This is a genomic window from Pseudoalteromonas sp. MMG012 (genome assembly GCF_018100875.1).
Taxonomy (GTDB): Bacteria; Pseudomonadota; Gammaproteobacteria; order Enterobacterales; family Alteromonadaceae; genus Pseudoalteromonas; species Pseudoalteromonas aurantia.
In genome coordinates this window covers 1-47875 of record NZ_JAGJEF010000035.1, presented here as the reverse complement: position 1 = coordinate 47875, position 47875 = coordinate 1, and the positions used below count along the sequence as shown (strand labels likewise).

The window sequence follows — 47875 nt, the reverse complement described above, 5'->3', positions numbered from 1 at the left end:
CCACGGCCAAAAAGGCACGATACGCCAAGAAGCGTGTAAAACACTGGGGTTAAGTAAAGATGCGCTGTACCGCAGGCTAAAAAGCTTAGGTTGGCAAAGTGGCAAAGCAAAGCGCAGTGATGCGGGTAGTACAAGCATGAGTGACGAGTCACTAGAAGTTATGGTGTCTTTACTTAATCAGTCTGTGAGGGCCAATGGCAAGCGCACTATGCATGTGCCAGTTGCTAAGTCTATTTTAGCTGCAAATGGTTACGATAGCGTTAGCCCTAGCCAGATCAGCCGTGTACTAGCTCGCCACAATGCAAGCATTCATATGTTGGATAAAGCGACCCCACACACGCAATTGCGTAGCTTAGGGCCGAATCATGTACACCAAGTAGACCCCAGTTATTGTTTGCTTTATTACCCACCTGAACGCAAAAACCGAAAAGTAAAAGGGTATCGCCAGTCATACATGGACGAAAGCCATTTTTATGCGAACAAGCCAGACAATTTAGACAGCATAAAAAACTTACGGGTATGGCGTTACGTGCTCACTGATCACTTTAGCGGTGCTGTGCGTGTTAAGTATTATCAGGCGGCTGGCGAAACCACTGCTAACTTGTTTGATTTTTTGATGTGGTGTTGGTCTGTTCATGATGGCTCGGCATTTATGGGCGTGCCTGAAATGTTGGTATGGGATAAAGGCTCTGCCAACAGCTCAAAAGCAATTAAGAATGTGCTGAAGAGTTTGCAAGTTAAATGTGAAGAGCATAAAGCGGGAAGCCCACGCGCAAAAGGCAGCGTTGAAAACGGTAACGATTTGGTTGAAACCCAGTTTGAAAGCCGATTGCTGATGGAGCCTGTGAGCAGTGTTGAAGAGCTAAATGCGACAGCTTGGGCATGGCAAGAAGCCTATAACGCAAACAAAATTAAAGGCCAAAAATGTTTTCATTCTCGGCATAAAATGCCGCGTTTAGACGCATGGCTAATGATTTACCAGCCTGAATATAGACAGCGTTTACGCCAGTTGCCTGACGAGCAAATTTGCCGTTTGCTGCTCACTAAAGAAGGTGAGTCGCGCAAGGTAAAAGGTGATTTAACCGTGACCTATCGCCACCCCGTTACTAAATCGCAATTGGTTTATGACGTATCGGAACTTGAACACATTTTAAACGGTATGACGATCGAAGTGAGCCCTGTGATTGTGGGCGAGTCACCTGATTTGATGGTGGGCATTAAAACTCCGCTCAATGATGTGGTGTATCACCAGGTTAAACCATTGGAATTTGATGTTGCAGGGTTCCGCATTGATGCACCAGTAATTGGCGAACGCTATGCAAGCCAAGCTGATAATGCCACGCAAAACGCAGTGAAAGCAGCAGACAGGCTGGCATACCCCAACATGAGCGATGAAGACATAGCGAAAGCTAAAAAAACTAAAGCTGCGCCGTTCAACGGCAAGTTGGTTGCCCATTCGCACCTTAAGAACGTTGAGCACGAAACGCGCATTGCGCCCAAGGGTGAAACGATTACGCCAGACAGCCCAGTGGCTAAGCAAATTACTCAAGCACCAAAACGCAAAGGCAAGGTTTTAGACGACATTGACCTACGTATGTTGGTAGCCGAGCGATTAGGCCGCGGATTAAGACCAACAGAAGTTGAATGGCTACAAAGCCTAGAAGTTGTTGAAACGGAAGTAAGCAGCATTGTAGAGCAGTTACACAACGGGATAGCGGAAACCCCAGTGTTAAAAATGGCGAGATGATCCGTGACAAAGCAAACAAAGCTCAGCGTTGTATTTGATGTACTGAGTATAAAACAAGCGCAAGTTGTTAGGGCGTTGGCGGCCAAAGGCATTAAATTTAGCACCACTAGCCTGAGCCGTTTAAAAACACAAAACGAGTGGCCTAAGCAGTGTAAACGGGCCGACATAGAGCAACACATTATTGATTATTTACGGGCGCACGGCGCAACTGACGACCACTTAATGGGTTTGTTTGGTTGGAATGAGCCAAAGCCAAAACACGCACAAAATAGTGAGGAAGATGAAATGTTAAAGGCTCAGCTAAAACCAGACACAAAGAAGTTTTTTAAGATCAGACGAGACCCGTTTAATGATGAGTTTGAATGTGAAGGTGACTTCTTCTTAGTGGATTCACATTTACAGATAATTGAAGAGCTCATTGCGGCTGCACGTGCTAACTCTATGGTAACGCTAACAGGTGAATGTGGTAGCGGGAAATCTATGATCCGTCGCTTATTTGAACATAAAGTCAAAGAAGAATTTACAGAGATTACCGTGATATCACCTGCACGTATCAACAGAAAAAAGATAACTGCTGATGGTGTGTCGAGAGCAATATGCCGAGAGCTTGGAATAAAAAACCTTAACAATGGTGAAGACCGAGACGAGGAAATTTCGAGGACTTTGATCGAGCGAAGCCGCAGTGGTCATAAACATTTATTGATAGTTGACCAAGCGCAAGATCTTACCCCTGATTTAATACGTGAACTTAAATGTGTTTGGGAAACAATGGATGGTTTTAAACGTGTTATTGGCATTGTGTTATTTGGTCAACCAGAGTTGAGAACAAAAATACAAGCTCATTCAATGCGTGAGTTTAATATGCGAGTGCATGATATTCGTATGCCTCCATTGGGGCTAAACGCAATTGATTATATGAAACATAAATTCACCCGCATTGGTGTTGACCCAGCCAAGATTTTTACGGATGACGCGTTGAGTGCCATTCGTGGCAAATGCTATGGGAAAGTTGGAAAAGGCATTGGGTTTGATGATGAAAACCAAGACCAAACGTACCCACTTGCTATAAATGTTTGGCTAGCTCACACGCTTAATATTGCCGCCACAATCGGCGTTAAGCACATCGACGAAAAATTTGTACATAAGGTATAGCGCTATGGAACATGTAGATATCACATTGACTGGCGTTGCCAGCGTCAAGATCACAAAACAAGTCACGTTACCCAAGCCAGACGCCGAAGCATTATTGGCCGACGATAGAAAAATACAAGAAATGCTCACACGGCATCATGCGGTTGACGTTAAACAATGGGGCCATGTGTTCGGCAAGAAGCAACGCGAGTTTACGATTGAACAGCCAGAACCTGGCTACTCGTGCGCAAATCATCATTGTGGTTGGGTCGGTAATGAGTCCGACAAAGCACAAGTAGTAATAAATGGTGTAGAGATACAGGCTTGTCCTAAGTGTCATTCAGTTAAGTTTTATAACGTTCAGTGCATAAGTAAAAGGTAGTAAGTCATGACAGATGTAAATAGTTCAGAAAGAACATTTCTAGTAAACCCCCGCGGCTATGAAGTGCCTTTAAATAAAGTCGCAACATATGACATTGAAAAGCATGATTTGGTTAACAGCTTGGTTGATGAAGCTAGGGCCTTATCTGAGTTGCATGATGAATTTAAGCGGAAAGTGTTTAAGAACGTTAATACATTCATGGCAGAGCTATTTGCTAATTACAATGTAGAAATTGGCGGCACGAAAGGCAATGTGACATTAACTAATTATGATTCAAAACGAAAAGTTGAAGTTGGGGTTGCAGACCAAATTACATTTGGCCCTGAGATTAATGTAGCCAAAGAACTGATCGATAAAGTCATAAATGAAAAGCTTGAAACACTGGGTGAAGACAAGCTGCTACGCCAAATTGTACAAGATGCGTTTAGTACAAACAGTGATGGTAACTACAACAAAGCGCGGATCATGGCGTTGCGTAAATATCGTTTAGCAAGTGACAGCGAAGACTGGGCAAAAGCGATGCAAGCGCTCGATGATGCAATCATTTTATCTAGCACAAAAACATACGTGCGCTTTTACGAACGTAATGCCCAAGGCGCTTGGGTTCATATTCCATTAGTTAGTAAATCTTTATAGAGGGTCTGAACATGTCTAATTTCGAGAAAATAACTGTAACTTGTAATGAGTCATTTGATGTTACGTTTGCCATTGATCACAGCAAAATTAACGATGAGCAGTGGCATGAAATTAACTCTTTTTGGAGTGATGCCGACTATAGGTTAGATGAAGCTAAAGGGGATGTTGTAAAAGCTGTTTTAGTTATGCTTGCACAGCAGTGTATGCAGATCCAAGTCAGTAATGATTTTAACAGCCGAGGTGTGATGTGTGCATTTGATTGGGATGATGGCGAAGGGGTAGAAGGTTGGCCGAAAATGGACGGTTCAAAAGGCATTCTTATTCAACACTGTCAACCGTTTGAATTTGAAGTAGACCCAGATGTTGATGTGAGCTGTAAGCCAATAGATAAAATGCCTGATTTGCCACAAGCAAATTGGTAGGAGCTAGATTATGAAAATGAACAAATCTCGCTATATTCAATTGATCCATATCGGTAAAAGCCAATTAGGTTGGGGTGACGACTTATACCGCTCAATTTTAATGAAGTTGACGAGTAAAGACAGTTGTAAAGCTATGAATGTGAATGAGCTAGAAAAGGTACTCAAACATATGCAAAGCAAAGGTTTTGAGATCATTACTAAAAAGCGAAGTGGTAAGAGTGGTAAGAACTCGCCAATGACTCGTGATATAGACCCCGAAGATAAAATTCCGCTAGATAAGCTGCGTCAAGTGTGGGTTGCAATGAGCCACCGTGGTTATTTACGTGATGGCTCAGAAGCTGCGCTACTCTCTTGGAGTAATGCACAAGCTAAACGCATGAATAAAAGCGTGGCTATTGAGCGTTTGGAATGGCTACGCGAATCCATGATTCATGCACTAATTGAGCAGTTAAAAAGCTGGTATGTGCGTTTAATGGCAAAAGATATGAACGAGCTAGCACAAGATTTAAAACAGCTACCGCTTAGCGATGAAGAGCTATTCAGCGCTAAGCGTTTTGTATTTTGTGCCGTTGGTATGTTTGGTAAGTGTAACGTTGAGCAATTAGAAGCTGCGCTCAACTTTACAGGCCAAATGCTCGGAAAATATGAGGACGTGAAAAATGGCTAATCAATATGGCAATGTAACAGTTCGCGGTGATGGAATGTTACTTACAATACTTGAATTAGTCACATGTGGGGTAAATGAGAGTGTTGGCGAAAAGGAGGCTTTAGACATTGGCCGAAAGGTTGTTGAATCTATACGTCATACATTTGGTGGTGAAGTTGTTTACGTCTGCAAAGGTCGTTCTATAGATGCAATTATGCTGAGCAATCAAATATGGGCTGAGTTTACAGGTGATAATCATGTTGAATTATCAAAAAAGTTCGGCTGCTCTGTACAGTGGATCTATACCGTTGTTCGCACAATGACAAAGGTTAAACGTGATGAGGTTCAAGGTGATCTTTTTGATAGTGAAAAAGGGCAAGGGCCAAATGATAAAGGGCCGTCACTATGCTAAAAAACGACGATGAGATCACAGTAAACAAATGGCTGTTGTTACTAGCTTTATGCACAGCGCTATTGTTCGGATTTGAGTTTGGAAAACTCATATATATAGAAGAGCAAGTAACGCAGCCCAAACAAGCAGTAAACTGGGGCCGAAATGGCGGCCCAGCATTAGCACCAATTGAACCCGAAGCACCACCTTTATATAAGGTGATATGGGATCTTATGAATGAGGTAAATAATGAAGAGTAATATAGCTGAAGAAATGGCCCCACATTATATAGCTGCTTTTTTAAGTAAGTGTGGCTGTGAGTCATTTGATGATGTTGTTGGCGCTATGCAAATTTTGATTGATGCAGGCAAAGAAACACAAACTGCATATAGTGAAAATCCTGAAGCTCAAAAGGCTGTAGCAGTTCCCTCTATTAACTAGGAGTATAAAATATGTCTGACACAATTGTATTCACTGAGCTGTCTGAAGAGCATGTTGTAGTGAAAGCTGCCGATGCAATGGTTTTGGCTCACTCTAAACATGAGACAATGTACCCAGCAATTTTGGCTGTACGAGAAAGTTTTCCATCACTCACAAATGATGTCATTATGTCGTTGTGGGTTGGTATTAATGCTGCGTGGAAAAATGACGGTCAGCATTTTTCGTAGAAAGCAAAAGCGGCGCAAATTTTAAAGCGCCGCTCATTTTGAATATATGCAAATCATTTTGAAATAGTGTCTCACTCAGTCCCGTACATTCTCGGATAATCCCGCAGTTATCGCACAATCCTATAGTTAGTTTTCGTACATTAGATCACCAAGCATGGCGAGGTGGAGTCCATATACAAATTCAGGGAGACGCGTTCCACCTTGTTGTCTTCCTGATGTAAGTCAGGAACCATAAAAGTGAGCAAGAAAGAGGCGCATTTATGGGCACTGAAACCCGTTCAAGGAGACGAGTTCCACCTTGTTGGTCTTCCTGATGTAAGTCAGGAACTATAAAAGTGAGCAAGAAAGAGGCGCATTTATGGGCACTGAAACCCGTTCAGGGAGACGTGCTCCACCTCATTGTCTTCCTGATGTAAGTCAGGAACTATAAAAGTGAGCAAGAAAGAGGCGCATTTATGGACACTGAAACCAGTTTAGCGGGAGTTACATTGTGTCAACGTGTGTGTCAACTCTCAAGGCTAACAACATGAATATACGTCAAAGACTACATTTGGCTTTAGGAAGAGGTAGGTGATCAATTCGAATTAGGGGTAATAGCTAAAACCAAGTACTTTATGTTTTTTATGACCTAGCAAATTAGCTTTAATTTATGGGTATCAAAGCTAATATTCAGCGTCGTTAAGCAATAAAGTTCGTTACTTTTCCCAAGCTAACTGCTCAAGCTCTCTATGTAAAATATCGTCGTCTCCAACATTTAATTCAATAAGCCGTTTTAGATGCGTGACACTCTCAATGTCTATTTGACAACAATGCAGGCCTAAATGTGCTTCTTCAATATGACCAATTTCGACTTCCATTGAAATGGCAATATCGCTTTCTGGTAGATTGAATTTAAGGCTTGCAGGTTCATTCTTTAAAGAAACATACCCAATAGGAAGGGTAATGAGCGCACCATTCAAAGAGAGATCTAGCACTTTACAGGTATAGTCGCCGCTTGCTGTCATTAACGTGGCGGTATTTGAAAATAATACCCGAGTAAATCGTCTACGCTCTTCCATTTGTTACTCTCTTATACAGTTTTAATAATCATAGTTGCTAAAGTGAGCCAATTCCAATTTAAAAGCCCCAATTCTAGGGGCTTTTATCTGACCGACTTAGCCAATCTTTTTATATTTAATACGTTTTGGTTCAGCAGCTGCTGCACCATAGGTTTTTTTCAACCATTCTTCATATTCAGTATAGTTACCATCAAAGAAGTTTACTTGACCTTCATCACGGTAATCTAAAATATGTGTTGCAATGCGGTCAAGGAACCAACGGTCGTGCGAAATACACATGACGCAGCCTGGGAACTCTAATATTGCATTTTCTAAGGCTCGCAGGGTTTCTACGTCTAGGTCATTGGTAGGTTCATCCAATAAGATGACGTTTGCACCTGCTTTTAATAGTTTAGCTAAATGTAAACGGTTACGCTCACCACCAGAGAGTTCTTTTACAAACTTTTGTTGGTCATTGCCTTTAAAGTTAAAGCGACCTACATAAGCTCGGCTTGGGAACTCAAAGTTACCAATTTTGAGTATGTCTTGCCCGTCAGAGATTTCTTGGAAAACAGTATTGTTGCCATCCATATCATCTCGGAACTGCTCAACGGTTGCCAGTTCAACGGTGTCGCCAAGATCAATGTTACCAGATGATGGTTGTTCTTGGCCGCTTAGCATTCTGAATAGGGTTGATTTACCTGCACCATTGGCACCAATGATCCCAACAATAGCACCTTTAGGCACACTAAAGCTTAAATCATCAATGAGCACGCGGTCGCCGAAGCTCTTTGTTAGGTTATTTACTTCGATGACTTTGTCACCTAGGCGCGGCCCAGGTGGTATGAACAGCTCATTCGTTTCATTACGTTTTTGATAATCGGATTGCTGCATTTCAGTAAATTGGGCCATACGAGCTTTTGATTTAGCTTGACGGCCTTTCGGGTTTGAACGAACCCATTCAAGCTCTTTTTCAATCGATTTTTGACGTGCTTGTTCCGACTTTTCTTCTTGCTTTAAACGTGCATCTTTTTGTTCTAACCAAGATGAGTAATTACCTTCCCATGGAATACCATGGCCTCGGTCTAACTCTAAAATCCAACCCGCAACGTTATCTAAGAAGTAACGGTCGTGCGTGATAGCCACAACGGTTCCTTCATAATCATGTAAGAAGCGTTCTAACCAAGCAACAGATTCTGCATCAAGGTGGTTAGTTGGTTCATCGAGTAACAGCATGTCAGGCTTTTCTAGCAGTAGGCGACAAATCGCGACTCGACGACGCTCTCCCCCTGATAGATGTTCTATTTTTGCATCCCACTCAGGTAAACGCAGTGCATCAGCCGCGCGTTCTAGCACATTATCAATATTATGACCGTCATGGGCCTGAATAATCGCCTCTAACTGACCTTGCTCTTTAGCAAGTGCATCAAAGTCAGCACCATCCATTGCATATTCAGCATACACTTCATCAAGACGTGATAGTGCACCTTTTACTTCGCTCACGGCTTCTTCAACCGTTTCACGCACTGTTTTACTCTCATCGAGTTGAGGTTCTTGTGGTAAGTAACCTATTTTTGTACCGGGTTGTGGGCGTGCTTCACCCTCAAAACTGGTGTCTAGACCAGCCATAATACGCAACAGTGTTGATTTACCCGCACCATTTAAACCAAGTACCCCGATTTTTGCGCCAGGGAAGAAGCATAACGAAATGTCTTTTAAAATTGTACGTTTAGGCGGCACTACTTTGCTCACCCGTGACATTGTATAAATATATTGAGCCATGAGAATCCAAACTTTGTATTGGTGCTCTTATTTTAGAGAAAGGCGGGCGTTGGAGCAATGATTTAGGAGGAACTTATACTTTTATATTAGAGTCTTAACAAGAATACATTATTTAACAAAAGTGCATATATTGTTTATTAAATCAACGGAGTTAACAAAGTGTATATTATCCTATTGTTTTTACTTAAGTAATTAATATTAGGTCATAAATGACCTGTTTTAGAGCCAGAATATCGGTAATATTAGCGTATCTTGAAAAAACATGTTGTCAGGTTTTGTAAACAGTACTGGTTGTTTGGTGTGTATTTGAAGTTACGACTCAGTTCGAGCCCATATAGAAATTACTCATATTTTGTAGCATTTAATTACCCACGTTGTAAATAACATACTTTAGTTACGATTACGTTGCACATTCGTCGTTATTTCTGCTTTAGCCAAATGGAATATGGTTACGTAATAGAAATGCAGCATTCCTTTCAGCATGACTATAAAAATATAAGCAAGTGACTTCAGATTGAAGTAAGTGACCTTAGTTACAGGCTTGCTAGATGTGAAATTAAAAGGATAGTAATGAATCAATCAGCCATAAATAGAGAACGTTTGTCAGTGAAGCGCACGCCCAAGGGAGGAGTGATATTACGCTATGCACGACGGTTGAGAGGCTATACACAGGCAGAGTCTGCTGCAACTTATGGTATTGAAGAACGAACATTAAGGCGTTGGGAAAATCGTGAGTTTGACCCAAAGTGGAATGATGTGATTAGTCTAGTAGAAGATGTATATCTGTTAAACATTTTAGAAGTAATTGGAAAAATCAATGATGACAACGAACATAACGATTAAGCAAGTTCGAGCTGCACTTAAAAAGTGGGCTAACTTTTGGGTTAAAAGGGAGATGGGGCGTGGTTTCAAGTCTCAATCTATTTCTGATAGAACCGGTCAGCCTACAGGCGGGTTTTCTGCAAGTGAAGCAATGAGTGTACCAGATGAGATTGAGTTGATTACCTCATTAATCTCACAATTGCGACCTGAATGTATCAAAGCAATTAGAGCGCGTTACATGATGCCTGGGACAATGACTGAAACGTCTAAATTACTTGGCTTTGATTCGAAGCGTTCCGCAGAGTTTTGGTTAGTTAAAGCTGAGCGAAGTCTCATGCTTGAGTTGTCAAATTGAGTAAAAAAGAGGGGGACGAATATGTCATTGATGATCACCGTGGAGCAAATTAAAAAACATGAGGGGTATAAACAATATCCTTATTACTGTACAGGGGGAAAGTTAACAATTGGTTATGGCCGTAATTTGGAGGACAACGGGATTGATGAGGAAGAAGCAGAGCAATTGCTAGCAAAAGATATACGTGAAGCAAAAGCAGGTGTCAAGCGCCGTATAGATGTCAGTCGTTGTAATGAAGCTCGCCAAGCTGTATTGGTTAATATGGCGTTTAACCTAGGCGTTACAGGGTTAATGGGCTTTAAGAAGATGATTGCCAACTTAGAGCAAGGTAATTATGAACAAGCAGCGCTTGAAATGTTGCATAGCCGATGGGCAAATCAAGTACCTGATCGTGCCAATGAGCTCGCGAAACAAATGCTAAGTGGAGAATGGCAGTAATGGGAATCTTATCAACCCTATTTAGCCCTGTAATCAAGGACCCAATTGAAACCGTAGGGACAATTTTAGATGAATTGTTTACGAGTGAAGAGGAGGTACTGAAGCAACATATTTTGAAAGCACGCTTGGTTGAACAGTCTGCACAAGTACAGGCAAAAATTAATGAACTAAGTGCAGCGCATCGAAGTGTATTTGTTGCAGGAGCTAGACCATTTTTACTTTGGGTGTGTGGGTTTGGTTTTTTATTCTCATTTGTTATCAATCCAGTATTACAATGGCTTTGGCCTGAAATAGGGGCACCAGAATTACCTTTGGAAGTCATGCTTGAGCTAACATTAGGCATGTTAGGGCTGGCAGGGCTGAGAACAATTGAAAAAATTAACGGAGTTGCTAAGTGAGTCAACCGGAGCAGTGGCAAATGAAAAAGGAGCTCAATTTAGCCCATATAATTACAACGGTGACATTATTGGTTTCAGGGATTTTATATTTGAGTGATTTAGATAAGCGGATCACGACGAATACCCAAGAGCTGTCACATTTAAAACAAATCAGAAATGAAGATCAAAAGCGTATTGAAAAACGCTTAGATTCAATAGATAAAAAGCTTGATACTTTATTAAGCAGTAAAGCCAGAGTTAACTAAACGCCGTTTCGGGATCCCGTGACGCCCCCTTCAGCCAATTATACACTATGGTGCACAGCCATGTGTTATGAGGAGCAGCACATTTGAATAATGCAATTGAATTATCACGTTTGGCAGTCCCAGACGTGATTGAACCCCTAAAATACGACGACATTTATCAACAAATGGAAAATGCGTTAACAGCATCTTTTCCAAATTACGCGGTACTTGCGTCAGACCCTGCGATTAAGTTGTTAGATATCGCTGCAAGTCGCGAGCTGCTGTTGAGACAGCGAATAAATGACGCGGCACGCTCTGTTATGGTCGCGTATGCCAAAGGTGAAGACTTAAATCATTTGGGTGTGCTATTTGGTGTGAAACGGGGCGATGCAGAAAGCGACGAACGGTATCGGGCACGGATCCCATTGTCACTTGAAAGCCACAGTATGGCGGGCACGATGGGGGCGTATGAGTATCAAGCGTTAGCAGCATCGCATCATGTGAAAGATGTGTATGTTACCTCCAGTGCTCCAGGTATTGTGGATGTGTATGTATTGCCAGAAAAAGATGCCAACCCTGACTCTGTCTTGCATGTGGTCAGTGAGCATTTGAACGATGAAGATATTAGACCACTTACGGATCTGGTTAAAGTGCATATGGTTACACCTAAAAAGTATGAGATCAGCGCACAAATTCATTTTCATGATGGTGCAGATAGAAGTGCGGTGAGTGCAAAAATTGACACGGCAATAGCTGAGTTTACTTTACAACATTATAAATTAGGCCAAGAAGTGCCTCATTCAGGACTTATTGATGCATTGCATCAAGCCGGTGTAAGAAAGGTGAAGCTATTGTCTCCACAAGACGACATCAGTTGTGAAGTCAATCAGGCGGCTATTGCTAGCTTACCAACTCTTACATTTGCATAAGGTGACGCTATGAAAAATGACAATGACACAGGTGAGGCCGTTAACTTCCAATCTCTGCTACCAATGAATGGCAGTGCGCTTGAGCAGTCAATTGAACGAGCATCGAGCTTTTTACCGAGTAAGCCTATACCGGAATATGTTGCAAAGCATTGGGATCCTAAAACGTGTCCTGAAACGTTACTACCTTGGTTGGCATGGAGCTTATCTGTTGATGAATGGGACGAACAATGGTCAACAGAAACCAAAAGGGCATTAATCCAAGAGTCTGTCACCATACATAAGCATAAAGGCACCGTTGGCTCGGTAAAAAGGGCACTTGCTTCATTAGGTCTGAAAGTGGATTTCTTTGAATGGTTTGAGGACGTGGATGATGTCTTTTTAGCACCCCATCACAGTGGCAAACCTAATACATTTACTTTTATCGCTTGGGCCAATGAAACACCTTATACCAGCCAGCAAGTAGTATTAAGTCAGGCGCTTTACGATTCCATTTATCGGGTTACAAATCATACTAAACCACAAAGAGCACATTTTAACTTTTTGGTTGGAGCAAAACTTGACTTAGGTGTGACTGTTGCAACGACATCGAGTGGGTTACAAGTTGGACGTATAAACTATGACACGGTACCGGTGAAAGCCGCCCCCACAGAAATGACTGCGGGCCTCACGGTCGTGAATAAACACCGCTATGGGCTTAAACGTCATTATGGCAAAACCCAAGCTGTGTCGGGTGAATTATCCGCCGCATTGGGCGCAGGGCTGCACTTGCATAATCAACGCCACAGTGTTGGCCGATTTTATATGAGTAGCGACCAAAAATTACCAGCAGGCTGCTATTACTTACAGTCTTCTTTAGCCGCTGCATTTCATTTTAGTAACCGACGCTTCAGCGTAGGTCGCTTTTACCTTCATTCATCTCAATAGAGAGGGTGTGCGTTTACTTAGTTAAGTGACGTTACATGAAGTAATGCAGCAAATTGGCAACAATACAGGTAATCAAACACTAAGTAACCCTACATAACACTCTATTGTTTCTTATATCAGGCAGTCTTTGATAAGAGATGATAGCAAATGCACTACAGGCTAAAGCTGGCGTCGCTTATACAAGGCTGATTGATATCAAATCAACCTAAGGAGTATGTGCAGTGAGCACAATCTTACGGCCAACAATCACAACTGCGGGTTTAGAGGCAGTTTTTAATTCTGAAAAGAATGGCTTTCAAGCCAAAATTAACAAAATAGGGCTCGGTACTGGTAATTATACGCCTCATCAAAGTCGCTCGGCATTAGGTGCAGAGGTACATCGCATTTCTGTGGCCAGTGGCGAAGATAAGGGCAATGCACAAATTCACATGAGTGTGATTGATGACACCAATCATAACTTTTGGGTCAACGAAGTTGGTTTTTATTTAGAAGACGGCACTTTGTTTGCTGTTTATTCAGATCCTGATAAACCTATTGCTTATAAATCATCAGAAGTTGACTTGCTGCTAGCGTTTGACCTTGTACTAACGGGCGTGCCAGCAGATTCAATTACTGTGATTGATCAAGGTGTTAATTTAAATATTTTAATTGCACCGGAGCTGGCCAAGTTAGGCGCAGCACAAATTGGCAACATGTACCGTCATATCAAACAAAAATTTGAGCTGATGGACGCAGGCGTTTTGAAATAATAGGAGCAGACAATGGCATTAGAACAAGATATCGCAAACCTGGTTGAATCAACCAACCAACTCACCTCAGTAATTGATAACAAAGCAAAAACCATCGATGCCAAAATGGCACAGCTTGACAGCCGCGTAGCAGCCAAAGAAGCGCAAGTTGACCAATTTATCCAGGATGCAACGCCTGAGACTAGGTATGAGCAAACCATTACGATTGGCGGCTCTAAAGATTATTTATATCCAGTTTGGTGGCGTTTTCCTGGTAATGAGGAGGGTGTCAGTAAGTTAACAGTGAGTCGACATTATTCATGGAATAACAATACTAAACCTCTAAATCCTGCATCAGGTCACCAAGCTGGGCTTTTATTACAGCTTGAAGGTAATGCGTATGCGTGGAATGGCGATTCAAATTTTATGAATATTAAGCGCTTTTATGAAAGGTATAACAACACGGTAAGTCATGTTGATTTTCGCCTTAACTGTAAAGCCGAAAAAATAGACTCAAGTAAAGACTTTTATGGCGGTGGCGAAGATGGAACTTTGGGCCCTTGGCATTGCACATATAGTGGCTTGTATTTACGTGGGGGTGGCCTAACTTATCGAATCACAAAAAACTGGAAAGGGGATGTGGCTTTCCATGATGGTAGTGATATGGACCGACGCAATACATATGAAAGCTCTCAAGCTAATTGGACTGTTCGTTGGTTTGTAGAGCCCATTCCATTTACTGAGCGAAAAGCACCTATCGCCAATACCATTCCTTATGTGAATCACCCTTATACGCCACCAACGCCTACAGCTGCTCAATAAGCATCTGACATTACAGTCGGTGTTAATGCAGAAAGCACAAAGTAAGAAAATGAAGGATTAATAATGATTTTAGAAAAACTCACGGTAGCAGGAAACGATATGGTCAATGTCCCTGCAGAAGAAAAAACCTTGCTTGATTTAGGAGTTGCACAGGCGGATGTTGCAGGGCTTATTGCACAGGCAAAGCAAGCGCAATTAGAGGCTCAGTGCCAACATGCACGCAGCTTTGCTTATCAGGCGCAATCAGACGGCCTAGCGTTTGATTACCTTGCCGCTCAAGCGGAGTTTGGCGAACAAAGTGCCCAAGCAGAAGCGGCTAAAGCAGCATGGCTTACGGCGCGTAAATCAATAAAGGCGCATTATCCAAAACCTTAAAGTTTAAACTTTTTAACGAGTACTAACTAAACCCACCTTTTGGTGGGTTTTTTTATGCTCATTTACTCGAGCCATACGTAGTCGTATTACATACATTGTTTATTTAACAATAAGTGAATACAGGTTGGCTCATTATTATTATGGAGAAAATAGAATGGCATTAGAACAAGACATTGCTGATCTCATAAAATCAGCCAACCAACTCACAGACACCGTTGACGGTAAAGTGCAAGACATTACCGCGCATTTAAACCAAAAAAAGCAAGAGATTGACACCAAACTCACTGCTAAAGAGCAAGCTGTAGACGCAAAAATTGCCAGCTTTCAAAAAGCACTGCCGCTTGGCCCAAACATGTTGTCAGACACCAAACATTTTGCATACATCAACGCAGGTCAACCAGAAGGTACGGCAGTTGACGTATTACAATCACATGCCGCCCCATGGAGTTGCTTTTATTATCAAGGCACAGAAGGGGTAAGTACGGTAACTAAACTCAACACAAGCATGTTGGCACAGCATGGGCTTGCGCCAAATGATGATTTTAAGACGCGGGCTTTGGGAGACTATCGCTCAGAATCAAATACGTATTATGGTACTGATTTCAAAGTGGTGGTATTTGACGTAGAAATCACCAAAGGCAGAGAAACCGATGCAAATAATGGTCTCTTATTCGTTATTAACCAAGGTTGCCCCACTTTTACTGGGTGGACTCGAGGCGAATTTTTAACCCAAGCCAGCTGTTGGGTAAATGTACTTGAAGTAAGCGGTAATATGAAGTTTTATCCTTCTTCAAATCGCTCTGCATCAATTAGAGTCGACAACTCTGATCTGAACAAAGGCTGGCAGTATAAGCACGCAACAAGAGCTGGTTGGGGTGGATGCCATCAACCGATATTTTCAGGCCTTGGCAAAATGAAAGTGGCGATTGCATTGCCGTATGTGGGGATGGGCGATCATGGCGATAACATGATCTGGGCTGACAGTGTTGGCCACCCGTATTCTCACGTTGGTCCAACTGTTGTTGAAGGAGCATAACCATGGCGATATTAAAACAAATTTCTACGCAAACTAATTTTGCGGGTGGTATTAAAGACTTAGCCCATGGCGCACACATTGCCGAAGAAGCCGGCGTTGCCGCCGATGATTTTGAAGTGATTTTTAATACCGATGAAGTACAAACACTAAGAAGAAAAAGTTATAGCGCACAAAGCGATTATTTGTTCTTTGATTATATGGCTGCCGTCGCTGAATTTGGTGATACTTCGGCACAAGCAAGCACAGCAAAAACGGCTTGGTTAGCACAGCGCGAAGCGGTTAAAACACAATTTCCAAAATAACTGAGTTATAAAACCAACCCGTTTTACAAGCGATTTTAACTGATCAAACACAATCAACTTTTTATTGCATACAGAGCCCGCTTTTGCGGGCTTTTTTGTATGCGTTTTTTTTAAATGTATGGAGAAAATACACATGGCGTTAGAACAAGATATTGCCAAACTCATTGAGGCTTCAAATGACCTCACCAGCATTGTGGATAACAAAATTCAAGACATAGATAACAAAGTGCTGTCAGCTAAAAGCACCGTTGATGGCTATATTAATCAAGTGAATAACTATATTGATTCAACCCGAGGCAAGCAGTCTCATTTTCGTTTAACTAAAAACCAAGCTTTACTACCAAACAGTGATAGTACATTCCCGCTTAATTGGAGCGGGGGATTTGTTAAAAGTGCTAAAGTTGTTGAGACTGTTGTTACAGGCTCTTTGCCAGAACAACGATCCGCTCTTGCTCGTGAGTTTCTTCAAGCGATTAACTCAGATCGACAGCATTTCGCTGGGAGCTTTAAGATATGGGAGTTTGAGTACTACCCAAATCGCCGAGGTGAAAATCAAGGGCAAGCAGCATATTTAATGTATCAGTATAGTAGACGAACCACTGTATCTACGGCTGCTGCCATAGTTAAACATATCAAAGGAGTGGTGCCTAATGGTTACTGGTGTCAAGGTCTTGAGGCCAATCAACCAGCAAAATTATGTGGTCAACTGCTAAGTCATTCTGGGCGTAATAGTTACACCCATTGTCACCCATATGTAAATGGCATGGGAAAACCTGAAACAGAAACAGGCATTATTCAAGTAGCATTGCCAGCAGTGGTAACTGGAGATGTCGATTTAACCAATAAGGAATGGGGGCAGTTTGCATATTTAGGTGATGCTGACCAACCTGCGTATAATTAAGGAGAGAATATAATGGCTAAATTAAAAGTAAATAATCAGATAGTAGATCAATTTTATGACTTCGGTACACCGCCTGACGCAACCATGCAACTAGTGCATGAACAGTTCGGGGAAAGCGCAACCTATGTTGTTGAACTGACTGAACTTGAAGAAATAGCTCTATCAAAAGCAACTAAACGGGCAGACATCACCACGCAAGTGGCTGATACAGACTCATTGCTAGGTACAACCTCAGACACCACGCACTTACTCCTTAACGAACTCAGTGGTTTTATTAATAAGCTTAACAAAGCCACCACATTGGCAGAAGTACGCGCATCAGCTACGTCATTACAATCAGCAATTGGCCATATTGAGGCAGATGTGGCAGCTGGGTCGTTAACGTTCCCGTATCAAAGCAAAGGTCAGCAAAGCGTAATGAATGAAATATCAGCGCGCGCTACTGCGGTTAACCAAGTGCTTAGTAAGTAAACCTCAGCAATACATATTGGTGATAATGGCCGCGTTATCACGTTGCCCGTAAGGCCACCACAAGTAGGTGTTACGGGCAAGGTGTTTGGCCATTAACAATATGATATAGCGAGCGTTTAGTTTTACAAATTATGAGTTTAACAAATTATGAGTTTAACGAATTTTAGCGCCATCGAACTCAACCAACTTCCTACGCCAAGCCTTGTAGAGTCTCTTAGCTTTGACGCCATAAGCAGTGCGATCCTCGCAGATTACAAAACCCGCTTTCCAGGTGCGCAGCTAAATTTTGCCAGCGATCCCGTGATAAAACTCATTGAGTGTTTTGCGTATCGAGAGTTATTAGTAAGAGCACGCATCAATGAAGGAGCCGAAGCTGTTTTATTGGCAAAAGCCACCCGCACTGAGCTGGACTATTTAGGGCAACGATTTGGTGTAAAAAGGGCGGTAAGAGTAGGGGTTGATCAGGCAAATAACATCAATAATGTCGCGAGTGATGATCCAAGCGCATTTGAAAGCGATGAACGTTTTCGTACCCGTATTAAACTGGCATTAGAAGGGTTTAGTACCGCTGGGCCGGTTGGGGCGTATGCGTTTCATAGTTATAAGGCGTCTTCACATATCAAAGATGTGTTTATTGAAGCGCCAGAGTTTGTGATGCAAGCGCCTCCTTCAACCATGGCTGAGCAATTACCCAGCGGGACTATGCTGCTAAAAAACACCTATAGTGCCGATTTAATTACGCCCATGCCCGGTGATGTTGCTATTACATTATTATCTGATGAAGGGAATGGCACGCCATCAAATGCTGTTTTACAGGCAGTTGAGCAACATTTAAATCAAGATGATATTCGCCCACTCACAGACAGGGTAAATTTGCTAAAACCCCACATCTTCGATTTTGAGGTCAAAGCAAAACTGCATTTATACCCGGGTTTAAATGCCGATGAAATATGCGCTGAGTCACAAGCGGCATGCCAAGCGTGGCTCAATACTCATCACAAGCTTGGTCACGATATTTCACTCTCGGGGTTATATGCTGTGTTGCATAGCGCAGGGGTGCAGCGAGTGGAATTAGTTAGCCCCACAGCCGATATTGTGGTTGCACAAAATCAAGCGGCATATTGCACGCAACTAACGGTTTCTGTAGAGGCGCAGCGCAATGTCTAATAGCGATGAACGTCCAACTAAGTTAACGCTTGCTAATAGCTCATTGCTTGAGTCGTCATTGCTTGAAGCCAGCGCACGCCTTGAAGACATACCTGTTCAGTTAAAGCATCTGTGGAACCCAAATAATTGCCCAGCACATTTTTTACCTTGGCTTGCTCATGGTTTAAGTGTTGACGCATGGGACAATGCGTGGCCTGAGCACATTCAGCGTCAAGTGATTGCAGCCAGCGTACCAAATCACCGTATTAAAGGAACGGTCGGGGCGCTAAAGCAATCCCTCAATGCACTCGATGCAGACTTAGAACTACAAGAATGGTGGCAAATCGGTGGCCCACCGCACAGCGCCCGAGTATTGGCTTTGGCTAAAAACAACTTAGATGAACAGGGCGCAAGCTTTATCACCCCTAAGTTGCAAGCACAACTGTGGCAGGCAATTGCTGCTAACAAACCTTGTAGAACGCAAATTGACTTTCATATTGGTAATATTCAGCAAAATAACGTGTACTTGGCGGCCGCAGGGCAAAGCACCACGCTAAAAACCAATCACCTCGCGCAAAGTGTTGATGGCGAGTTTGATACCAGTTCTGTCACGTTACAAAGCGTTGCCAGCACTCATGAAATAGGCACTGGGCGGTTAACGCAAAATGCCGATGACCAATTCGACTTAAGTCATATCACAGTACAAGGTGCAGCCAGTAACTATGAAATAGGCACTGGGCGGTTAGCGCAAAATGCCGATGATCAATTCGATTTAAGTTATATCACAGTACAAAGTGCAGCCAGCAATTATGCAATAGGCATGGCGCAGTTGCAGCAACAAGCTGATGGAGGTTTTGCGCTTTGCCAAACTTATGTTGCTAACACCACAAACACCACCACATTTCAAACTTCATACATGGAAATTCTATGAATACTTATCAACCTATAATTACGCAAGCTGGCTTAAATAAAGCGGTTAATGCGAAGGAAAAGGGGTTGAGCGTACACCTCAGCCATATCGCGATTGGCGATAGGGGATATACGCCAAACAAAAATGACACAGCCCTGAAAAATGAAAAAGACCGAGTAGAGACGGGTGACGCTACCGACTACAAAAATGGTCAGTTTCGCGTGTCGGGTAAATTCACCAGCGACACCGATTATGCAGTACGAGAGGTCGGTTTTTTCTTATCAGACGGTACTTTATTTGCCCTTTGGTCACATCCTGAAAATGTGCTTTTTTACCTCACGCCCATGGCAACGGTTGTGCAGGGGTTTGACTTATTACTCAGTGCCGCGCCACACGACGCCATTACCGTCACCCACAATGGCGACTTAAAAATGTATTACGACGACGTGTTTATGCAAATGACCCAAGTACAAACTGAAATGCTGACTGCACAAACGCAAACCAACACCAATATCGTCAATCTTTATCAACAATTAGCCGGAAAAGGACTTTTATAATGAGCACCATCGAGTCACAAATTCAAAAACTCAATGACACAAATGCAGAGTTAGCCCGAGTAAATAACGAGCTAACCAGTGCAGTGCGCACTCATACGAGTAAAATTAACAATGAAGTAGCAGCGGCAAAAAATACCATGTCAGCAGCCACAGCCAGCGCTATCAGCGAAGTAAAGGCCGATGCCAATGCAGTAAATGATGAAATTAAAGCGCGCATGGACGACGCGGTAGTCCCTTGGCTACCAGCTATGACCAAGGTACAGTTTGATGCATTACGTGCTGATCGTAAGCAACAATACGCGGGCAGCGGGTTTGTTGAGTGGGGGAAGCATGGCGGGAGTCAATTATCGAAAGCTGTAAATGATGGCCTGTGGACCTATATACATGGCAATTACGCGAATAACCTTATGTTAGGGCGATATGATGACGCGATTGATGTGGTCGGCTCATCTAAAACGGAAGAGCCTATCATATCGGTAGATGGCGTTTTACTAAAGCTTAAAGGTGTTGGTAGTGAAGCCTCTTATCATAATCGTATATCATTTCCTCAAGCCCCCGATGGCACCAAAACGTACGATTCTGCTACTGGGTCAGTAACAAAACACACCAATGCTGAAGTCGCATTCGCGTCTGAAACAGCCACCAATAAAGTCATTACCTCACGCAAAGACCTCGTGTTTTTAGAGTCATGGCATGAAAAAATTGCTGATAAAGACGTAGTTTACCCGTTGGGCAACGTGCAATACGGCGCAAGCAGCTATGAAGGTATAGCACTATCCAATAACTTGGTTGCACAAGGCTATTCAGCCTTTGGCGAGTGGGATGAGAACACTAAAGGTTATGGTGTTAAGTGGTCGTCATTAACCGACGCACAAAAAGCGCTGTTTTTAAGTGATCCCGAGCATAATATTTATTTTGACCCGCAAGCCAAAGCGTATATTCAAGTGCGTTACAGAATACGGGTTGTTGAAGGACTTGGGGATGATTGGGTTGAATCAATAACACCCACAAATAATAATTACTTTCGATATAATAAATATCACCAAAGTGGATATGTCAGCCCTCAAGGTGTTGGTACTATAGCAAAAGATTTTAATCGATCTTACCCTGTATTTACATCTGCAAATAGAAGTGATGCGGCTCTAAAACATGATGATTATCTATATGGGGCCGCCGTCTCAGGCAATAAGCCTGCTGAAGTAATCGCATTCGAAGGCTTATGTTTTGCTTTGCCAATCGCCCTCGTCCAACGCATGAACCAAGGCGCTTATCACCCAGTTTATAATCCAATGGGGTGTGCAACATTTGCACAGTCAGGATTGGGGTATGCAAGTAAATGGTATCAAATTACCAGTAATATCTCTTCGCAATTAGCATGTTTTGTAGACTTTACCACTGGAGATGCGGGTCGCTCACAATTGTCTGGTTACATTGGTTCAACACATGGTTCAGGTCGTTCCGACCAATACAAATACTACGACGCTATCTACGCGGGGCAAGTAGAAGACTTACGCCTCAATGCCAACAAGCTTGATGTAAATAAGTTGCGTGAAGACAGTATACGTAAGGCGGTTGCGGGTACCTTGCGTGGTAAAGGGAAAGTGCTTTTTACTCAGTTTAAAACATTAAATCAAGGCTACTACCGTTTTTCAAATCAGTATCATGCGTCGTTTTTCAATTCAGCCACGGACGGACAGTTATTAGCAATGCATGAAAATGAATATGCTGCTGGTACATCTGTTATGGTGTGGCAGCCAGCCACAAATACTGTGCTTTATGGTCGAATATCAAACTCTAATGGTCACATTTATCTTACAAAAAACTTGAGCAATCTGGGCAATAAGTTACATACACACCCTTTGAATAGCACAGGATTAGTAAGTACAGAGGTATGTTACTTTGCTCAAGTGAATTATTTGGCACCAGAATTCGACTCACTTCCTTGGATAGACATAGTAGGGGACCCAGAACGAATTGCAGCCACATTCCCTGATGGAGTTGTTGGCCAGTGGTTACCAAAGCTACCAGATAACTCATCCGGTTACCCGTTAAATAGAAAGATGACCAATACAGTTCTAAATGCAAGTTATAGCAGAGATTTAGGTGCTACATGGGCAAATACAAATGTTGGACATAATGCTTTGTTGAATACCAGTTCAGGCAGCTGGAATCCAGAAGTTGTTGCTTTATTGACCTATGAGAGCCAAGCCAATTTTACTGAGTTGGCAACTAGCTCAAATATTGTGGATAGTCGTGTCGGTGATGTATTTGTTTCTCTGAGTGCGAGTACAAATCAAGGGAATAGATTGCATCCAAGCTTAACCAATAAAATTGGTAAGTCAGGCGTATCAGACCCAACTTTTAAATCGTACTCTGTAGCATCTAGCCAAGTGATGAATGATAAGCTGGTATATGAGCCTAAACATCCATTAATGGATGTGGCAAAGCCAGCAAACAACTCACCTGCTGTGAAAGCTCTCCCTACCATTACTGAAAAAAATGGATTGTATTACCTACAATTACACGGTGCTGAATTAAAACACCATACACCCACGTTTACTGATGTAAACCCAAATGCAAATACCAACTTCATCGAAGGGAACTTTTATCGTTTAACAAATTATGGTTCTAAAGGATATTACGTGTGTGAAGTAACGAAGACATTTGTGCTTTATACCAATACAGACTACATCCAAATGGAGAACGGAGACATAGTTCATGGGCCGACAAACCAAGTTGTATTACGAAAATTAAATACCGCAGATGGGAGCGGTTGGGGCGATGACCAAACTATCCCCATCGTTAACGGTGAAGATGTAAAAACTGACCTTAATGGCAATGCCGTTAAAGTTTTCTGCCACCACACGCAAATCCCACTTGGCATCGCTCATAACGACTAAGGAAAGACCATGACTCAAGCACAAATAAATGAACAAACAAATCAACAAGCAGGCACTCAATCAAGTGCTCAAGCAAGCACTGAACTTGAAGCGCTGGTAGCTGGCACTCCTGAGCATACGGTGACAGTTCATGCCGCAGAAGTGGCAGTAGCAGAAACGGCTCATGAAGCGACAGTCCATGAAATAACGTATCAAGATGTGCAAACTAAAATGGCATTGCGTCATCCGCGAGCGCAAATTGATGCACTATTACAACAAGCCATTGAGCAAGAGCAAGCGACATTTGCAGCGACACACGCGCAGTGGCTGGTGGATGTAGCGCAAACACAAGCATCGATTGATGCGGCCGTGGCACATAATGCAACTAACCCGGATGAACCAAAGGTCGTGCCTGAGCTGCCAAGTGAGCCTGCAATTGATATGGCGCTGCGCCGAGCATGTTATAAGCAGAGCTTTGTTGACGTTGATTTAGCACTGGCCACCGAAGCAGAGCCCGCCAAAGTGGTGTTTGATGATGATGCATTGATTACCTATCACCACCCAGCAACCGAGGCGCACAGCGCTGAACACATTGAACAAGTCAAACGGGAACGCTTTAAAGCGCAGCGCGCCATTGACGTCGCAGCCATTACAGTTGAGGTTGAAGGGCTGGTATTTGATGGCGATGAAATGGCGCAAACCCGTATGGCCCGTGCTGCAGTTGTTATGGATGACACCGAAAGCGTCTCTTGGGTATTGGCTGACAATAGCCAAACCAGTGTGAATAAAGCGCAACTGGTCGCTGCATGTAAAGCTGCTGGCCTTGAGCAAACTCGGTTATGGATGAATGATCTGTAATACTCAAGATTAGTTAACCTCAGGCTTTGATAAGGGTTTTGGAATAGAAAATGTTTTGAATTATCCAGAGCTGAGGTTAATTACAATCACTCTAGCCACTTATATTGAGTAAACGCTTTATAAGTGGCTAATATCGCTTTAATCTTTTTTGTTTTTAAGTACGTGCGCATATCGAACCCTTATTATGGTCATTTATTGTGAACACTTAATATTATTTAAGGTTGCCCTTACTATTATTGATATTAGGTCAATATTGACCGTTTCCATTCCCATATTCTTGCTATTATTCCCTTATATTTGAAATACCTGTCAATTATTAACTCTTCACATTCAGTGCATTCATATGGTCATTTTTTGCCTGTAGGGTCATTACTTTTAATGGCATTTATCAGCACTTTTTTATTTAACCTGAGGTTATTTATTTTCAAACCCTTATTAAGAATAGTTTATGCCAACATCTCAACTTTTGGATTTATCTAAGTTACCCGCCCCAGCAGTGCTTGAACAGCTTGATGCGGAGCAATTACTCAGTACGTTGAAAAACATGCTGATCACCAATAACCCTGAACTAGCCAGTACGTTAGCGTTAGAGTCAGATCCATTAACGCAATTATTAAATGCGTATGCCTATCAAAGTTCCTTATTACGAGCACGGGTCAATGATGCCGCTAAATCGACTTTGTTAGCCAGTGCAATGGGTTCTGATTTAGATCATATTGCCACGCGTTATAGCGTGACTCGCTTGGCAGGGGAGAGCGATGAGCGATTACGTCAGCGTATTTTAAAAGCCTTTCACAGTCTCAATACGGCCGGTACCCAAGAAAGTTATGAGTACCATACGCTCAGCGCAGATGCACGAGTCAAAGACGTGTTCGTGACCAGCCCCAGTCCGTCACACATTGTGATCACTATTTTAAGTAATGAAACCCCAAAAGGGTTGCCTTCAAACGATTTAATGAACAAGTTAGAAACCACGTTTGGCTTAAAAGCGGGAGATCAAAACTCAGTGTCGGATGTGCTCAGTGCTCAAAAGATTCGACCAATTGGTGACCGAGTACAATTATTAAGTGCCAAAACGCGCACATTTAACTTACAGGCAAAAATTAAACTAGAGCTGGGCCCAGGCCACGCGCAAGTTGAGCAACAAGTGCGCAATAAGGTGGCTGGATATTTAAGTGAACGCGCGGGGTTAGGTAAACATATTAAACGTTCTGCACTGTTTGCTGTGCTGCACCAAGCAGGCGTTGAGGAGGTTGAACTGCTGAGCCCTATTGATAATATTTTGGTGCAAAATGATGAAGTAGCGTTGTGCGACAACGTGCTAGCAGGGCTTGAGTTTGAGGTGCTTATATGAGCACTGAAATAAACCATATAGACAATGGTGAGTTAACCTCCTTAACATGCGCCCATACTCAAGAGGGGGAATTTAAATCGCTTCACCATGGTAGTGTGCTACAAGCTCAATTACAAAAGCTGATCGATACTGAGTTTAAAGCCCTTGCCAAAGGAGCGAATACGGTGTCAAGTCTGTGGTTACCCGACACTTGCCCACTAGAACACCTACCGTGGCTAGCATGGAGCCAAGGTGTAAAAGAGTGGGATGAAAGCTGGCCTGAAGCTATTAAACGTCAAGTGGTTGCCGATAGCTATCTGCAGCATCAGTATTTAGGGACGCGTTATGCTATCACTAACGCACTGGCGCACTTTGATATGGGGGCACAAATAAGTGAGTGGTTTGAGCACCACCCCATGTCTGAACCGGGTACTTTTCGGGTTGACGTGTATGTGTCGCACCGTGGCATAGACTTACCACTTATAAAAGAAACCCGTAAGCTCATTGACCGCGCCAAGCGTAAATCGGTTGACTATAACTTGCATATGAACTTGCAAGCTAAACCCGTGGTTGAACTTAACAGCATTCATTGTAGCTCCTCAATGACCACCATTTATCCTTATACTCATTAAAGAATACACCTTATGTCAAATTCTCAATATTGGACCATACTCACGCGCGCTGGCCGTGAGAAAGTATTGGCGGCCATTGCCAATAAACACACTGTAAAAATCAGTGAATTTGCGGTTGGGGACGGCCAGATAAGCCATACCTCAAATGACTTAATTAATCGTCAATATCGTAGTCATACCAGCGCTTTAAAACAATTAACGCACAACAATGCCTTAATAGAAGTGGTTGGGATAGTCCCTGCCACAGAGGGCGGGTTTTATGTACGTGAAGCGGCATTTTATACCGATGATGGTGAGGCATTCGCCATCATTAATTACCCTGAAACGTATAAACCGGCAGCAGCAGATAACGCCGCCGCAGAGCTCGGCATAAAAGCAGTGATTGATGTTGTTAATGCCCAAGTGGTGAGTGAAAAAATAGATCCCTCGATGATTTATGCCACCAAAGAGTGGGTGAGTGACCAAGTTGACCACAGCGAACTCAGTGTATTGACTCAAGTCGGCAAAAATTGGACCTTTGATAATGGCACCAGTACCACGGTGAACATTAATGCGGATAGTACGGGTATGGCAACACTCAATGTGTGTTCGCTGGATGGGGTGGAAAATGAGCAGACAACAGGCCGTGTTTATGTGGGGCAATCACTGCGTCACGGTGGTGGTATTGAATACAATGGTGACAATAACCCCGTAACAACGGGAGCTGGTGCTGATCATATTAGTTTTTTTAGAAGCGATGGTAGCGGGTTGCACTGGACAGCAAGAAACTATGTTTACAGCAACGACTGGGAATTTCGCGGCGCGGTTAAATCGCCTAATTTTATTGAAGGTGGTACAAGCTTAAAAGATAAATACCACGGTAAAAGCGACAAGCTGGCGCGTTTTGAAAGCTCAGTAATTGATACGAGCGGTTCGTATGATTTAACCATTGGAGGCAAGCGTGCTTTGGTAGGGTTTGAAGACAGGTTAGTCATTAATTACGATTCAGACTGGTCACGCGTTGATGCAGGTGGCACGTGGCGTTTTAGTGGCAACATTGAGCGCAATTCTCACAATAGTGGCTACCTTGTTGGTTCGCATAATAATGTGGGTGACAGTACGAGCAAAACCAACCCCATCTACACCATTGGTAGTAACCATAATCCAAGTGAAACTGAACTAAATAATATGTATGGCATTGGGTATACTCATGGCAATGCGAGTTTTGCCCCCGGTGGTGCTGGATGGGGTATGTATGTTGCAGCCGATGGCGATGCAAGGATTTTTCTAGATGCATCTCATGGGCGTATTCATACCACTGGAGATGTATATGAAGCTGGCACAAAGCTCAGTGATAAATACCTTGGCAAGGCTGCTAAAGCAGTAGACTCAAGCAAACTCAATGGCGCAGTTGAAGCTACTGAGCCAACAGTCAATACAATTGTCAAAAGAAATGCGGCTGGTGATTTACAAGCGCGCTTACTCAGAGCAACTTACCCAAGCCAAACGACAATGAACGGTGCCATTGCTTTTAGGGTCAATAACCATGATGATAATTACACCCGCTACTGCTCAAACCCTACTGCCATAGCTGATTGGTTAAAAAGCCCGCTCGATAGCCGTTACCTTGGCAAAACCGCCAAAGCAGTCGATACAGCTAAATTAGAAGGCAAAAGCAAAGCTCAGGTAATTAGCGAGGCGAGAAACGGGCTTGCTCAAGTAAATACTTCAACATCATTTAAAAATGCCACCTTTGACAATGGCACCAGTACCACGGTGAATATTAATGCCGATAGCGCTGGCATGGCGGCGTTAAATGTGTGTTCAGGAACGAATGACGGTGCTCAAGCCACAGGCCGTGTTTATGTGGGGCAATCGTTAAATAATGGTGGCGGCATTGAATACAACGGTGACAATAACCCAGTAACGACAGGCGCTGGGGCTGACTATATTACTTTGTTTCGAAATGGTAATAATGATTACCAATGGACAGCTAGAAATAAGGTTAACAACAACGACTGGGAATTTCGCGGCGCGGTTAAATCACCTAATTTTATTGAAGGTGGTACGAGTTTAAAAGATAAATACCACGGTAAAAGCGACAAGCTAGCCCGATTTGAAAGTTCATTTATTGACATAAACTACGGCGGTCAAGATTTAAAGATACGCAATAAGCGCGCATTGGTTGGCTCAGTAAATGAATTATCAATCAACCACGGCTCAGATTGGCAAAATGTTACAGCAAACGGCAAGTGGCAATTTGCAGATTCGATAAACACTAATGGTGATATTACAGTCACTAAAAACAACCCGTGGTTAACGCTTAAAAGTAGTGAGTCAGGCAGTAATAATAACGAGCAAGCTGCGGGCATTTCAATTGGCGAAAGTGGACGAACTAGAGATGCATCATTACACCTAAGCTACACAGGGGATGGTCTCAGCTTCATTGGCATGGGCAACTTAGGCTCAGACAATATTGCTGATAAGTGGGCCATGAAAATGCAATATCAAAGCACATGGGTGTGGTTTCGCAGCGCAGTGTTAATTGGTGATGGACACACTCAATTATCAAAAGGGAGCGGTAATTCACTAAAGATAAAAACCAATCACGGATATGTTGATATTGGCCCACAAAATGCTGGTCATTGTCATTATGCAACATCTTTGTCAAACCATTGGTTTAACAAAGAGATTAGAGTGCAAGGCGAAATCTACGCGAGCTCGGGCTACAACAAACGCGTATATCACCAAGGATATAAACCCAGCGCCAGCGATGTAGGTGCATTTCAGCGATACAGCGGACAAACAACAACGGTAAATAAAGACAGCTTTACCACCATTGCAAAAGTGCTTGGTTCAAGCTTAGCATCAAGTATTAACTTGCAACTAAAAGGTACAACGGGCAACACTGTTGTTAACGTCAATGCGGCTATATTGGTGAATCACCATTCAGACATTGTGATTGATTCGATGTGCGGCGGTTACACAACAATTCAGCTAAAAATAATTAGCAACAATAACGAGCAATATTTAGTTCAAGCTAAGCTCGTCAGCGGCAACCCACTATCATTACGCTGCGATATTTTGTCATACACAGATGATGATGTAAGCATTGGCAGTTTTGATACAGCGGGTTTTACATATGAGCATGCACATACAGTAAAGCGCTTTGGTCGCCAGCTCAGCTCAAGCGGCGCAACGGGTATGCAAATAAATGGGCATGAGGTTGCACACGCAGGCAACATCTCAGGCTACGCAGAAAAACGCACCGTTAAAGCCAGCGGCACACTCACTGCAAACAGTAAAAACCATTTAACCGCCACCGCCACATTTACATTGCCAGATGTGACAAATTTAAGCGAAGGCACCACGGTTGTTGCATCAAAAGCCATGGCAGTGTCACCAACCATTCAAACCCACGGTGTACAAAACGGGAATACAGAGCATATCGCCATGATGCGCGGCACCACCATGCTCACAGACACCAGCGTGCTATTTGATAGACACTGCACGCTCACATTTATTTTAAATTCAGAAAAAAATTGGGAGATGCAATAGTGAGTACACAAGTAAGTAGCCTTAGTGGAGGTGGCGTAAAGCGCGTGATTAGAGGAATTTATGCAGGACAGGTACGGGCAGGAGGCATTATTACATTACCGAGCGTCAATTCTAATAAAACAATGGTAAATATGAACACCAGTGCATTTTATGGAAGTAATATGTCAAATAATGGAGACGGGTATGGAGGATGGGCTAGCAGCATTTACTGCGAATTAAAAAGTAGCACTGAGTTATTAGTGAGTAACCGTGTTGATATGTACATTCATAGCTCCACGAATCCCATACATGTAAGGTATGTTAAAGTTGTGTGGGAGGTCATTGAGTATGTATAACTACGCGCATTTAGATGCAAATAATCACGTCATCGGTATCTATATTTTTGATGAAGCTGTAAATGTTAGCGATTATATTTTGTCAGACACCGCGCAGCTAGGTGATGTTTATGACCCAGAGAGTGAGTTGTTTTCTAAGGCAGAGGTAGCGCAGGACCCTCCACCCTCATTCCCAAATGTTGACCTTACAAACACCACCGTCACCAGCCCCAACGCCAAACTTATCGGCAACATTTGGTGGCTACCCAAAGACGAGCCGTTCACCATAACCGCGAACGCCACGGGCTTGCCAGATGGCGGCTTAATGGTCATGGTTGAGCGGGTGATAAATGCCACGCAACCTGTTGATGATATTCGCTTTGTGGCGAATATCAAAGACGGCATTGTGACAATGCAAGGCAAGTTTGAGCAATCAGGCAATTACATCATCACCGCAAAGCGTTTAAACGCGGGGCTTGAGCGCATAGAAGCTCCGTTTAGATTGGCATTTGAACCTTTAGAGTTTGATGCGTACGTATCAGCGTAACAATGAGTAGATAACACTGCTTATTTGATTTTTATCATTGGCGTTTAAATACGCTTATATTAGTGTTTTACAAGGGGGTGGCATGACCACACATATTGATTTACAAACCCTGCCTGAACCAAACATCATTGAACCACTTTCTTATCAAGACATTTTAACCGAGCGTAAGCAACGTTTTATTGAATATGCACCGGCATACTCTGATGCCCTTGAACTTGAAAGTGATCCAATTAATGTGTGGTTACAGGTAGAAAGTTACCGTGAGGCGCTGCTACGCCAGCGCATAAACGACGCTGCTGCGTCGAACTTATTGGCCAAAGCAAGCCATGCGGATTTACAACATTTAGGGGCGTTTTATGGTGTATTGCGTCTTAACGAGGAGTCAGATGATGACTATCGATTGCGTATACGCGATAACACCATAGCATCAAGTACCGCAGGCAGTGATGTGCACTACCGTAAACATGCGCTCAATGCTGCACCAACGGACATTCTTGATGTGTCAGTCCAGAGCTTAAAAGATGGCTTAGTCACCATTACGGTGTTGGTTAAAAAAGAGCACGATGTTGATGAAGTGGTTGCCAAAGCTGCGAGTGCGGTGACCGCCAGTGATGTAAAAATGCTCACGGATACGGTAGATGTGAATAAAGCTGAGCTGATATACATTGATGTGGCGGCGGATGTTTATTTGCAAGAGAACACCTCTGAACGGGTATTTAATGAACTGCAAGCGTCACTTGCCAGTGCGTGGGAAGAAGAAGCGCGTTTGGGGTGGGATTTAACGCCCAGCTGGTTAAGCGCTCAACTGCACAAAAAAGGCGTGCGAGATGTGGTGTTGCGCCAACCTGAAAAATTACAAAGTATTGATAAAACCCAGTGTGCTGTGATGGGTACTGTCACATTAAAACTCTGTCAGTGAGGGGCCTATGCAAGTTACGAATGTTACGCATGTGAAGCAAACATCGCCGCCAGCTAATGAGAGTGAGTTACAACCGCACGCATTGCTACCCCCGAATCACAGCCAATTACAACAACAAGCGTTATTAAGTCAGCAGCATGCGCCATATAATGATGCTATTTCACAATTAACCAATTTAAAAGCTCAGCCAAATGATGCGTTGCTAATGTGGTTGGTGTGGGAATATGGCCTTGAAGCGATTTTGCCATATAGTACAAATTTACGGCAAACCTTAAAAGATGGCCTTGCGTGGCAACGCATTCGGGGCACACCGAAAAGTTTAGAATTGGCGCTCAGCTGGCTTAACTTACCGGCTGTGCACATTGAAAATACCGCACCAGGCAGGCATCATTACACCTATCAGCTTGATTTAGGTGAGTTGCCTAAAGGGCGTACCAGCAATGTGACTAAATTGGCACAATTATCAGCGCCAGTCAGTGCCAAGCTCACCCGGCTATATCATGGTTATGATATTCGTAATCAAACCTTATCAGGTGAGCGAGCCCTCTTTGGTCATATTCTATCAGACTATTCAGGTGTGCCTGTTTTTGAGCATGGTAAAATGCTCTGCAAAGCCAGTTTTGGTAATCGCAGTAGCCAACAGATAGACAGCTCGGTACAGCAGCTACATTTTGGCCATCATCGCACCCGCATTAAAACCAGTGAACAGCTCGATATTGTACAGCCATGGCGTTATTATCTAAGTGGCAATGTTCCATCGCGCTTACCAAATCAGCTGGTTCGTCACCGCACCACCAGCCAGCAAAAAATACTGGCTCAACGTGGCTGGGTTGGCACATGGCAAGGCGGTTGGGTGGGCGATTTACACGGCACCGTAAATGGCAGCCAAGGCCAGTTATGTAAAGCCGTGATTGCGCATAGTCAAATACGCACCGTACAACCCCTTTACTTTGCTGGTGCTAATACGGGCCGCATGAACTTTGGTACACTGAATATGACCTCAAAAATACCTACCTCATAGGCCGTAGGCGCGACTTTACGTTGCGCTTATTGGTATTTAACACCGCACCGGATGGCACTGCGCTCAAATAATACGAGGTGCAAAACCCAAATTAATGCGAGGCATAAAACCTCGCCTACGACGACATTTCTTATTTTACCTTCCCACAGCGGACAAATTTACCTTCAAAGGACCTTCCCATGACAATCGAAAACGGATTAACCCAATTACAAGTTGATGTTGCAGAGCTGACAGACGAAAGTGTGAAATTAGCCAACAGTGTAACCAGTAGCTTAGCCGAAATTGACGCGGTAAAAGGCGATATTCAAAACACCCATAATTTTGTAGACAGTAACTACCAAGCCATGAACGATTGGCAAACCAAACACGGCACTGTGACATTTAAAAACCTACAAGGCCAAAATAAACAGGTCAATACGCTATCAAAACTGATTTTAGACAGTGAAAAAATCAACCCCAATGCACATGTAATGAGCAAAGCCCAATTTGACGCGTTGCGCGAGCTGCGCAAACAGCAATATGCGGGGAGTGGTTTTGTGGAATGGGGGAAGCACAGAGATGGAGGGTTAGAGGTTGCCATTAACCAAGGTATGTATGACGCTCAGGTTACAGCGAATACAATAAAGCTTGGGCGTCGAGACAGTGACGGATTAGGGGTATCAAAAGCAGCGTTTCCATTAGCGGTTGTGGGTGGCGTTCAACATGTTATAGAGGGCGTAAACGAACCTGATTCCATATCCAACAATATTCCTTTTCCACCCGCGCCGGACGGCACCAAAACCTATAATTCAGCCACGGGTGTTGTAACTGAGCATGCAAGCGCTGCACAGGCTTTTGAAGGGGTAGTAGAGAATGGTGATTTTCGAGATGGCGCTAGTAATTGGACTCCTTATAATGCAACCTTGTCAGTTACTGACAGGGTAATAACGGTGACATCCACCACATCTGGTACAGGTAACGCATCCCAGCAAGCCAGTCTCACTGCTGGTGTAGAGTGCATCGTCAGAGTCGTAGCAAGGCAAGGAACGAATAATGGCACATCAGCTAGCCTCTCTTTTTGGAATGCAACAGATGGTCATATGCAGCAAGTTACTCTTGATAGCACTGAGTTTAAAGAGTATATACTGCGTGGTACTCCGACCGTAGATTCTGTCGTCATATTTTATACTGGTACTGGCTTAGGTTCTGAGGTTATTGTATCTAATGTATCAGTCATGCCAGTAACCGAATCAGTCATTACTTCACGTAAAGACTTGGTGTTATTAGAAACGTGGCATGAGAAGATTAGCGATAAAGACATTGTATTCCCTCTTGGAAATGTTCAATTTATTTCAACAATATCAGAATCAAGCGGCGTTCCCGTATGGCCTATTGAAAGTACTTTTGGCATACCTAAGTCTTATTCGGCTTTCGGTGAATGGGATACTGTTACGGAGGGTAGGGGGGCTAGATGGTCAACTATATCGGATAAAGAACGTAAGAAGTTCGTAGATAACCCTGAAAACAACATCTACTACGATTCAGAAGCTGATGAGTTGATTCAAGTTAGGTATAGGGTTAGAGTTATTGAGGGACAGAGAAATGAGTGGCACCGAGTACAGGCGGATGACACTACCGTAATTAATAAATTTTTAGGGCATAGCTCAAGTAATCAACAAAGTGTTGTAAAGCCAAGAGGAGCTCGTATAGAAGTACTTGACTTGGGATCGCATCCTGAGGGTGGTTTAGGTATGTACAAAACGCCATTTACAGTTCAGTCAAATCCGGAGTCTGGTATTGGCGCTTTCTTTGCGTGCAAATACGATGGTTCTGTTGTGCAAGGTATTTCGTCAAATAATAAATGTTATTCAATCCCAATCGCTCTAGTCCAACGCTTAAATCAAGGCGCTTATCACCCAACTTATAATCCTATGGGTTGTAAAACTTGGGCTGCAGTTGGGGTAAGTCTTAATCTTAAATGGCACTCTAACTGTGCTGTCGGTTTAATTAACTCTACAGCTCATTGTTTTGAACCAGAAAACCTAGGAACGAGACCAACACCTACAGCACGTTCAGGCTATATTGGTGCAGAAGATGCTGACTCAGGTCGCTCAGACCAATATAAATATTACGATGCTATCTACGCAGGACAGGTAGAAGATTTACGCCTCAATGCTAATAAGCTTGATGTCAATCAGTTACGTGAAGATACCATGCGTAAAGCTGTAGCTGGTGAAATGCGAGGTAAGGGAAGTGTACCATTTACCAGTACCTACATTTCAAGTAAGACAGTTACTGGTAGTTCTTCTGGCGCCATCAAGATTGCTTACGGAGATATTACTGGTTTTGGTTCTGTATATGAAGATAGATTGGACTTAGAAGATAATTGTTTTGGTCAGGTTGTAGAGGATGCGACAGGCAAAGTACATGACATCATCAGTGTTGGTAGTGATGGTTCAGCTTGGACTTTCTTTGTTTCTGACCCTATTCCAGTAGGTCTTGTTGTCAGTGCAGCTCTATACAGAACTGATATCCTCTCAGCAGAATACGACTCACTCCCTTGGGTAGATATTATCGGAGACCCTGAACGGATTGCAGTCACATTCCCTGATGGGGTTGTTGGGCAATGGATCCCTCAGATTCCTGATGGTTCCCAATTAGAGTTAAATCTCAATAGAAAGTCAGAAGGCTCTATTATTTCAACCCTATATACTGATAATGATGCTTCAAGCTGGACATCAATTTCTACCTCAGTTAACGGAATTACAAATACTATTACAGGTACTAAACCGTCAACACGGGTTGAACTTCATACATACGAATCACCTTCAAATTTCACTGTATCCTCAAGTAGCACAGCTGTAGTTGGCGATGTGGGCGATGTATATGCTAGCCAAGCACATCAAGTAAAGTACGGAAATAGGTTACAACCATCTCTAATGGGTAAAGTAGGTAAGCGTAGTGGTGGTGCTTATTTACAAGAATTTGTATCTATAACTAAGTATTCTAAATACGCTCCTGATGGTGATTTAGGGTGGACTTCTGTCATTGGAGATGATCCGCTACATGCACCATTAAGTTTAGATACACCAAACGACAACTCACCTGCAGTTAAAGCACTCTCAACCGTCACTGAGAAAGACGGACTACTGTATTTGCAGCTACATGGTGCTGAATTGAAACATACACCTCGCACCATAGCTGACATGACTGTAATTAATGCGGGTTCTCCTACAGGATCTATTACAAAAGGTCATGTTTACTTGTTTCAGGGGTTTGATAATGCACTAGTAAACAGGCCGATGGTAGCATTAGTTGATCACGCAGGAACCACTTGGAACCCCAGTTCTTACAATGGTTATACTTTAAATGATTTAGGTGAAGTTATGACTAATACCGGTACTAAGTTCACTTTAATTCGTTCATTTGATAGCCATTGGGGTGATGATCAAACTATTCCTATCGTTAATGGCGAAAATGTTAAAACCGACCTGAACGGCAATACGGTGAAGGTGTTTTGTCACCATACGCAAATACCACTGGGAATTGCCAGTAACTAAGTCGCTAGTTTAAAACAAGCAAGCTTATGCGTAATAGCTGAGGGGATAGCCCCTCAGCCTAGGGCAACTTATAAAAGGGCTGGCTTTATAAGGGCTGCTCACGCAGAGCTAGTGGCATAAAGGATGTTATGTAAAAACCACTTACGTAAAAGGAATTCACATAAAAACAACGTATATAGAAACAATTTACATAAAACAACTCACATAAAAACCCCTGTATCACGCTTTAAGTGACTTTAAATAAGCGGCGTTTACCAAGTCGCTTTAAATCAGTAACTGTAAACCAGTACCGGGTAACTGATACGAGGTTATGTATTGGGCGGCACAGCAGGCCTGTTTCTCCAAGTATCTGAGAGTTAAAGCCTATTACTGCCACTTCTCACATGTGAGATGTAAAATGGCGAGGGCAAAGTTGTCCGTTATTGTTTTTAAGAAGGGGGTATAGTAGCGGTATTGTGAGCACAGGCTTAGTTGTGACTGTATGTATATCAGTTTGCTGAGGGCTAACGCAAAGTTAGCTATGCGCTTGCAAGCAATCGACTTACTTTATTCTGTATTTAATCACCTTAACAACCTATATCACTCAGCACGCGGTTGCGCGCTGGGCAAAGTGCTGTGTGGTTGGCACGATAAAATACATTTCATCCCCTTTTTTATGGAGAAAGCCATGACTACATCGACAACGTATTCGGCGGTAGTTTGGACTAAACAAGGGCTCGCTAAACTGATGTCGGCGTCACAGCAAGGATTGAATTTAACAATCACGCATGTGTCGGCGGGCAGCGAAGCGTATACGCCCAGTGATACCCAAACGCAATTACGTCAACAACAACAAATCGTGCCTATTGGAGGCGCAGAAAAGCTCGATAACAACCAACTACGGTTTAGCGCCTTATTTGACGGCGACTTAACGTATGATGTAAAAGAAATCGGTATTTGGTCAGAAGGGACCTTAGCAGCCGTGTACAGTATTGCTAATCAGCAACTCAATCATAAAGCAGCCAATGCAGCCTGGGTAGAAATGTTTACCCTCGATGTGTCGACGCTGCCATCAAATAACATCAGTTTTGAAGTGGGTGTGAATAACGCCAATATTTTTATGGCAAAAGAACTCGCCAGTTTGACTCACGCACAGTTATTGCAAGGTAAAAACCTCATACAGCAAGCACATAGCAATATGCTATTAGAAGAGCGCTTGCGCAAAGCGGGTTTATAGGGCTTTCATAGGGCGAATAATAGAGCTTATCGCGATGTAGCGATAAGCTGGGGTCACTTGCATGATGTCGGTAAATCAGAATTAACATTTAATACCGAACATCTAATATTTAGCAACTGATTCTTAGCACTTAATAGTTAGCACCTAATACCTAGTATTGACTACCGACACAATAACTCGGTAATGGCATCGACTTATGTGCCGCGCAGCAAGTAAGTCGCATAATAAACAGCGCACAATGCCATTTGCGAGAGACAAACCCCTTAGCATAATTGGTAGCCTTTAGGCTATTCAGACTAAGTGGGGGCCTGTTGTGAAGCACCTTTTAAATGGTTTGTACATAACAGGTTTTGAACGAGGAACTTTTTATGACTTTAGAACAAACACTCACAGATGTTGCTTTAGAAGCAGCAAAACATGCCGACTCAGCCAACAAGCTGATTGATGATGTGAAAAACGGTATCGACACCATTAATGTAGTATCACAAAATCACAGTGTGATGGACGACTGGCGCACCAAAACAGGCAAGGTGGCCTTTAAAGATACGATGGGTAACAGCCATGAGGTTGATACGCTCGCAAGCATTATTGCCGATGCCGAAAAAATAAACCCCAACCCCCATGTGATGACCAAAGCCCAGTTTGATGCCTTGCGTGAACTACGCAAAAAGCAGTATGCAGGCAGCGGGTTTGTAGAGTGGGGGAAGTGCTATCAACCCGAAGGCAGCTGGAGCCCTAAATGGATCAATAATGGTTTATATCAATCAGCGTTGTCTGCGGGATATACTAATGAGTTACTAACGGGCTCGCAAGGCACAAACCCACAAGGAGTATCAAACACCGATTACCCAGAAAGTGTGATTGATGGCGTGACGCATAAGTTAAGCCTAATTAATTCAAACAATTTAGATTTAATGAATCGGATTAAGTTTCCTGCCGCCCCAGACGGAACTAAGACTTATGACTCTGCTACTGGAGTTGTGACTGAGCATGCAAGTGCTGCGGAGGCTTTTGGTAGCTTAGCTAAAACTGCGAAAAGCCATGTATCGGATAGACTCATTAGCCATACTTATACAAATGGGGCCACATCGTTTCAGATGGTCGATAATACAGAGAGCGCTAGCGGGTATATCGATATTAGGCTTAATTTAACTGTCGGTGTTCGGTATGAAATTTCTATTGTCAGTGACGGTCCGATATCTCAAGACGTTTATGGTTCTCGCGTTAGAGATGCTTCCGATGGTACACATATAGCAAGTTTTTCAAATGAAAATGCAGCAGGAACCCATATAGCCATATTCACGGCACCAACAGCTGGTCACTCGATATTATTGTACACGCATGATACCACGACAAATTATAGTGAATTTTCTATTAGGCCAGTAACAGAGCAGGTCATTACTTCTCGTAAAGATCTCGTATTCCTTGAGTCATGGCATGAAAAAATTGCTGATAAAGATGTGGTTTATCCGTTGGGTAATGTGCAATACGGTGCCACCGCTTACCAAGGTATCGGGTTATTAAATAACTTGGTGGCACAAGGTTACAGCGCATTTGGCGAGTGGGATGGTAATACCACAGGTCATGGTGCTAAATGGTCTGGCTTGTCAGAAGCAAATCGCGCTAAGTTGTTGGCGAACCCTGCGCACAATATTTATTATGATCCAGTGGCCAAAGCCTACATTCAAGTACGCTATAGAGTACGGGTTGTTGAAGGGCTTGGGGATGATTGGCAAGCAGTCAATGCACATATGAGCGACACTGGTAATCCGACCAATTGGCTTGCGTATCGTGATGCTGATAATCAGCGGATTAAGCAGCGCGGTAAAGAAATTACATTCACCGATTTTCAAGCTGGCAATTCTGGTAGCGTATTGTTTAGAGGCAAGGCCTATGAGAAGTCTGGGGGGTGGGAATCAAATCGTGCTGGGGAGTTTCAAAGTGCAACCTATAATGTAGGTATAGCGCATGAAGGCAAATGTAATGCAATACCTATCGCGTTAGTGCAGCGAATGAACCAAGGTGCGTATCATCCTAGTTATAATCCGATGGGGACGAGTAAAAGGCGTATACGGGGAGGTTATTATTATTACTGGTACGAGAATCACGGATCACTTACGGATATAAATTCTGAATCAGATTGTTTTGACATTAATGCCAATAACGGTGGAGGAAATGGTGCAAATGGTTCACTAGGTTTCGGGTATACAGGCCGCTCAGACCAATACAAACACTACGACGCAATCTACGCTGGGCAGATAGAAGATTTACGTTTAAACGCCAACAAGCTTGATGTGAACCAGTTGCGGGAAGAGACGATGCGCAAAGCGGTTGCAGGCACTTTGCGCGGGAAGAGTAAGGTGCCATTCACCACCGTGTATGATTCTGGAGCAAATCCAATACCGTATGATACGACAGTGGACTATGTGCATGTTGTGGATAATACACAATATAGCATAGGAGACTATGTGGTTATTTATGATCCAGTCGATAAAGTTATTGTGAGTGAATTTGCAATTAGCACAATAAGTGCAGATGGAAATGGTCCTTTTATTGGCAGGGTTGATGAATTATTTACCTATAAAGCGGGCAGAAGTTATTGGGTTATTCACAGAGTAGAGTTAACCTCTGAATTCAACTCACTTCCTTGGGGTGGTATTATCGGAGACCCTTCACGGGTCGCGGCTACGTTCCCCAAAGGCGTTATTGGGCAGTGGATCCCTGAGCTACCTCGTGAGGGGGTTGGCTCTGTTCCTTTAAATAGAAAGTGTACTAACGCGTCGAGTCCACTCTCTCAAGTATTCTATACTGTTGATAATGGCGAAACTTGGTTGCAACGATCTCAGTCGTTTAGCAAGCAACTAAATACACTGGTTTTGGATACCACAATTGATAATCCACACAGTGTTATATTAGTTCACTATGAAGCGTCTTCAGACTTCACTCAAGCAAGTAATAATTCTGTGGTAATTGGTGATGTAGGTGATGTTTTTTACACGACTCATTCTAGTGTGGGGGAAGGCAATAATCTACAGGGCTCTCTTACAGGTAACGCAGGTAAAGCTACAGTGGACCCTGCTCAAGGTTTTGTCCCGCACCTTGGAGCATATAGAATAATAGGCAATGCATTAAGCACATATGGAAAATATGCACCAAGACATGCGGCATTGCCTTTAGCCTCTCAGGGAGGTCAGTCTCCAGCAGTTAAAGCGATGTCTACTATCACTGAAAAGGATGGTTTATTATATTTGCAGCTTCATGGTGCTGAGTTGAAGTACGATACCCCTGAATACACAGTGATTGATAACGCAATGCTAGATACCAATTTAGAACCGAATAAGCATTACTTATTTAAGCTTGGAACGGGAACCTTAATGGATGGAGGTTTATGGTATTGCAATCGTTCAATGTCGTCGGTATTAAATAGCCCCGCTTGGTACAAAAAAGACGACGGGACAATTGGTGCGATTAATGTTAATGGTGATCCGACGTTTTTAACCCCAGTTCAAATTGAAAATTGGGGCGACGACCAAACCATTTCAATCGTCAACGGGGAAGATGTAAAAACTGACCTCAACGGTAATACTGTCAAAGTATTTTGCCACCACACCCAAATGCCCATTGGCATTGCTCATAATTAACTTTCAACATTGAAACAGAGTTACTGGCGTACATAAATGTATGTCAGTGGCATAAGGAAAATCATGGAACTTAATGATCAAAGTTCGGCGAATACAGCCGACATTGCAGCGTCGACATCTGAACAAGCCGTGCTAGTAGAAGCGACAGAGGCAACGGCTCAGCATGTATCCTCACCAAATAGTATGAATGGTAGAGATGAGTCAGAGAATGAGGAAGTACCACTAGCCCGAATTACATATGAGGATGTATTGACTAAAATGGCACTGCGCCATTCGCAATCAGAGATTGACGCAGCACTTGCGCAAGCCATTGCCTATGAGCAAGCTCAGCATGTTGAAGCATACCAGCAATGGGAGCTAGAAGTTGTTATAGCGCAAGCCAAGCGTGATGACGCGCTTGCACATAATGCGACGGTAAAAGCGGCTGAAAATAATGGCGTAGAAGCCGCTTTGGTCGACGTGCCTGAGTTACCACAGCAACCAAAAATAGACATGACACTGCGCCGCAGCTGTTACCGCACTGAATACGTTGAGGTGGATTTAGAACTCACAACACAAACGCAAGTACAGCGCAAAGAATATGACGATGAAGCACATGTGTTGCGTATTTATCCTACAACGCAGGCACACAGTGCAGAGTATATTGCACAAGTACAGCGGGCACGCTTTAAAGCAAGTCGAGCGCGTAAAATGGCACAGCAAACAGTTATTGTAGAAGGCATGGAATTTGATGCCGACGAGCTAAGCCAGCAGCGCATGTCACGCGCGTTATTGCTGATGGAAGATGCACAAACAACCAGATGGGTATTAGCCAATAATGATGTGGTGCAAGTGAGTAAAAAGCATTTGTTTGAGGCCTGTAAACTCGCAGGTGAGCAGCAATCAGCATTATGGGTGCCAGCATCTTAAAAGTGTGCTTTTTTGCACACAAATGATGCGTAGCGAGTTGCCTTAGAAACACGGTTACGTCAAATAATACGGTTACTTCTGGTAACACGAGTTAATTTAAACAACATACGTACTTTTAAGTAAAGCCGCATCCCCCGTGACGCGGCTTTTTGGGTTTTAGGTTTTCATGCAACACATGTGATGTGAGTAGATCCTAAAACAAATTGATGAACATAATAGGAGGTCATAGTGGCCATATTAACGCGAGTGGGCCGAATTGAACTGGCTAAAGCCGTTAAAGCACAAAGTATTTATTTAGCATGGGGGGCGGGAGAACAACAATGGGACACCACCCCTATTACAGAGCAAAGAACAAGCACACAATTAACCCAAGTTTTAGGATATCGCAAAGCGCGCAGGGTGTTATATTGTGAACCTGACGTTAATGGTGAAATTCAAGTGCCAGAAGGTGGCTTTACTGCCAGTTCGCAAGCAACGCCACATATATATTGTGAGTTCAATTACGACTTTACCGATGCCCTTGATAAAACCATACGTGAATTGGGCTTGATGGTGGGAACTCTGCCAAGTAGCGGCGAGCCCGCGGGTAAGTTTTATCATGCACCGAGCGACATTGTTGACCCAGGTGTGTTGATGTTGGTTGAGCATCGGCCTGCGATGTATCGAGATCAAGGGGTGCGTGAAACCTTTGAATTTGTCCTCAGCTTCTAGGTGACGACTATGACAGAGTTTATTAAAGATGTTTTGAAGGACGAATATTACCAAGGATTTGATGCATCTAAGCAATATCAGCAGTTGCTATTTAGAGCGGGGAAAGGCTTACAAAGCCGTGAGTTGAACGACTTACAGTTACAAGTTAACCAGCAGGTAAAAGGGCTGGGTGATGTCATGATGAAAAATGGCAGTATTGTATCGGGTGGGACTGTGGTGGTAGATACACAAGCTAAAATCGCTAAAATGAGTGAGGCTGATGTGTATTTAAATGGGGCGGTACATCACATCAGCGCAACAGCGCTTGCAATATCATTGACCAGCACTGTGGTGGTGGGTGTGTGGTTGACGAGCTCAGTGGTGACGGAACTGCTAGACCCAGCCCTATTAGACCCAGCAGGGGAAGACTCTCCCATGCGTGCTCAAAACTATAATGAACCCGGTGCAGCGCGATTACAAGTGATGGGCCAGTGGGGATTAAGTGATACGCCGCAGGACTCAAAAATGGGTGAAAAGAGTGAATTTTACCCTGTCCATCAAATAAACAATGGGGTGGTTTTACTCAATCATTCACCAGCAAAATTTGATTCAGTGACGCGGGCATTAGCGCGTTATGATAGAGAGTCAAATGGTGGTAGCTATGTTATTTCCGGCATGGCCTTGAACTATTTAAACACACAGCAACAAGCACAAATTACAACTCAGCATTATAGTGTGCAAGAAGGTAAGGCGCATATTGATGGCTTTGAAGTGGCGCTTAATACCGCGTTGCCAGCCGCATTTTCGGTTACACCGGATGAGCAGGCAATAAAAAATGAGCCGACGAGTTTCACGCCAGACAACACAGGTAAACAGACAGTCGCATTTGATTTTTTCCCAATAAAGCAAGTGGATAAAGTAGGCACTACGGCGAGAAAAACGGTGCAAATGCGAAGAAGCACAGAAGTAGGGGGCCTGGATTTAATCGCTGATTTTAGTGTGACTCGAATTATTTCTGTGACCCAGCAAAAAGGCGATGCCACCATTGAATATGATATTGGCAATGATTGTGTGTTGACGGGTAATCATATTGCTTGGAAACATTCAGGCAATGCGCCTGCGCCGAACGACGTGTATGTGGCAGAGTATGAGTACAATGTTGATATTCTTGTGGGCAGTGCGCTGCAATATAACGAAACGCATTATACCATCAATCAGCAACTGCCAGATGGGGGCCAGCTTGTTGAAAATGCCCAATTACGTGTTGATTATGTCTATTTAAAACCGCGTATTGACTTGATCGTGCTCACAGCACAAGGAGAGGTTAAGCGTATTGAAGGTGCATCTGCGATACAAAATCCGGTAAAACCTCAAGTTCCAGAGCAGCATTTACCCTTGGCATTTGTGCATCAAAGTTGGGGAAGTACGACTCCACGTATAGAGCTTGCCGCAATTCAAGTGGTCAACATGGCTGATATGCATTTTATGCAATCACAGATCAGCGATTTGTATCAGTTACTTGCAATCGAACGGCTGCGCAATGACACCAACGCACAAGATTCGGCGAGTAAATATGGGGTATTTGTAGACCCATTTTTAGATGATGATTTACGGGATGAGCATATTGCACAAACTGCAGCCATTATTGATGGGGAATTATTGCTACCAATTGATGTGACAGTTAACGCACTGGATAACGCCAATGATGCACAGCTTTTGCCGTATGAATTAGAAGATGTGTTAGCGCAAACGAGTCAAACTGGCACAATGAAAGTGAATCCTTATCAGGCTTTTGAACCGGTACCGGCACGTGTGATATTAACACCGAGTGTCGATCATTGGACGCAAACACAGCAGGTATGGTCAAGCCCAGTTACACGCCGGTTTACACGAGGAGGGGGTCGAGTTCGGCGTATAACGACGCGTGTCACCACAGAGCGTGTTGGCACACAGGTCCAGCAATTAGAATTCCTACGACCAAGAACGGTTCAATTCACAATCAGTGGGTTTGGACCTAATGAAGTACTAGCGTCAGTGACATTCGATGGGGTGGTTGTAACGGCGGAGGAAACATCATGATAAAAGCAAATGAAGCGGGTGAAGTCGTAGGGCAGTTTACGATTCCGAGTAACATCCCTGCGGGTAGAAAGCGAGTGCAATTTGCAGGTGCGGGTAAGTCAAATGGCAGTGCCGTTTATACCGGTAGTGGTACGATTCGTGTTGATACCATGCGCCAAGTGAATACCATCGTTACTCAGCGTTACGACCCGTTAGCACAAACATTTACTTTGGAACAAAGCCGCTTTATCGCGGCGGTTGAGTTGTGGTTTAAAGTAAAAGGCAAAGAAGCTGTACAGGTACAAATTAGAGAGGTAGTACAAGGGATACCAACCCAAAATGTGCTCGCGCAAACGAGCCTCGATAGTGTAGATATAAACTTAGGGGATGCGTCGACACTGTTTCGCTTTACGCCGGTGTATTTATTGGCAGGCCAAGAGTATGCGATTGTGGTGTTAACAGATGGGGCTGAACATGAAGTGGCCATATCGGAGCTAGGTCAGTTTGACCAACAAACGGGTTGGGTCACCAGTCAGCCTTATCAAGTGGGTGTATTGCTATCATCAAGTAATGCCAGTACCTGGACGCCGCATCAAGAGCGAGATCTTACCTTCAGGTTAAAAGCTGCCAAATTCACACACACTACGCATAGCATTGACTTAGGAAATGTGACTGCACAAGGCATGACAGATGTGATGGCATTAGGTGTGGTTCAACGGCCTAATGCAGATACAGATGTTGAGTTTGAAATAAGCGCACAGGATGCATCATTCAGTACACGCAGATTGCAAGAGTGGCAGCCATCGCAATTGCCAGCACCCTTTACAGGGCCGGTGAATGTCACTGCGCATTTAAGTGGTAGCAGTACAGTAAGCCCAATTGTGTTTGCTGATAGCCAATGTGCACAAGGGGTTGTTAGTCCATCGGCGGATTATATATCTCGCATTATTACATGTCGCAATGGGGGGAAATTTACGGTGAGCTTTGAAGTTAATTCACCCGCCACGGCGTCTGTACAAGTGATGGTTGAACAAGATCAGCAATGGCAAGAGTTAACCCTGAGTGGCGCACAAGAACTCGCACAAAGTTGGCAGCAAAGAGACTATCAACTACCGCAAATTAACCAAGATAGCACACGAGTGAAATTAGTACTCAATGGCACCGCGTCAAGCCGCCCTAGAGTGCGTAATTTGAGGGCATTTTCAACCTAGGAGGGTCAATGACTGTTGACAATAAAACCCTACATCAAACATATCCATTACCACACCCAACCAATCAGCTAGACCAAGATGTTTTAAGGCTGGTTGAAGCATTAAAAGCCATTGACAGCAATGTTTACACGTTACAACAAGCTGACAATCAAGCAGAGAATGCACGAGAGACACTGCGACAAGCGGTGGAGGAGCAAGGTACTCGTATGCAGACGCAGCAAGATAGCTTATCCGATAAACATGATGCTTTGACAGACAAACACATCAAGCAAGCACGTAAACACAAGCTCAACCAAATACTGGGCGAATCAATTTTTCCACTTTAAGAGGATATTATGGCAACAATACAAAATGCCGTACAGGCCATGGTCGATAAACTGGTAGCTGATATGCAAGGCAGCACACCACTATCGGCAGAAGACCAAGCGTTAGTCAGTAATGCGATAACCAAGCTAGCAGATAATGACAGATTAGAAAAAGCCCTCGTTGCGGTTGCAGAGGAGCATTTAGATGTTGCGACACAGGAGTTAAAACAAGCGACGAGCAATAATACATCAACGATGGCAAACGCAACGCAATCGGTGAATAATGCAACCAATACATTGGTTGCGCGCAGTGCGCAGCTCAGTCAATTAGACAGTATTACACCTGCGATTGAGAACATCACCAAGGTACAACAGCAGGCTTCAGCTAGTTATGTAAAACCTTTATTTGGTTTAAGTAAATTAGAAACGCCAAGTACCAGCAGTGCCAATGGGCGTACAACAGCGGCATTTGCGATTTATGATAGTTCAGGTGAAACGCACCTGGTGCGACCAAGCTACACGGCAAACAATACTCACGAGCAAAGTCGAATTGAGTTTTTGACCTTGAGTGATGATGCCAGTCATAAAACAGCACATTTTACGAGCTTTGTTTATAATAATGCTTTTGAACAAAACCCGACGAGTAAAATATTTCAGTATGGTTCATCAGCATTTTTACCATTAGCATTAAAAGAGCAGCCGAATGATGTTAAATATGAGGTGGTATTTAGCTCGCAAGACTCAGTCAGTGGATCAGTAAGTGATTACGGTGGTATTTTTTGTAAAACAGCTGGTTTTAATTCTATTACTAAGCCTAAAAAGAACCTGAATGCCCTGGATCAATGGGGTATAACTACCGTCACGAGTCACGTATATCACACGGTCGGCGTTTTGTACGATAATAACAAACATTGTTTGGTGGTGGTTGATGAAGGAACGTCGTTATTGATTGAAAAATACCGTGATGGTAATAACATTACCGCAATTTCTATTTCGGATGAAGCAGCGCTGCAAAACTATGTTAATTCTGGAGATTTTACTTGTGTTAACTTTATTTACAATACCTTGATACACCCTTACGGAACTAATCGGTATAACCATGCTGAAGAGGCGATGAGTTCATACGCACAAAACTACCATGGCTATTTTGGTATTCTCAATGGAGTAACTAAAATGGGCCAGAGTCAATATAGTGCGCATTACCGTTTTACCGAGGAGAAAAAATTAGAACCAATCAATTTCTTTTTTACCAGTAATTCAGAACCTTATAAAAATGGCACGCAAAATGGTGAAGGTGAAGTAACGGTTGCATTGCAAAGTATGGCAGGCGAGTTGTTAGGCATGTATCAGTATAGATCTAAGCCAGATAGCCTCGGCTACCAAGGGGGAATAATGGCCGTTGCTATAAATTGTATTAATCCGTATTCAAATGTGGGTATTTTGAACGAGCACTATTTATATAATCAGTATGGTTTAGGCCGAACTTGCAGAGCGTTTTAGGAGTAAAATATGAGTTGTTATTATAATGAAATTCAAGGCATGTGTATTGAAGGAAACTTCTGGCAAGTGAACCCTGATACGGGCGCGAATTGGACGACTGAATCTGCCGCAGAATATATAGCGAGTTACGAGCCGAAAGAGATTGATCAACTACAAGTGAATAAAGGCGAGGCAATTGAAAGAATTAAAGCCGCGGTAGCTAAGCGTTTAACAAGCACATTTTGGCGGATTGAAAGAGCCCAAGAGCGATTAGAATTGGCTAAGTTAGGAGCTGATGATACTGTAATTATGGAGGCTACAGAGCATTTAAAACTTGAATTATTAGCTAGAGAAAAACTGAGAGAAGCAAGTAACTTAGCTGAGCAAGATGTTGTCGATATAACAAACATCGATGCATTGAACTTATTCAATTTTACTCCTGATGAGTATCTTGTGTAACGGTCAGTATTGACCTGTTTTAAACGATAAGAATCAGTAAGATACACCTATGCTAGACAACAAACTCAAAAGAGTTTGCTTTAGCATAGTGAGCTGATTTTAGGTTTGCTAACACGTCTAACTTGTCCAGATTAAAAGCCGGTTTAGC

General features: G+C 43.2%; 48 protein-coding genes. 46 read left to right on the top strand and 2 right to left on the bottom strand.

Annotated features, from left to right (window positions below):
• From J8L97_RS12910 to J8L97_RS12865, 10 genes are all read left to right on the top strand, one after another.
• On the top strand, positions 1 to 1747 hold a 1747-nt coding region (locus J8L97_RS12910; RefSeq protein ID WP_211050241.1), incomplete at its 5' end, for a DDE-type integrase/transposase/recombinase.
• A 3-nt stretch (positions 1748 to 1750) separates the two neighbouring features.
• Positions 1751 to 2899, top strand: coding sequence for an AAA family ATPase (locus tag J8L97_RS23970; protein ID WP_211050238.1), 1149 nt, complete (start codon positions 1751 to 1753; stop codon positions 2897 to 2899).
• A 4-nt stretch (positions 2900 to 2903) separates the two neighbouring features.
• Entirely contained in the window at positions 2904 to 3260 is a 357-nt protein-coding gene (locus tag J8L97_RS12900) for a hypothetical protein (protein ID WP_211050236.1), read from the top strand.
• A 6-nt stretch (positions 3261 to 3266) separates the two neighbouring features.
• Positions 3267 to 3896 carry a DUF3164 family protein gene (locus tag J8L97_RS12895; protein WP_211050233.1) on the top strand — a complete coding sequence of 210 codons (630 nt, stop codon included), beginning with the start codon at positions 3267 to 3269 and terminating at the stop codon, positions 3894 to 3896.
• 11 nt (positions 3897 to 3907) lie between these two features.
• Positions 3908 to 4318 (top strand): DUF2528 family protein, encoded by a 411-nt coding sequence (locus J8L97_RS12890; protein ID WP_211050231.1) that lies wholly within the window; start codon positions 3908 to 3910, stop codon positions 4316 to 4318.
• A gap of 10 nt (positions 4319 to 4328) precedes the next feature.
• The gene (locus J8L97_RS12885; RefSeq protein ID WP_211050230.1) at positions 4329 to 4985 is read left to right on the top strand and encodes a gp16 family protein; all 657 of its coding nucleotides are present in this window, start codon (positions 4329 to 4331) and stop codon (positions 4983 to 4985) included.
• The gene (locus J8L97_RS12880; protein WP_210995071.1) at positions 4978 to 5376 is read left to right on the top strand and encodes a Mor transcription activator family protein; all 399 of its coding nucleotides are present in this window, start codon (positions 4978 to 4980) and stop codon (positions 5374 to 5376) included. The genes J8L97_RS12885 and J8L97_RS12880 overlap by 8 nt, the downstream gene beginning before the upstream one ends.
• Positions 5370 to 5615 carry a hypothetical protein gene (locus tag J8L97_RS12875; RefSeq protein ID WP_211050228.1) on the top strand — a complete coding sequence of 82 codons (246 nt, stop codon included), beginning with the start codon at positions 5370 to 5372 and terminating at the stop codon, positions 5613 to 5615. The genes J8L97_RS12880 and J8L97_RS12875 overlap by 7 nt, the downstream gene beginning before the upstream one ends.
• The gene (locus J8L97_RS12870) at positions 5605 to 5796 is read left to right on the top strand and encodes a hypothetical protein (RefSeq protein ID WP_210995068.1); all 192 of its coding nucleotides are present in this window, start codon (positions 5605 to 5607) and stop codon (positions 5794 to 5796) included. Before J8L97_RS12875 ends, J8L97_RS12870 begins: the two co-directional genes overlap by 11 nt.
• Before the next feature lie 11 nt (positions 5797 to 5807).
• A complete protein-coding gene (locus tag J8L97_RS12865; RefSeq protein WP_211050226.1) occupies positions 5808 to 6023 on the top strand; it encodes a hypothetical protein in 216 nt (71 codons plus the stop codon).
• A 695-nt stretch (positions 6024 to 6718) separates the two neighbouring features.
• Here the strand turns inward: J8L97_RS12865 and J8L97_RS12860 are convergent.
• The gene (locus J8L97_RS12860) at positions 6719 to 7081 is read right to left on the bottom strand and encodes a PilZ domain-containing protein (RefSeq protein WP_192507019.1); all 363 of its coding nucleotides are present in this window, start codon (positions 7079 to 7081) and stop codon (positions 6719 to 6721) included.
• Positions 7082 to 7177: 96 nt separating this feature from the next.
• Positions 7178 to 8842, bottom strand: coding sequence for an energy-dependent translational throttle protein EttA (gene ettA / locus J8L97_RS12855; protein ID WP_211050224.1), 1665 nt, complete (start codon positions 8840 to 8842; stop codon positions 7178 to 7180).
• A gap of 570 nt (positions 8843 to 9412) precedes the next feature.
• Between ettA and J8L97_RS12850 the strand changes: the two genes are divergently transcribed.
• From J8L97_RS12850 to J8L97_RS12675, 36 genes are all read left to right on the top strand, one after another.
• Complete coding sequence (locus J8L97_RS12850) at positions 9413 to 9685, top strand: helix-turn-helix transcriptional regulator (RefSeq protein WP_211050222.1); 273 nt, start codon at positions 9413 to 9415, stop codon at positions 9683 to 9685.
• Complete coding sequence (locus J8L97_RS12845) at positions 9660 to 10019, top strand: hypothetical protein (protein WP_225738302.1); 360 nt, start codon at positions 9660 to 9662, stop codon at positions 10017 to 10019. The genes J8L97_RS12850 and J8L97_RS12845 overlap by 26 nt, the downstream gene beginning before the upstream one ends.
• Before the next feature lie 21 nt (positions 10020 to 10040).
• Positions 10041 to 10457: a glycoside hydrolase family protein gene (locus J8L97_RS12840; protein WP_192507021.1), complete on the top strand. Its 417-nt coding sequence runs from the start codon at positions 10041 to 10043 to the stop codon at positions 10455 to 10457.
• Positions 10457 to 10855, top strand: coding sequence for a 3TM-type holin (locus J8L97_RS12835; protein WP_192507022.1), 399 nt, complete (start codon positions 10457 to 10459; stop codon positions 10853 to 10855). Before J8L97_RS12840 ends, J8L97_RS12835 begins: the two co-directional genes overlap by 1 nt.
• Positions 10852 to 11100, top strand: coding sequence for a hypothetical protein (locus J8L97_RS12830; RefSeq protein ID WP_192507023.1), 249 nt, complete (start codon positions 10852 to 10854; stop codon positions 11098 to 11100). The genes J8L97_RS12835 and J8L97_RS12830 overlap by 4 nt, the downstream gene beginning before the upstream one ends.
• A gap of 83 nt (positions 11101 to 11183) precedes the next feature.
• A complete protein-coding gene (locus J8L97_RS12825) occupies positions 11184 to 12008 on the top strand; it encodes a baseplate J/gp47 family protein (protein WP_211050220.1) in 825 nt (274 codons plus the stop codon).
• Positions 12009 to 12017: 9 nt separating this feature from the next.
• Complete coding sequence (locus J8L97_RS12820) at positions 12018 to 12932, top strand: phage tail protein I (RefSeq protein WP_192507025.1); 915 nt, start codon at positions 12018 to 12020, stop codon at positions 12930 to 12932.
• 221 nt (positions 12933 to 13153) lie between these two features.
• Complete coding sequence (locus J8L97_RS12815) at positions 13154 to 13681, top strand: phage tail protein (RefSeq protein WP_010367839.1); 528 nt, start codon at positions 13154 to 13156, stop codon at positions 13679 to 13681.
• A gap of 12 nt (positions 13682 to 13693) precedes the next feature.
• On the top strand, positions 13694 to 14482 hold the full coding sequence (locus tag J8L97_RS12810) for a phage tail protein (protein ID WP_211050218.1): 789 nt from the start codon (positions 13694 to 13696) through the stop codon (positions 14480 to 14482).
• Between the two features lie 63 nt (positions 14483 to 14545).
• On the top strand, positions 14546 to 14857 hold the full coding sequence (locus tag J8L97_RS12805; protein ID WP_211050216.1) for a hypothetical protein: 312 nt from the start codon (positions 14546 to 14548) through the stop codon (positions 14855 to 14857).
• A gap of 154 nt (positions 14858 to 15011) precedes the next feature.
• Positions 15012 to 15893: a hypothetical protein gene (locus J8L97_RS12800; protein ID WP_211050214.1), complete on the top strand. Its 882-nt coding sequence runs from the start codon at positions 15012 to 15014 to the stop codon at positions 15891 to 15893.
• Positions 15894 to 15895: 2 nt separating this feature from the next.
• A complete protein-coding gene (locus tag J8L97_RS12795) occupies positions 15896 to 16195 on the top strand; it encodes a hypothetical protein (protein WP_211050212.1) in 300 nt (99 codons plus the stop codon).
• A gap of 133 nt (positions 16196 to 16328) precedes the next feature.
• The gene (locus J8L97_RS12790; RefSeq protein WP_211050210.1) at positions 16329 to 17096 is read left to right on the top strand and encodes a hypothetical protein; all 768 of its coding nucleotides are present in this window, start codon (positions 16329 to 16331) and stop codon (positions 17094 to 17096) included.
• Between the two features lie 12 nt (positions 17097 to 17108).
• Entirely contained in the window at positions 17109 to 17567 is a 459-nt protein-coding gene (locus J8L97_RS12785) for a hypothetical protein (protein ID WP_211050208.1), read from the top strand.
• 147 nt (positions 17568 to 17714) lie between these two features.
• Positions 17715 to 18734 carry a baseplate J/gp47 family protein gene (locus tag J8L97_RS12780; RefSeq protein ID WP_211050206.1) on the top strand — a complete coding sequence of 340 codons (1020 nt, stop codon included), beginning with the start codon at positions 17715 to 17717 and terminating at the stop codon, positions 18732 to 18734.
• The gene (locus J8L97_RS12775; protein WP_211050204.1) at positions 18727 to 19644 is read left to right on the top strand and encodes a phage tail protein I; all 918 of its coding nucleotides are present in this window, start codon (positions 18727 to 18729) and stop codon (positions 19642 to 19644) included. The genes J8L97_RS12780 and J8L97_RS12775 overlap by 8 nt, the downstream gene beginning before the upstream one ends.
• Positions 19641 to 20180 carry a phage tail protein gene (locus J8L97_RS12770; RefSeq protein ID WP_211050202.1) on the top strand — a complete coding sequence of 180 codons (540 nt, stop codon included), beginning with the start codon at positions 19641 to 19643 and terminating at the stop codon, positions 20178 to 20180. Before J8L97_RS12775 ends, J8L97_RS12770 begins: the two co-directional genes overlap by 4 nt.
• Positions 20180 to 23080: a hypothetical protein gene (locus tag J8L97_RS12765; protein ID WP_211050200.1), complete on the top strand. Its 2901-nt coding sequence runs from the start codon at positions 20180 to 20182 to the stop codon at positions 23078 to 23080. Before J8L97_RS12770 ends, J8L97_RS12765 begins: the two co-directional genes overlap by 1 nt.
• Positions 23081 to 23089: 9 nt before the next feature.
• Positions 23090 to 23917, top strand: coding sequence for a hypothetical protein (locus J8L97_RS12760; protein WP_211050198.1), 828 nt, complete (start codon positions 23090 to 23092; stop codon positions 23915 to 23917).
• Positions 23918 to 24365: 448 nt separating this feature from the next.
• Positions 24366 to 25271 (top strand): baseplate J/gp47 family protein, encoded by a 906-nt coding sequence (locus J8L97_RS12755; protein ID WP_210998323.1) that lies wholly within the window; start codon positions 24366 to 24368, stop codon positions 25269 to 25271.
• The gene (locus tag J8L97_RS12750) at positions 25268 to 25882 is read left to right on the top strand and encodes a phage tail protein I (RefSeq protein WP_211050196.1); all 615 of its coding nucleotides are present in this window, start codon (positions 25268 to 25270) and stop codon (positions 25880 to 25882) included. The genes J8L97_RS12755 and J8L97_RS12750 overlap by 4 nt, the downstream gene beginning before the upstream one ends.
• Before the next feature lie 12 nt (positions 25883 to 25894).
• Complete coding sequence (locus tag J8L97_RS12745; protein WP_211050194.1) at positions 25895 to 29419, top strand: phage tail protein; 3525 nt, start codon at positions 25895 to 25897, stop codon at positions 29417 to 29419.
• Positions 29419 to 29754: a hypothetical protein gene (locus tag J8L97_RS12740; RefSeq protein ID WP_211050192.1), complete on the top strand. Its 336-nt coding sequence runs from the start codon at positions 29419 to 29421 to the stop codon at positions 29752 to 29754. Before J8L97_RS12745 ends, J8L97_RS12740 begins: the two co-directional genes overlap by 1 nt.
• Complete coding sequence (locus J8L97_RS12735; protein ID WP_211050190.1) at positions 29747 to 30280, top strand: hypothetical protein; 534 nt, start codon at positions 29747 to 29749, stop codon at positions 30278 to 30280. The genes J8L97_RS12740 and J8L97_RS12735 overlap by 8 nt, the downstream gene beginning before the upstream one ends.
• A gap of 82 nt (positions 30281 to 30362) precedes the next feature.
• Positions 30363 to 31199, top strand: coding sequence for a baseplate J/gp47 family protein (locus J8L97_RS12730; protein ID WP_211050188.1), 837 nt, complete (start codon positions 30363 to 30365; stop codon positions 31197 to 31199).
• Positions 31200 to 31206: 7 nt separating this feature from the next.
• On the top strand, positions 31207 to 32220 hold the full coding sequence (locus J8L97_RS12725; RefSeq protein ID WP_211050186.1) for a phage tail protein: 1014 nt from the start codon (positions 31207 to 31209) through the stop codon (positions 32218 to 32220).
• 179 nt (positions 32221 to 32399) lie between these two features.
• A complete protein-coding gene (locus J8L97_RS12720; protein ID WP_211050184.1) occupies positions 32400 to 35759 on the top strand; it encodes a hypothetical protein in 3360 nt (1119 codons plus the stop codon).
• Positions 35760 to 36426: 667 nt separating this feature from the next.
• On the top strand, positions 36427 to 36975 hold the full coding sequence (locus J8L97_RS12715) for a phage tail protein (RefSeq protein ID WP_211050182.1): 549 nt from the start codon (positions 36427 to 36429) through the stop codon (positions 36973 to 36975).
• A 368-nt stretch (positions 36976 to 37343) separates the two neighbouring features.
• Positions 37344 to 40616, top strand: a complete 3273-nt coding sequence (locus tag J8L97_RS12710; protein WP_211050180.1) for a hypothetical protein — start codon at positions 37344 to 37346, stop codon at positions 40614 to 40616.
• 63 nt (positions 40617 to 40679) lie between these two features.
• Positions 40680 to 41525, top strand: coding sequence for a DUF4376 domain-containing protein (locus J8L97_RS12705; protein ID WP_211050178.1), 846 nt, complete (start codon positions 40680 to 40682; stop codon positions 41523 to 41525).
• A gap of 228 nt (positions 41526 to 41753) precedes the next feature.
• Entirely contained in the window at positions 41754 to 42236 is a 483-nt protein-coding gene (locus tag J8L97_RS12700) for a hypothetical protein (protein ID WP_211050176.1), read from the top strand.
• A gap of 9 nt (positions 42237 to 42245) precedes the next feature.
• Entirely contained in the window at positions 42246 to 44294 is a 2049-nt protein-coding gene (locus tag J8L97_RS12695) for a DUF4815 domain-containing protein (RefSeq protein ID WP_211050174.1), read from the top strand.
• Complete coding sequence (locus J8L97_RS12690; RefSeq protein ID WP_211050172.1) at positions 44291 to 45484, top strand: hypothetical protein; 1194 nt, start codon at positions 44291 to 44293, stop codon at positions 45482 to 45484. The genes J8L97_RS12695 and J8L97_RS12690 overlap by 4 nt, the downstream gene beginning before the upstream one ends.
• Positions 45485 to 45492: 8 nt before the next feature.
• Positions 45493 to 45810, top strand: coding sequence for a hypothetical protein (locus J8L97_RS12685; protein ID WP_211050171.1), 318 nt, complete (start codon positions 45493 to 45495; stop codon positions 45808 to 45810).
• 9 nt (positions 45811 to 45819) lie between these two features.
• On the top strand, positions 45820 to 47289 hold the full coding sequence (locus J8L97_RS12680) for a hypothetical protein (RefSeq protein WP_211050170.1): 1470 nt from the start codon (positions 45820 to 45822) through the stop codon (positions 47287 to 47289).
• A 9-nt stretch (positions 47290 to 47298) separates the two neighbouring features.
• The gene (locus J8L97_RS12675) at positions 47299 to 47727 is read left to right on the top strand and encodes a hypothetical protein (protein ID WP_211050169.1); all 429 of its coding nucleotides are present in this window, start codon (positions 47299 to 47301) and stop codon (positions 47725 to 47727) included.
• Positions 47728 to 47875 lie beyond the last annotated feature (148 nt).

Excerpts from the sequence above, each read along its gene's own strand:
- J8L97_RS12900 (WP_211050236.1), top strand. The coding sequence starts at position 2,904 with ATGGAACATGTAGATATCACATTGACTGGCGTTGCCAGCGTCAAGATC.
- J8L97_RS12895 (WP_211050233.1), top strand. The coding sequence starts at position 3,267 with ATGACAGATGTAAATAGTTCAGAAAGAACATTTCTAGTAAACCCCCGC.
- J8L97_RS12890 (WP_211050231.1), top strand. The coding sequence starts at position 3,908 with ATGTCTAATTTCGAGAAAATAACTGTAACTTGTAATGAGTCATTTGAT.
- J8L97_RS12885 (WP_211050230.1), top strand. The coding sequence starts at position 4,329 with ATGAAAATGAACAAATCTCGCTATATTCAATTGATCCATATCGGTAAA.
- J8L97_RS12880 (WP_210995071.1), top strand. The coding sequence starts at position 4,978 with ATGGCTAATCAATATGGCAATGTAACAGTTCGCGGTGATGGAATGTTA.
- J8L97_RS12875 (WP_211050228.1), top strand. The coding sequence starts at position 5,370 with ATGCTAAAAAACGACGATGAGATCACAGTAAACAAATGGCTGTTGTTA.
- J8L97_RS12870 (WP_210995068.1), top strand. The coding sequence starts at position 5,605 with ATGAAGAGTAATATAGCTGAAGAAATGGCCCCACATTATATAGCTGCT.
- J8L97_RS12865 (WP_211050226.1), top strand. The coding sequence starts at position 5,808 with ATGTCTGACACAATTGTATTCACTGAGCTGTCTGAAGAGCATGTTGTA.
- J8L97_RS12860 (WP_192507019.1), bottom strand. The coding sequence starts at position 7,081 with ATGGAAGAGCGTAGACGATTTACTCGGGTATTATTTTCAAATACCGCC.
- ettA (WP_211050224.1), bottom strand. The coding sequence starts at position 8,842 with ATGGCTCAATATATTTATACAATGTCACGGGTGAGCAAAGTAGTGCCG.
- J8L97_RS12850 (WP_211050222.1), top strand. The coding sequence starts at position 9,413 with ATGAATCAATCAGCCATAAATAGAGAACGTTTGTCAGTGAAGCGCACG.
- J8L97_RS12845 (WP_225738302.1), top strand. The coding sequence starts at position 9,660 with ATGATGACAACGAACATAACGATTAAGCAAGTTCGAGCTGCACTTAAA.
- J8L97_RS12840 (WP_192507021.1), top strand. The coding sequence starts at position 10,041 with ATGTCATTGATGATCACCGTGGAGCAAATTAAAAAACATGAGGGGTAT.
- J8L97_RS12835 (WP_192507022.1), top strand. The coding sequence starts at position 10,457 with ATGGGAATCTTATCAACCCTATTTAGCCCTGTAATCAAGGACCCAATT.
- J8L97_RS12820 (WP_192507025.1), top strand. The coding sequence starts at position 12,018 with ATGAAAAATGACAATGACACAGGTGAGGCCGTTAACTTCCAATCTCTG.
- J8L97_RS12810 (WP_211050218.1), top strand. The coding sequence starts at position 13,694 with ATGGCATTAGAACAAGATATCGCAAACCTGGTTGAATCAACCAACCAA.
- J8L97_RS12805 (WP_211050216.1), top strand. The coding sequence starts at position 14,546 with ATGATTTTAGAAAAACTCACGGTAGCAGGAAACGATATGGTCAATGTC.
- J8L97_RS12800 (WP_211050214.1), top strand. The coding sequence starts at position 15,012 with ATGGCATTAGAACAAGACATTGCTGATCTCATAAAATCAGCCAACCAA.
- J8L97_RS12795 (WP_211050212.1), top strand. The coding sequence starts at position 15,896 with ATGGCGATATTAAAACAAATTTCTACGCAAACTAATTTTGCGGGTGGT.
- J8L97_RS12790 (WP_211050210.1), top strand. The coding sequence starts at position 16,329 with ATGGCGTTAGAACAAGATATTGCCAAACTCATTGAGGCTTCAAATGAC.
- J8L97_RS12785 (WP_211050208.1), top strand. The coding sequence starts at position 17,109 with ATGGCTAAATTAAAAGTAAATAATCAGATAGTAGATCAATTTTATGAC.
- J8L97_RS12780 (WP_211050206.1), top strand. The coding sequence starts at position 17,715 with ATGAGTTTAACGAATTTTAGCGCCATCGAACTCAACCAACTTCCTACG.
- J8L97_RS12775 (WP_211050204.1), top strand. The coding sequence starts at position 18,727 with ATGTCTAATAGCGATGAACGTCCAACTAAGTTAACGCTTGCTAATAGC.
- J8L97_RS12770 (WP_211050202.1), top strand. The coding sequence starts at position 19,641 with ATGAATACTTATCAACCTATAATTACGCAAGCTGGCTTAAATAAAGCG.
- J8L97_RS12765 (WP_211050200.1), top strand. The coding sequence starts at position 20,180 with ATGAGCACCATCGAGTCACAAATTCAAAAACTCAATGACACAAATGCA.
- J8L97_RS12760 (WP_211050198.1), top strand. The coding sequence starts at position 23,090 with ATGACTCAAGCACAAATAAATGAACAAACAAATCAACAAGCAGGCACT.
- J8L97_RS12755 (WP_210998323.1), top strand. The coding sequence starts at position 24,366 with ATGCCAACATCTCAACTTTTGGATTTATCTAAGTTACCCGCCCCAGCA.
- J8L97_RS12750 (WP_211050196.1), top strand. The coding sequence starts at position 25,268 with ATGAGCACTGAAATAAACCATATAGACAATGGTGAGTTAACCTCCTTA.
- J8L97_RS12745 (WP_211050194.1), top strand. The coding sequence starts at position 25,895 with ATGTCAAATTCTCAATATTGGACCATACTCACGCGCGCTGGCCGTGAG.
- J8L97_RS12735 (WP_211050190.1), top strand. The coding sequence starts at position 29,747 with ATGTATAACTACGCGCATTTAGATGCAAATAATCACGTCATCGGTATC.
- J8L97_RS12730 (WP_211050188.1), top strand. The coding sequence starts at position 30,363 with ATGACCACACATATTGATTTACAAACCCTGCCTGAACCAAACATCATT.
- J8L97_RS12725 (WP_211050186.1), top strand. The coding sequence starts at position 31,207 with ATGCAAGTTACGAATGTTACGCATGTGAAGCAAACATCGCCGCCAGCT.
- J8L97_RS12720 (WP_211050184.1), top strand. The coding sequence starts at position 32,400 with ATGACAATCGAAAACGGATTAACCCAATTACAAGTTGATGTTGCAGAG.
- J8L97_RS12715 (WP_211050182.1), top strand. The coding sequence starts at position 36,427 with ATGACTACATCGACAACGTATTCGGCGGTAGTTTGGACTAAACAAGGG.
- J8L97_RS12710 (WP_211050180.1), top strand. The coding sequence starts at position 37,344 with ATGACTTTAGAACAAACACTCACAGATGTTGCTTTAGAAGCAGCAAAA.
- J8L97_RS12705 (WP_211050178.1), top strand. The coding sequence starts at position 40,680 with ATGGAACTTAATGATCAAAGTTCGGCGAATACAGCCGACATTGCAGCG.
- J8L97_RS12695 (WP_211050174.1), top strand. The coding sequence starts at position 42,246 with ATGACAGAGTTTATTAAAGATGTTTTGAAGGACGAATATTACCAAGGA.
- J8L97_RS12690 (WP_211050172.1), top strand. The coding sequence starts at position 44,291 with ATGATAAAAGCAAATGAAGCGGGTGAAGTCGTAGGGCAGTTTACGATT.
- J8L97_RS12685 (WP_211050171.1), top strand. The coding sequence starts at position 45,493 with ATGACTGTTGACAATAAAACCCTACATCAAACATATCCATTACCACAC.
- J8L97_RS12680 (WP_211050170.1), top strand. The coding sequence starts at position 45,820 with ATGGCAACAATACAAAATGCCGTACAGGCCATGGTCGATAAACTGGTA.
- J8L97_RS12675 (WP_211050169.1), top strand. The coding sequence starts at position 47,299 with ATGAGTTGTTATTATAATGAAATTCAAGGCATGTGTATTGAAGGAAAC.